48 protein-coding genes and 1 pseudogene (2 of these 49 cut by a window edge) are annotated in these 57,671 nt (G+C 51.2%); 10 read left to right on the top strand and 39 right to left on the bottom strand.

The genetic code is table 11. The features are described 5' to 3' along the window. Positions 1-819 carry the 5' portion of a phytanoyl-CoA dioxygenase family protein gene (locus tag BM412_RS01785; RefSeq protein ID WP_091213115.1) on the bottom strand. Its footprint begins 21 nt before the window's first position, so 819 of the gene's 840 nt are visible here — the first part of the coding sequence; its start codon is at positions 817-819; the stop codon falls past the left edge of the window. A 129-nt stretch (positions 820-948) separates the two neighbouring features. On the opposite strand from BM412_RS01785, the gene BM412_RS01780 reads away from it, so the two are divergent. Both BM412_RS01780 and BM412_RS01775 read left to right on the top strand, forming a co-directional pair. Continuing rightward, positions 949-1,797, top strand: coding sequence for a helix-turn-helix domain-containing protein (locus BM412_RS01780; RefSeq protein ID WP_091213112.1), 849 nt, complete (start codon positions 949-951; stop codon positions 1,795-1,797). A gap of 398 nt (positions 1,798-2,195) precedes the next feature. After that, positions 2,196-3,194, top strand: coding sequence for a Delta(5) desaturase DesA (locus tag BM412_RS01775; RefSeq protein ID WP_091213109.1), 999 nt, complete (start codon positions 2,196-2,198; stop codon positions 3,192-3,194). Between the two features lie 78 nt (positions 3,195-3,272). On the opposite strand, the gene BM412_RS01770 is transcribed toward BM412_RS01775, so the two are convergent. The 3 genes from BM412_RS01770 to BM412_RS01760 form a co-directional block, all read right to left on the bottom strand. After that, complete coding sequence (locus BM412_RS01770) at positions 3,273-4,766, bottom strand: DEAD/DEAH box helicase (RefSeq protein ID WP_091213106.1); 1,494 nt, start codon at positions 4,764-4,766, stop codon at positions 3,273-3,275. Between the two features lie 28 nt (positions 4,767-4,794). Beyond that, positions 4,795-5,568: an SDR family NAD(P)-dependent oxidoreductase gene (locus tag BM412_RS01765; protein ID WP_091213104.1), complete on the bottom strand. Its 774-nt coding sequence runs from the start codon at positions 5,566-5,568 to the stop codon at positions 4,795-4,797. Between the two features lie 109 nt (positions 5,569-5,677). Beyond that, complete coding sequence (locus BM412_RS01760) at positions 5,678-6,139, bottom strand: chemotaxis protein CheX (protein ID WP_091213101.1); 462 nt, start codon at positions 6,137-6,139, stop codon at positions 5,678-5,680. Between the two features lie 153 nt (positions 6,140-6,292). On the opposite strand from BM412_RS01760, the gene BM412_RS01755 reads away from it, so the two are divergent. Next, positions 6,293-7,297: a zinc dependent phospholipase C family protein gene (locus tag BM412_RS01755; RefSeq protein WP_091213098.1), complete on the top strand. Its 1,005-nt coding sequence runs from the start codon at positions 6,293-6,295 to the stop codon at positions 7,295-7,297. Between the two features lie 2 nt (positions 7,298-7,299). On the opposite strand, the gene BM412_RS01750 is transcribed toward BM412_RS01755, so the two are convergent. After that, positions 7,300-8,310 (bottom strand): HRDC domain-containing protein, encoded by a 1,011-nt coding sequence (locus BM412_RS01750; RefSeq protein WP_091213095.1) that lies wholly within the window; start codon positions 8,308-8,310, stop codon positions 7,300-7,302. 304 nt (positions 8,311-8,614) lie between these two features. On the opposite strand from BM412_RS01750, the gene BM412_RS01745 reads away from it, so the two are divergent. Further along, positions 8,615-8,911: a DUF3055 domain-containing protein gene (locus BM412_RS01745; protein ID WP_177245607.1), complete on the top strand. Its 297-nt coding sequence runs from the start codon at positions 8,615-8,617 to the stop codon at positions 8,909-8,911. A gap of 150 nt (positions 8,912-9,061) precedes the next feature. Then, the gene (locus BM412_RS01740) at positions 9,062-9,322 is read left to right on the top strand and encodes a hypothetical protein (protein WP_091213092.1); all 261 of its coding nucleotides are present in this window, start codon (positions 9,062-9,064) and stop codon (positions 9,320-9,322) included. 74 nt (positions 9,323-9,396) lie between these two features. Here the strand turns inward: BM412_RS01740 and BM412_RS01735 are convergent, their stop codons facing one another. The 23 genes and pseudogenes from BM412_RS01735 to BM412_RS32010 form a co-directional block, all read right to left on the bottom strand. Continuing rightward, positions 9,397-11,871 (bottom strand): glycoside hydrolase family 38 N-terminal domain-containing protein, encoded by a 2,475-nt coding sequence (locus BM412_RS01735; protein WP_091213090.1) that lies wholly within the window; start codon positions 11,869-11,871, stop codon positions 9,397-9,399. A gap of 169 nt (positions 11,872-12,040) precedes the next feature. Further along, positions 12,041-12,577, bottom strand: coding sequence for an NAD(P)H-dependent oxidoreductase (locus tag BM412_RS01730; protein ID WP_091213087.1), 537 nt, complete (start codon positions 12,575-12,577; stop codon positions 12,041-12,043). A 749-nt stretch (positions 12,578-13,326) separates the two neighbouring features. After that, entirely contained in the window at positions 13,327-15,162 is a 1,836-nt protein-coding gene (locus BM412_RS01725; protein ID WP_091213084.1) for a glycoside hydrolase family 127 protein, read from the bottom strand. Between the two features lie 18 nt (positions 15,163-15,180). After that, on the bottom strand, positions 15,181-17,184 hold the full coding sequence (locus BM412_RS01720; protein WP_091213081.1) for a right-handed parallel beta-helix repeat-containing protein: 2,004 nt from the start codon (positions 17,182-17,184) through the stop codon (positions 15,181-15,183). 27 nt (positions 17,185-17,211) lie between these two features. After that, positions 17,212-18,222, bottom strand: coding sequence for a LacI family DNA-binding transcriptional regulator (locus tag BM412_RS01715; RefSeq protein ID WP_091213079.1), 1,011 nt, complete (start codon positions 18,220-18,222; stop codon positions 17,212-17,214). 111 nt (positions 18,223-18,333) lie between these two features. After that, on the bottom strand, positions 18,334-19,920 hold the full coding sequence (locus BM412_RS01710) for a type 2 periplasmic-binding domain-containing protein (protein ID WP_091213076.1): 1,587 nt from the start codon (positions 19,918-19,920) through the stop codon (positions 18,334-18,336). Between the two features lie 76 nt (positions 19,921-19,996). Beyond that, positions 19,997-20,875, bottom strand: coding sequence for a carbohydrate ABC transporter permease (locus BM412_RS01705; protein ID WP_091213074.1), 879 nt, complete (start codon positions 20,873-20,875; stop codon positions 19,997-19,999). 15 nt (positions 20,876-20,890) lie between these two features. Next, positions 20,891-21,562, bottom strand: coding sequence for an ABC transporter permease (locus tag BM412_RS01700; RefSeq protein WP_371264694.1), 672 nt, complete (start codon positions 21,560-21,562; stop codon positions 20,891-20,893). A 490-nt stretch (positions 21,563-22,052) separates the two neighbouring features. Continuing rightward, entirely contained in the window at positions 22,053-23,138 is a 1,086-nt protein-coding gene (locus BM412_RS01695; RefSeq protein WP_091213072.1) for a Gfo/Idh/MocA family protein, read from the bottom strand. Positions 23,139-25,098: 1,960 nt separating this feature from the next. After that, positions 25,099-25,884: pseudogene (locus BM412_RS32815) on the bottom strand (sugar-binding domain-containing protein); the annotation flags it as partial. Between the two features lie 229 nt (positions 25,885-26,113). Then, the gene (locus BM412_RS01685) at positions 26,114-27,049 is read right to left on the bottom strand and encodes a 5'-3' exonuclease (protein ID WP_256256077.1); all 936 of its coding nucleotides are present in this window, start codon (positions 27,047-27,049) and stop codon (positions 26,114-26,116) included. Then, complete coding sequence (locus BM412_RS01680) at positions 27,050-28,255, bottom strand: aminotransferase class I/II-fold pyridoxal phosphate-dependent enzyme (RefSeq protein WP_256256076.1); 1,206 nt, start codon at positions 28,253-28,255, stop codon at positions 27,050-27,052. It lies immediately after the preceding gene. 28 nt (positions 28,256-28,283) lie between these two features. Beyond that, positions 28,284-28,646: an arsenate reductase family protein gene (locus tag BM412_RS01675; RefSeq protein WP_091213065.1), complete on the bottom strand. Its 363-nt coding sequence runs from the start codon at positions 28,644-28,646 to the stop codon at positions 28,284-28,286. Between the two features lie 39 nt (positions 28,647-28,685). After that, positions 28,686-29,651 carry an RluA family pseudouridine synthase gene (locus BM412_RS01670; RefSeq protein WP_091213062.1) on the bottom strand — a complete coding sequence of 322 codons (966 nt, stop codon included), beginning with the start codon at positions 29,649-29,651 and terminating at the stop codon, positions 28,686-28,688. After that, the gene (locus BM412_RS01665; RefSeq protein WP_091213060.1) at positions 29,644-30,219 is read right to left on the bottom strand and encodes a cob(I)yrinic acid a,c-diamide adenosyltransferase; all 576 of its coding nucleotides are present in this window, start codon (positions 30,217-30,219) and stop codon (positions 29,644-29,646) included. The genes BM412_RS01670 and BM412_RS01665 overlap by 8 nt, the downstream gene beginning before the upstream one ends. Before the next feature lie 275 nt (positions 30,220-30,494). After that, complete coding sequence (locus tag BM412_RS01660) at positions 30,495-31,676, bottom strand: MFS transporter (RefSeq protein ID WP_091213057.1); 1,182 nt, start codon at positions 31,674-31,676, stop codon at positions 30,495-30,497. Positions 31,677-31,766: 90 nt separating this feature from the next. Continuing rightward, entirely contained in the window at positions 31,767-31,979 is a 213-nt protein-coding gene (locus tag BM412_RS01655; protein WP_240547782.1) for an aspartyl-phosphate phosphatase Spo0E family protein, read from the bottom strand. Positions 31,980-32,087: 108 nt separating this feature from the next. After that, positions 32,088-33,305, bottom strand: coding sequence for an aminotransferase class I/II-fold pyridoxal phosphate-dependent enzyme (locus BM412_RS01650; protein ID WP_091213055.1), 1,218 nt, complete (start codon positions 33,303-33,305; stop codon positions 32,088-32,090). A 13-nt stretch (positions 33,306-33,318) separates the two neighbouring features. Then, entirely contained in the window at positions 33,319-33,810 is a 492-nt protein-coding gene (locus tag BM412_RS01645) for an Lrp/AsnC family transcriptional regulator (RefSeq protein ID WP_090977785.1), read from the bottom strand. A gap of 228 nt (positions 33,811-34,038) precedes the next feature. Next, positions 34,039-34,461, bottom strand: coding sequence for a spore coat protein (locus BM412_RS01640; protein ID WP_091213052.1), 423 nt, complete (start codon positions 34,459-34,461; stop codon positions 34,039-34,041). Positions 34,462-34,473: 12 nt separating this feature from the next. Beyond that, positions 34,474-34,698, bottom strand: a complete 225-nt coding sequence (locus BM412_RS01635; RefSeq protein ID WP_091213050.1) for a hypothetical protein — start codon at positions 34,696-34,698, stop codon at positions 34,474-34,476. Positions 34,699-34,812: 114 nt separating this feature from the next. After that, positions 34,813-35,478, bottom strand: coding sequence for a DUF2642 domain-containing protein (locus BM412_RS01630; RefSeq protein ID WP_090977246.1), 666 nt, complete (start codon positions 35,476-35,478; stop codon positions 34,813-34,815). A 634-nt stretch (positions 35,479-36,112) separates the two neighbouring features. Beyond that, on the bottom strand, positions 36,113-36,733 hold the full coding sequence (locus BM412_RS32010; protein WP_177245606.1) for a hypothetical protein: 621 nt from the start codon (positions 36,731-36,733) through the stop codon (positions 36,113-36,115). A 461-nt stretch (positions 36,734-37,194) separates the two neighbouring features. Between BM412_RS32010 and BM412_RS01615 the strand changes: the two genes are divergently transcribed. Then, positions 37,195-37,974 (top strand): hypothetical protein, encoded by a 780-nt coding sequence (locus BM412_RS01615; protein ID WP_091213043.1) that lies wholly within the window; start codon positions 37,195-37,197, stop codon positions 37,972-37,974. Positions 37,975-38,067: 93 nt separating this feature from the next. Further along, positions 38,068-39,141 (top strand): CotH kinase family protein, encoded by a 1,074-nt coding sequence (locus BM412_RS01610; protein ID WP_091213040.1) that lies wholly within the window; start codon positions 38,068-38,070, stop codon positions 39,139-39,141. 144 nt (positions 39,142-39,285) lie between these two features. Here the strand turns inward: BM412_RS01610 and cysK are convergent, their stop codons facing one another. The 5 genes from cysK to BM412_RS01585 form a co-directional block, all read right to left on the bottom strand. Beyond that, a complete protein-coding gene (gene cysK, locus BM412_RS01605) occupies positions 39,286-40,203 on the bottom strand; it encodes a cysteine synthase A (RefSeq protein WP_091213037.1) in 918 nt (305 codons plus the stop codon). Positions 40,204-40,224: 21 nt separating this feature from the next. Then, complete coding sequence (locus BM412_RS01600; RefSeq protein WP_256256075.1) at positions 40,225-41,553, bottom strand: MFS transporter; 1,329 nt, start codon at positions 41,551-41,553, stop codon at positions 40,225-40,227. 124 nt (positions 41,554-41,677) lie between these two features. Continuing rightward, complete coding sequence (locus tag BM412_RS01595; RefSeq protein ID WP_091213031.1) at positions 41,678-42,223, bottom strand: hypothetical protein; 546 nt, start codon at positions 42,221-42,223, stop codon at positions 41,678-41,680. A gap of 158 nt (positions 42,224-42,381) precedes the next feature. Then, positions 42,382-42,801: a DUF350 domain-containing protein gene (locus BM412_RS01590; protein ID WP_091213028.1), complete on the bottom strand. Its 420-nt coding sequence runs from the start codon at positions 42,799-42,801 to the stop codon at positions 42,382-42,384. A gap of 18 nt (positions 42,802-42,819) precedes the next feature. Then, a complete protein-coding gene (locus BM412_RS01585; protein WP_091213025.1) occupies positions 42,820-45,186 on the bottom strand; it encodes an endonuclease MutS2 in 2,367 nt (788 codons plus the stop codon). 220 nt (positions 45,187-45,406) lie between these two features. Between BM412_RS01585 and BM412_RS01580 the strand changes: the two genes are divergently transcribed. The 3 genes from BM412_RS01580 (at position 45,407) to BM412_RS01570 (ending at position 47,180) form a co-directional block, all read left to right on the top strand. Continuing rightward, on the top strand, positions 45,407-45,760 hold the full coding sequence (locus BM412_RS01580; RefSeq protein ID WP_091213023.1) for a phage holin family protein: 354 nt from the start codon (positions 45,407-45,409) through the stop codon (positions 45,758-45,760). Positions 45,761-45,861: 101 nt separating this feature from the next. Then, positions 45,862-46,248 (top strand): cupredoxin domain-containing protein, encoded by a 387-nt coding sequence (locus tag BM412_RS01575; RefSeq protein ID WP_091220079.1) that lies wholly within the window; start codon positions 45,862-45,864, stop codon positions 46,246-46,248. Between the two features lie 251 nt (positions 46,249-46,499). Next, positions 46,500-47,180, top strand: a complete 681-nt coding sequence (locus BM412_RS01570; RefSeq protein ID WP_091213020.1) for an SDR family NAD(P)-dependent oxidoreductase — start codon at positions 46,500-46,502, stop codon at positions 47,178-47,180. 81 nt (positions 47,181-47,261) lie between these two features. Here the strand turns inward: BM412_RS01570 and BM412_RS01565 are convergent, their stop codons facing one another. The 6 genes from BM412_RS01565 to BM412_RS01540 form a co-directional block, all read right to left on the bottom strand. After that, complete coding sequence (locus BM412_RS01565; protein WP_091213018.1) at positions 47,262-51,005, bottom strand: hypothetical protein; 3,744 nt, start codon at positions 51,003-51,005, stop codon at positions 47,262-47,264. Positions 51,006-51,204: 199 nt separating this feature from the next. Further along, positions 51,205-53,649 carry a phenylalanine--tRNA ligase subunit beta gene (gene pheT / locus BM412_RS01560; protein ID WP_091213015.1) on the bottom strand — a complete coding sequence of 815 codons (2,445 nt, stop codon included), beginning with the start codon at positions 53,647-53,649 and terminating at the stop codon, positions 51,205-51,207. A 16-nt stretch (positions 53,650-53,665) separates the two neighbouring features. Then, positions 53,666-54,697 (bottom strand): phenylalanine--tRNA ligase subunit alpha, encoded by a 1,032-nt coding sequence (gene pheS, locus BM412_RS01555; RefSeq protein WP_091213012.1) that lies wholly within the window; start codon positions 54,695-54,697, stop codon positions 53,666-53,668. Positions 54,698-55,903: 1,206 nt separating this feature from the next. Then, on the bottom strand, positions 55,904-56,671 hold the full coding sequence (locus tag BM412_RS01550; RefSeq protein WP_091213010.1) for a YcnI family copper-binding membrane protein: 768 nt from the start codon (positions 56,669-56,671) through the stop codon (positions 55,904-55,906). A 119-nt stretch (positions 56,672-56,790) separates the two neighbouring features. Beyond that, the gene (locus BM412_RS01545) at positions 56,791-57,510 is read right to left on the bottom strand and encodes a response regulator (RefSeq protein WP_091213007.1); all 720 of its coding nucleotides are present in this window, start codon (positions 57,508-57,510) and stop codon (positions 56,791-56,793) included. A gap of 1 nt (position 57,511) precedes the next feature. Continuing rightward, positions 57,512-57,671, bottom strand: partial view of a sensor histidine kinase gene (locus BM412_RS01540; protein ID WP_091220076.1) — the 3' portion only. It continues 731 nt past the right edge of the window; 160 of the gene's 891 nt are visible here — the last part of the coding sequence; its start codon lies beyond the right edge, outside the window; it ends in the stop codon at positions 57,512-57,514.

Genomic DNA, 57,671 nt, shown 5'->3' with positions numbered 1-57,671 from the left:
GTAAGCCAATGGGAAATATTGATTGTCGTACAGGTCGCCTTCCTTCGGACGCGGGCCGAGCAGACGAATGTTATCGACGTTCTGGATTTTCTTATACGCCGTGCCTTGGGGAATATAATGGGCAACGATGCTAAGGCGCGGATCGTTGGAATAATTTTGTCTTGATCCGTGGATCGTATAGGAATGGTGGAAGCTGACTTGGCCGGCTTTCAGAATAAGCGGCTCTTCGCGCCATGGCTTCTCATCGACTTCCATTTGCTTCTTCACTGCTTCCAGCTCCGTATTGAAGAAGCCGTCGGAGTTCAGCAGTCCCCATTTGTGAGAACCTGGGATAACTTGCATGCAGCCGTTGGAGAGATCCGTATCCTGCAGCGCGATCCACGCCGTTACCAGGTTGGTTGTGTTGGTGCACTGCCAGTAAACGTAATCCTGATGCCAGCCTACGTTACCTACGGACGTTTGCTCGCCTTTGCCGGTGCCCGGCTTATAGATCGCTTGGTCATACCAGACGCGAACTTCGTCCGTATTCATCAAGTTTGCCGCCAGTTTGCCGAGTTTACGAGCGGTTACCGTTTTGTACACCTCGTCGTTAATCCACCAAGCATTGTCGATCTTGCGCAGACGGGTCGGATTGTCACTAGGGAACCATTCCGTAAGCGGGAATGCGTCACCGTCGAAATCTTGATTCCAAATGCGATCATGCGCTTTGCGCAGCGCTTCTACCTCTTCCGCATCAAAGACAACCGGACTGATCCAGTAGCCGTTTTCCTCATAAAATTGTTGATCCAGCTTTGCTTGTTCCGCAGTGATTGGTTTCATTGCTATCGCCGTCCCCTTTATTTGATCAATTTGTATATCCATACCTAGAATATACAGTCGGAAACACGTTATGTATTGTATGTCTACTTCTCCATTTGTATAATTGTAAGATGAATTGGAGGGGTTCGCATGCATGCCGACAACCAGCCTCGCATCGGCGTGGAGGCGCTGATCAAGTTGGTCGATCAGAACTGGAGCCATATTCGCATCCATTCCTGCGGGTTCTGGGAGAACTTGGGCTGGGATGGTCCAGGCCGATGGTTCGAGCTCAATTACTTGACCGGCGGGAGCCAGCTTGTCATTCAAGACGGCCAGTCCGTTCAATTGAAGCAAAATGACCTGCTTGCCGTACAAGATACGCTTCGCAACAGCTCCTGCACAGGCGGGCAGTTTCGGCTTTATTATATCGGCTTCTACTCGGACAAAACGGAGATTAATACGGCTTTCCGAGAGTTGTTCGCCAAACTCAAGCTGGACACTCGGCCGATGGCGCTTCAAGGATTGCAGCAGGATTATCAGGCGATCATGGCCGATCTGAACTTAGGACGGCAGGATTCGGTCCTTGTGAAGCAGCATTTCCTGCATCTGCTCTTGCGCATCTATCATGGTGCGGCCCAAACTTCACAGAGCGCGCATTATAGACTCATTCATGCGGTCATGAATGACTTGCATGAACGAGTCGGCAATACAGGCGAACGCCTGCTGCTTAGCGAAATTGCAGCGCGATACTCGCTGAACGAGCGCTACCTCAATCAGCTGTTCAAGCAAGAGACCGGCGTCACGATCGGCATCTATATGAATGCGATCCGCCTCGAGCAAGCCAAGCGGCTGCTCGAAACAACGTCGATGCCGATCACGGCCATCGCGCACGCCGCCGGATTCTACGACGGCGCGCATTTCAGCCGCACGTTCAAAGTCAAGGAAGGCGTCTCGCCGCAAGAATACCGGGCGATGCAGCGACGGAATACATTGGACTAGTCCGGCCTCTGTCACGGACTCCCCATGGTCGAAAATGGCCTCGCGAGAAGAAAGAACGCATTTATGTGGTTCCCTCCCGCACATTAACCACCTCAATTCACAATCACACCATGCCTGCTTCTCTCACCCCACACTCAGCCGACCACTCTTCTATCTCCCTTACATCTGCCAGCCTTCCGGTCTCTAAAACAACCCACGTTTCTACCCTTTCACACAATTGCCCTTCTTACTCCCGACTCTCCCTCAACCTTCTGCTGCCAACCCTTACTAAACATCGTCCCCGCCCCGGGTCGTGGTGAATAATGGACCTTCGGCGGATTCCCCGCGAAACGTTACGTAATAAGATTAGTGCCAGGAACGCTATACCACCGCTCATCACAACCTAGGAGGCAGCAAGTATGAACCACGTCAAAATCTCACAATTGAAACAATCGATCGCGCCATACGAGAAACCTCATGCCAAATCGAGTTTTATTCAGCTTGCCAATACAATCGGTCCGCTTCTACTCCTCTGGTACGCAGCCTATGCGAGCCTTTCTATATCCTACTGGATCGCTCTTCCGCTGACATTCGTCGCTGCCGGATTTCTAGTCCGGACGTTTATTGTTTTTCACGACTGCTGCCATCAATCTTTCTTTAAAAACCGAAAAGCCAACGATATTCTCGGCACCATCTTAGGCGTGATGACCCTGTTTCCATACCATCAATGGAAGCAAAGCCACTCCATTCATCATGCCACGAGCGGAAACTTGGATAAGCGAGGAACCGGAGATATGTGGGTACTCACAGTAAACGAATATAACGCCGCTCCGCTGCGAACAAAACTGGCCTACCGCGCTTACAGGCATCCCTTCGTAACGTTCGTTATCGGGCCGATCTTCGTTTTCCTCTTTACATACAGATTCAACCGCAAAGGCGCTAAACGCAAGGAACGCCTGAACACGTATTTGACTAATGCTTTCGTAATTGCTCTATACGCGTTACTGACGTGGGCAGTTGGATGGCAAGCATTCGTGATGATTCAAGGGCCCGTTTTTCTCGTATCCGGCTTACTCGGTGTATGGCTGTTCTATGTGCAACATCAATTCGAGCATTCTTATTTCGAGAACGACGAGGAGTGGAACTTTGTCCAAGCTGCTGTCGAAGGAAGCTCCTATTACAAGCTGCCGAAGCTGATGCAATGGATGACCGGCAACATCGGGTTCCATCACGTTCACCATCTAAGCCCGAAAGTGCCGAACTATCACCTGGAGAAAGCCCATCAAGCCTCTCCTCCCTTGCAAAAGGCGACAACGATTACGATTGGCACAAGTTTGAAGTCGCTTCGATTCCACTTGTGGGACGAAAACAGCAAATCGTTTGTTAGCTTCCGCGATCTGCAGCGCTTCTCCAGCTAATCCGGTTCCCATTGCGCACACAAAAAAGGCCGTCTCGACAGTAGCTCTATCCTACTGTTGAGACGGCCTTCCTTCAACCTACTGCTGCTCGCCGTCGCGCTTCGCTTTCAGCCACTTCGGCGCGCCTTTGTTCTTACGCTCTTTCTCTTGGTCGCGCTTCGACTTCGTCGGCTTCACCGGCTGCTTCGATGCCGGCTTCGCAGCTGCTTGCGGTCGGCCCGCCGAGGCGCCGATTCTCTCGCCGCCGGAGCCGCTTGCCTCCGCGCTGCTGCGATCGTTCGCCGCAGCCGGCCGCGAATCGGCCGCCGTCGCCGGGCGCGCCGGGCGAGCTGCGCTAACGCCGGCTTTGCCCGCGCCAGCGCCTGCGCCAGCTCCCGCTCGCGCGCTCGCACCTCGCGTCTCGCCGCCGAAACTTGCTCCGCGGCCGCCCTGTTCCTCACCGGGATTCCACAGCTTCCCGTGAGACATCGTTTTCTCCTGCAGCTCAATACCCAGCTGCTTGCGGAATTTATCCATAATGAACAGCTGGTTGCGCGTCACTATGGAGATAACCGTGCCCGGCTTGCCCATCCGGCCGGTACGGCCGGAGCGGTGGACATAATGATCCGCATCCAATGCCGGATCAAGATGCACGACCAGCGGCAAATCCGCGATATCGAGTCCGCGCGCCGCAACATCCGTGGCCACCAGCAATTGCAGACGGCCTTCACGGAATCGAGCCAGCGTGGAAGCGCGTTTCTGTTTATCGGCATCGCCGTACAGCGTCTCCACGCTAAACCCTTCATAGCTCAGCTTCGCTTCATAGTTGGCAATTTCATCGGTCTCATTGATGAACAGCAGCGCAGAGGCCGGCTTCAGCATCCGAATGAGCTTCCTCGCGGTATCGGCTTTATCGCGGCGTTCACATACGACAAAATAATGCTTCACTTGCTTGCCGGCATTCTGATCTGCCGTCACATCCACGCGCTGCGGGTCCTGCATCCAGCGTGCTTCCACTTCAACCATCGCCTGCGGCCTTGTCGCGGAGAAGAACGCAATCTGCCGATCACGCACCATGCCTCGCAGCAGCGTTTCCACCTCGACGGTCGAACCCAGATTAAATACTTGATCCGCTTCATCGATAATAACGAGCCGGATATGGTGCAGCTTTAGCTTACCGGACTTCACGATTTCATGGATACGTCCCGGCGTGCCAACGACAACATGCGGATGCTGCCGCAGCTTCTCGACCTGACGCTGCATCGAGGCGCCTCCAATGAGCTGCTGCGTCTTCACGCCGATCGCTTCACCGTAAACTTCCGCTACTCGGAAGATCTGCATCGCCAGCTCCTGCGTTGGTGCGATCACCATAACCTGCACATCCTGCTTGGCCGCATCCACACGCTGGAGCGCCGGAAGCATGTACGCCAGCGTTTTCCCTGTTCCCGTCTGTGATTTGGCAGATACATCATGCCCTGCCAACAGAACGGGAATCGTTGCCGATTGTACCGGGGTCGGTTTCTCAATTTGATTCGAAAGTAATGTTTCTACCAGCTGCGGACGCAGCTGCAATGTTTCCCATGTCACGTTCATCAAACTCCTCATCTGCTTGCTTCCTAGCCTATTTCCGATTCAGCCAGCGCCCTGCGAGCCTGTCTGCCAATCGCGGAAATAATCCGTAAATCCGAATGCCGATCGATGCCGAGCGCGGCAAATCCACTTCCGGCTTTCTCCGTTTCATCACTTGCACAATCACTTCAGCCACACGCGCCGGCTTCAGCATAAAACCTTGTACTTTGCTCGCATAGTGACCTTGCGGGTCTGCTATATGTAGAAAAGGGGTATCAATTGGCCCCGGATTAATCGCCGATACATAAATATTCATCGAAGCAAATTCCGATCGCATCGCATTGGTCAACCCAAGAACGGCATGTTTGGTTGCCGCATAACCCGAAGACTTGGATGTGCTAAGCTTCCCAGCCATAGAAGCCACATTAATAATATGGCCCCCGCCTTGCTTTTGCATAATAGGCAGCACGGCTTTGGTACACCGAATGATGCCCATATAGTTCGTATCCATCATCTCTTGGAATCGCTCGATCGGAGCATCCGCAAACAGCTCAAATACCCCATAACCCGCGTTGTTCAGCAAGATATCGATCCGGCCAAAATCCTTCGCGATGAGCTGCACCACGCGCTCAACCTCAGCATTGTCGGTTACGTCCATCTTATAGCAGCCATTCGAGCCTCCGATAGCAGCCGCAACCTCCCGGAGCTTATCGAGCCTGCGTCCGGTAAGGATCGGAATCGCCCCGGCTGCCGCAAGCAATTTTGCCGTTTCCGCGCCAATCCCGCTTGCGGCACCGGTTATAAGTACAATTTTCCCACGCAACATCGTGATCACCTGACTTTCAGTTTACTGCAACAGGTACAAATAGGCAAAATAGGACCGCTACTTATGGCCCTAAACACGAAAAAAAGCTCCACTGGGAGCTCGAATCGTGTTACGATGCAATTAGTACTTGGATGTCCAGCTCTCCGATCCCATCCATAATCAGCGGAATGGTTAACGCTTTCGCAGCCTTAAAATCAGCCGCCTGAGATGAAAGTACCAGCTTCGGAGGGGTAATATCAACGCGAACGCCTTGATTAAAGAGCATCGTGCTGGCATTACCGCTAATCATATTGCCAAGCTCCGATATTGCGCTCTTGCCCATCTCATCCATTTCCGAAATGATATATCCGCCCATCATCGCCGACACCATTTTCAATGCTACTTCTTCACTTAATCCAAATACAATATCACCGTTCATTTGACCGTTTATACCAATTTGTATCCAAATGTAATCTTGAGTGAATTTAACTTCTTTCACGCCGAGCTGACCCGTGGACGGCCGAATTTGGATGACTTGTTCGATGACTATTTTAGCGGACTCTAAGAAGGGATTAATATATTCAGCCTTCATCGTGAGGTAGCGCCCCTTTTCGACTTGATTCGATGGCATTCGTCTTTATCAATGATTATACAAGAATTGTTAGGTCAAGTATACTACTCAATTAGAGCAATAGTTTAAAGATTTGTAGAAATGCGTCGAACAAGAGTCTTTGGGAGGATAACCGTGCCGAATGTATGGACTCATTTTCTATTCGGGCAGCAATGCCTGCAAGTGCTCGGCGAACAGCATCTGATTGCTGCGCCGCACCGAAAATATATGTTTAATATGGGCTGTCAGGGCCCGGATTTTCTATTCTATCATCGCTTCCTGCCTTGGCAGAAAGGGAAAACGATGGGTCAGCTCGGGAGCGAAATGCATCAATTTCACTGCGGCCCCGTTCTTCTGGACTTATTGGATGCGCTGGATAGTACATCAGATGCAGATGCGGCGAGAGACGATGCGCTCGTCTATACGCTGGGTTTTGTGCTGCATCATTTATTGGACCGTGTCATGCATCCTTATGTGTTCAGCCGCTCCGGCTCTCGTAAATGGGATCATCAACGCTTTGAAGTCATTATGGATACACTCATTGTTCGCAAGCTGCTTGGAACGGAGACGTGGAAAACTGAGGTATGGCGCGAAATTAACAATCGAGGGGAGCTCCCCGCTTCCGTTATAGATGCGTTCGAGCAGATTGCCGCTGTCCATTATCCGAATCACGCTCCGCTGATCCGCCGTGAGCACTGGACAGGTGCGATGCGCGACATGATTGCGGCGCAGCGCTTATTCTACGATCCTACCGGAATCAGACGTTTGCTTACGTTTGGCAAAATCGAACCATTCGTTTATAAACGCGATCCGCTGCATCAACTGGATATATTAAACGAGTCCCATGCGCCATGGCTGGATCCGGTCGATGGGCAAACGCTGCATACTGAAAGCGTGTGGGAATTGTGGGATATCGCGATGGCAGAAGCGACAACGGTCATTAGTGCCATCCTGGTATGGCTTCGGGAGAAAGACCCGCTGCAGCCGATTCTTGGCAGCAGTGAAATTCCTTCCCCCTCCAAACATCAGCTTCGCGAAGCGGTCGCGCAATTGATCGGCAACCGCTCCTACGAAACAGGACTTGCTTGCGACTGCGGGGCATCCATTCAATTCGAAGATCCGATCTGGTCGACGATTTGATGTTAAGAAACTTGATTGATCTTCATCCGGCGGTAACGAAGGCGAATCAATCTTAACCGATCATAGATCAGATCAATCGACTTCCCCTTGCCTTGGACAGCTTCTTCACCATACACGCGCTGCAGCACCGGCTTCAGGTAGCGGTCGCCAACGGCAATATACGCATCCCATACAAGCTGCTGCTCCGACTCCGGCATGGACTCCAGCTCTCTCTCGATCAACGGCTCAATGTCGTATCCTTCTGTCTCGAGCTTCTCGATCCGTTCCATGAGGTCTCTGCGAGGCAGCTCGGTCTGAGCGAGCAGTCCTTCCAAGGAGTTGCCCTCCGCTATTCCACGAAGCAGCTTCTGCTTCTCCTGCTGGCGATCCATCTGCGATTTATACTTATTTTCCTTCTGCTTATAGACCCATTTGATGTACACCTTAGGATCGATTGCGGCAGATACCCAGTCTAGCGGAAAACTTCTTTCGCGCTGAAAATTCCGCGTAATTGCGAGCACGTCCTCGGCATATGCGGCCTGCTTCGTCTCGCCCCATCCCGGTATTTGCATCAGCTCTTCAGGCTGTTGCGGCACAAAGCTGCTGAGCATCCAGAGCATCCGGTTGGATGCGATCAGATAAGCCGATTTCTTCCCCTCCACCGCTTTCGAGCGGCGCCATTCGCGAAGCGCTTCGAACAGAACGGGATCGGTGTTCATTTCCCCATAACACTGGATCATCGAATACAAACTGCCCAGCCCGTCTTGGCCGCGGCGTTCCTCCAGCATGCCGTCAATTAACGGCGAATAGCCTTCCCCCATCTGAACGGCAATGCCATGGCGAAATGCCGTCATCATTTCTTCCCACGAGCCGCCCTCAAACCAAACTGCTTGCTGCTCATCCAGCCCGTTTACATAAGATTCCGTCCAAATAACTGACCATACACCGTTCTGCTCGCAAATGGACAGCTGCGCTTGTTCGGCACGGCTGTCTTGTCCTACTTTCTCAAATGTGTTCAAAAATACGACCTGCATGCAGGCCACCTCCACCCGAATGATTAGTTTGATCAAACTCCGAAGCAGCGTGAGCAAGGTGAAATATAAGATTGGTAAAAGGTGAAACTTACACTTTCTTATATAGACACAAAAAAAGCACCTCTAACGCCATAGATATGGCGAAAGAGGTGCTTCCTCACGATGCAACGATTTGATTGCTCACATCATAGCATAGCCGTCTAAGCGTGACAAGAGTAATTTTCCAATTTCATGGCTAAGCGCCTGATTGCCCCGTCGCGGAAAGGAATGCTATGATAGATGCAGAATAAAGGAGGAACTCGAAATGCTGCTGCCCGATTATGATTTTATGTCCGATACGACGGAGCAAACGACAACCCGCTTCGTCACTTTTATAACGCCTAACCTTAAGCGATTCGATCTGGCTATTATGACTACCAACCGTTTTTACGGCAAGAAGCTGATTACGGACCTGATGAGCGGCCGTACCGCAATCGTCGGTCAAGACGATTTGGACGAAGAGGGCTACCTTGAATTCACGTATAAACTGACGGAAGAAGAAGCCGCCGATCTTAAACAATTTTTAGAATTTGTGGTGGGAACGGTGCATTTTACCGATTAACCTCGGGTACACTGTAACGGTCATGAAGAAACGGCTGCCGCTGCCACAGGTGGCGAAGGTAGTTTCTTCACTTCGATATATAAGCGGAGTATAAAGTACCACTTATGCTTACTTATATATAGACCAATAGCCGCCGCAGGAGGAATCTGCATGTTTATGAAAGAAAATCGTCAGCCCTATACCGATGTAAAGACGGTCGAATCTCAGCGCAACGATATGAACGCACAAGAGTTTCCCGATGGGCCGTATGGCTCCAGGATCGTGGCCGAATCGCTTAGCACGAACAAACCTTGGCGAGTCGATCAGCGGCCGCCGAATCGATTTGATTACGAGAACCGTGAGCTGCATGCAGGCATATACCGTGATTACCCCGGCGAGGATGTTTATCCGGATGCAATGGATGAGCCTTAATCACTCTCCCACAGAAAACCCGCTAAAGAAGGAAGCACTCTCCTTCTCTAGCGGGTTTTCTCACCTTATAAGCTTCAATCCTCTTCCATAAGGGGAGCTTCTGAAATCGTTCCTTCACGAACAGAAACACGGAAGGTCTTCACCTCAAACGCCGCAAGCGCAACCGCGCAAGTGATGCCGAGCATCGGAATGTCCACTTCCGTCTCCCGAGGACTTCCGGTTGGCTCAAACAGGCGAAGCACATAATCATCGCTGCGTTCCATTTGCTTGAAGGCTCCCAGTTGAACGACCTCATCTTTAAGAATTACAAGCGGCTTCACTTTGTCTCCGCGGCCGGAAGGGAAGAAGGACAACGCATACGGGGCTTCGTTGCGCTGTACCGCTTCACGGTCAATGGCGTTAAGGCGCTCATCCGCTGCACCGCCGTTCAGCCAATACGTAAACTCGCGTTCCCCTTGATCAATGCGCGGGGAGAAACGGTCCTGTACAATAAGCGGCCGATCCATAATCGGGTGAGTCGTGTAGCCGGGACTGCGAAGCAGCGTTGGACGGATCGCCCCATCCTTAAAGTCGGAACCGTAAGTTCCGTTATTAATTAAGGTCAAGGCGGCCTGCTGCTCTGCCGAATGAGCAGCGGTCCATTTCTGCGCTACCGCTTCTTGACCTGTGGTATCCAGCGTTTGTACACCATACACCGTTTGACCGAGATAAGAAGCATCCGAGAACGTCGTTGGAATGGACAGCTTCAGCATCTTGTCCTTCTCATTCCAGAACACCCGCACATGCACTTCGAGCTCGCTGCCTTGCTTAGGGAGTTTGTACGTTAGCACCAGCCTTGAATTCTGATAAGCCAGAACAGCCTCAACTACGGTACGCACAGCTCCATCTTCGACAACCCGAACCGATGGCAGCAGAGCATGGCGTAAGCCGGAGAAATCAGAGCCTGCTCCCTTATCCATCAGCTGAAACGAACCAATATCCGGCTCAAAACGATTCGTATCCATCCGCCATGGATCCTCGTTATCAGCGACAACAACCGGCTGGAATGCCCGTTCCTTCACATACGAAACTCCATCCACAAGGTATGCATCCAGCAAACCTGTACCGGTATTAATAACCGCTTCCATACGACCGTTCGAGAAACGAATCGCTTGCTTATCGATCTCAAGCTGCGGCTGCGGTTTGGCAGGAAGCATCTCGATTCGACAGTCAAATCGATTCATGGAGGAAGGCGCGAGCTCCGCATAGAACACAGCGCGTTTGCGCCAATCCAGATTAATATTGCTGTGCTCCTTCTCAGGCTGAGAAGGAATTCGCTTGCCGTCTTGATAAACAACCGGCATCGAGAATTCGTCCTTCCAGTTCTGATCCGCCAGCATAAACTCGCAAGCAAATACGCCGGATACCGGGAATGGATGCGGGTTATAGATGAGAATCGGATATTCGCCTTCCTCTGCCTTCGGTTGTCCGGATGCAAGCGCGAAGAAGGCTCTCGCCTTCAGTCTCGAGACAATTTCGAGTCCGTGTCCGAGCAGACGCAGCGATGCATCCTCGGCAGGCTGAACCGACGAGCCCGGCAATATATCATGGAATTGCGCAGTGAGCAGATCATAGGCTGCCTGCTGCAATTCCTCTCTTGGATAAGCAAGTTTGCCGGCAATAGCGGCGGCAGAGAGCATTTTCTCGGTTACGTAGAGCTCATTCTCGAGTAAACGATGCTTCTGCTTGATCCGAATGATGGAGGTATAACAGCCGACAAAACGCGGATTCAAATCATTGGCATGTCCCGGCAAATCCGCCGCCTGCGAAGCAAGCTCAGCAAAATACTGCTCCGGCGATGAATGTACGATTTGAACATCAGTCCGCGCTTCCATCAGCTTGCCGATTTCATCTAAATCCACGCGTGATGGGCCGCCGCCATGATTGCCGACACCCCATAACATAAGGCCTAGAGGTTTGCCCTCGTGGCTGCTAAGCCAATGCTCGATCGACTTACGGGCTTGGCCCATAAGGGTATTATAGAAATAAGTCTGGTGAGCCGTCACCTCGGAGCCGTCAAAGCCGATCCACCGAAACTCGCGCTCCGGGCCAACCGTATGATCATCCGGTCGCATGAACAGATAAGAGTCGTAGCCTGCCTTTCGCATAAGCTGCACTAAACCGCGGGAATGTCCGAACGAATCGAAGTTGATCGCCGTTGTCGGCTTTGCTCCAAACTTCTCTGAGAAATAGACTCTGCCATGCAGCATCTGTCTCACGATGGATTCCCCTGACGGCATATTGCAGTCCGGCTGCAGGTACCATCCGCCCATGATGTTCCACTTGCCCAGTCGCACGAGCTCCTGAATTTCCTCGAACAATTCAGGCTCATACTCTTCAATCCATTTGTAGAGAATAACTTCATTATGATTGAAAACATACCCGTCATACTCCCTGCAAAATTCAGCGGCGGCGCGGAACGTAGAAACTGCAGCGGCAGCCCCTTCTTCCCACTCCCACTGCCATACGGGATCCAAATGCGCGTTGCTTAGCAAGTGAAGCTTGGCCATCGTTCATCCTCCCAGATCGTTCATACCGATGTTTGTTAAGAACAAAATATGTTCCTTTCAAACTTACGATACCTCACAATGGCGAAGTTGTATATAACAAAAAAAGCAATCCTACGGCTAATATCAGCCAAGTAAGATTGCTTGCTCTTCATTGCAAACGCCGTCGCGATTATTTGTCGGCCGGTTTCACTGTTTTAAGATAATTGACATAATCTTTGCTGCTCTGAGCTAACCGTACATTCGTTACGTCAGAGGTATCGTTGAGCGAGAAGTGAGGCAGATAAGTGGCACTGATAAACTCGGTAAGCGCCTCTATCGGACGCAATATTTCTTGCAGCGTAAAGCGATTGAACCCGGTTGGCTGAAAGGACTCTGCAGTGCCGTAAGTCGAGATGGCTACGCCGATTTCTTTACCGGTCGTTTTAGTGGCATTTGGTCCGTACGCCCAGTTATAGAGCAATACTTTATCGAACCATTTCTTGAGTAACGGCGGCGAGCTGTACCAATATAGGGGATATTGAAAAATAATCCGATCATGCTCTTCAATCAACTTTTGCTCTCTCTGAACGTCGATGATTTCGTCGGGATATTCCTTATACAGCTCATGAATCGTAATATTTCCTTCGTCTCGAACGGCGTTCAGCCAAGCTTTATTCCAGTTGGAGGACTCTATGTTCGGATGCGTAACAATAATTAAAGTTTTCATGAAGTTGTCCATCTCCTTGTGTCTAATTCTATCTATTAAATGGTAGATAATAAATAAACCGCGTTACCATGATTCCATTTCCCCAGCAATTCACTGGATTAACGTCAGTAGTAACTCTTCTAAACTTTTATGCTGGTTCAGTTGTGCGCTAGTTCAGTTGGACGCTAGCTCACGCCATCTATTCTATCTTTTAGTAGATAGTCTGTCAATATCCAAATCCTCTCATGCTGCTGGCCAAGATATCGTCCGTTCGGGCAATGTCATCGCAGTCGAAGTTGAGTTGGGCTAGATTGGGAGCTGAGAGTTCGCATTTGTGACTCTCGGCTCCTTGTTCCGATTGGTTTGGTGCGGAGATTTCCTTGTACTTGAATCGATTCGCTAGACAGATGAGACGTGGACAACAGTAAACAGAAATCAAAAAAATGTTGCACATACGCGTCATCGGATCTATCAAGTGGTCAATCTTGTCCATTAAAACAAAAATAACGTATATTCGCTATTTTTATGGACACCTATGACCATTAAAATGAGTTCTTCACGGTTTTCGCTGTCTTTTCCCTCGCTTATGGACACGAATGACCGCAAGAAAACTAAAATCACGATGAATTGACGTTAACGGTCACTAATGACCGCATGAAACTAAAATCTAAAGCTGAGAGTTCGTATCTGAGACTCTCGGCCGGGGATATGGCAAAAAAGCAATCCGCTCGGCTGACACAGCCAAGCAGGATTGCTTCAATTCATCTACACTATGAACGATAAAGCCTTGATTCGTCTCTCTGCTCCGGCAGCCATACTTTCATTTGACCTGCAGCCCGATTATCCCACGCATAGTAAGGAATCGCTTTGAACCTTTGATCACCGCTCGGCTCCTCCGCATAAACAGCAATGACACCTTGCAGCAGCTCAGGCTCGTAAACGGTGCGGAACCGGGTAGCGGCCGTTACGTTTAGCACGTCGTATTTTGCATTATCGATCTCTTCCATACAATACACCAGCGGTCCGCGTTGAAGCGCGACTTTCCCCTCATTGGCCAACACCAGCGGATGCGAGTAAACCCGCTCTACCTGCATGGTCAGCTCTAGCGTGATTTCATCGCCCGGCTTCCATGTCCGCTGCAAACGAACATAGCCCTTATCCGTTTGCGCATCGGCGATTTCCTGTTCTCCAACCGCCAAGCGGTAGGATTTACACCATGACGGAATACGCAGTTGAATGCCATATTCTCCTGCTTCCCCTTCTTCTACACGCAGCGTAATGCGTCCATTCCACGGATACTCCGTCACTTGTCGCAGCGTAATATCGCCAGCCTTCAAGCTTAGTCGGCCAGCTCCCTCCACGAATTGATTGACGATGATCTCATTGCCTCTGGTGGCATAGACATAACCGCCGATGGACGGAATGAAACGGGCAATCTGCGTTGGACAGCAAGAGCAGTCATACCACGGCACACGATGATGTGTCCCGTCCGATTCCAGCGGATTGACATAGAAGAACTTGTCTCCGGATAAGGATACGCCGGCAATCGAACCGTTGTACATCGCCCGCTCGACGATGTCCGCGTACTTGGAATCGCCATGCAGCAAATTCATGCGGTGATTCCAGAGCACCATCCCGATCGAAGCGCAGGTTTCGCAATAGGCGCTATCATTAGGTAAATCGTAATCCGCCGTGAAGCCTTCATTATGACGAGAAGGACCAATACCGCCGGTTATGTACATATTTTTATGTACAATGTTCGACCATACCCGGTCAAGTGCATCGATATAGCCTTGATCGCCGCTTATTGCAGCTATGTCGGCCATACCCGCGTACATGTACATCGCCCTTACCGCGTGCCCGGTAGCCTTCGTGATATCACGCACTGGCACGTCGTCTTGGGAATATGCTGCTCCCCAGCCTTCGCGTACCCAACTATATCCAATGCCGTGGCCATGACCGCGTTCCTCGAGCATCCAATAGCTCAGCTTCCAGTAACGCTCTTCGCCCGTTTCCAAAAACAGTTTGACGAGTGCCAGTTCAATTTCCTGATGCCCGGCAACCCAATGCCGCTTACTTGGTCCGAACAATGAGTCAATGAGATCTGCCAGTTTGATAGCAGCATCAAGCAATTTGCGCTTACCTGTCGCCTGCTTATAGGCGATAGCCGCTTCAAACATATGACCGGCGCAATAATCCTCGTGCTTGTTCATATCTTTCCACTTGTTTTGTGGCTCGGCCAACGTAAAGAATGTTTGCAAATATCCGTCCTCTTGCTGCGCAGCTACTATAAGATCAATTATCTGATCGGCCTGTGCTTCCATCAGTGCATCAGGCTCGATCATCAGTGAATAAGCGATACCTTCAAGTACTTTGTACACATCAGAGTCGTTATAGAATATCCCTTCAAAATCGCCTTCCATAAGATTAGCGGATTTCGCGAAATTCGATATCCGGCCAGTCTGTTCACATTGGGCCAGACAAGCTGTTATGGTAGACTGTTGCGTTGCTTTGATGCGGGCAGTCCAAAAACTGTCTTGAATCGCGACTTCCGTAAATGGAACACCATGAAACTTGAAGTTTGGTAATTGCTGCAATGTAGTCATACGATGAACACCTCGTTGTTAGTAGTTGATGAATGCAACCTCATCGAGCCATAAGCTGAAGTATCCGCCGTGAGAGCTATACGCGAAAGACACCCGCTCAAGACGTTCCATTTTCGGAGCTCCGACAGTGCTGGTTTGCCATGCATCTTTAGCTGGGTTAAATTCGCTGCCACCAACAGGCAACTCGAAATAACTCCATCCATACCTAGCCTCAGAGGCAATTTTGCTCCAGTTATAATATGGGTGATTGCTCACGTATTGGATGTAATTGTCGTCGTCTTGTACGAGCTTAATAATGATCTGTCCGTGACCGAAACCATTGCTCATCTCATGCTGGTATTTCATCCAAAATCCTAGCTTATTCGCCTGTGCAAGCTTGGCGCCTTCTTGAATCGGATAATCGATATGAGTCAACGTGTTAATAGATTCAAGCTGAATTGAAGGTGCGTTCTGAACATATAGGCTGTCATCCAATTGCAGAGATGCAAACTTACCATTCGGTTCAACAACCACCTTCGCCGTTTCCGAAGCCAGCGCCAGTAGCACCGAAGCCGGATTCGGTACAACATAGAGATCAAACCAAGCCAAATCCGATAATTCGCCATCGCTGACCGTCAACGAGGCACGAAAGAAACCAGGCAGAGCATACGTGTGGCTAACGTCAGCTTCATCCATAACAGAGCCGTCTCCCATTTCCCATCGAAACGAAAGCTCTCGTCCGTTCGAACTTTCGCTGCCACTCGCCTCGAATTGCACAAGCTGTCCGGCTGCCGGATACGAAGTCACCAATCGTGCATTTGCCTTAGGAGGCAGCATTGTAGATACAGTCGTACTTGGACTATATACGACGCCGGAAACATTTACATCCTGATGTACGTCGCCAAGTCTGTTGTTTTCGATTACATTTCCTGTAATATTGATCCAGTTGGCATGCTTGAGGTAAATGCCGTACGTATCATTGTTCGTAATGACATTTTGCTCGATGATCCAGTGATAGGACTCGTATCCTTCTTTGAACCCGATCGCAAGCCCGGCGCTTTTGTTATGATGAATTTGATTGTTGCGCATAACGAAATGGCTGCTAGATCCATTTACTACGGCAATGCCGGCATTTCCAAAGGGCTCCGGAGCATTGGAAATTCTTGTACCGTTATAAGCAGCTTCATTCCCGATCAGTACTGCATGGCAAGAACCGCCAAGCCAAAATCCATAACTGGAATAATTGCCTTTATTATTCACGAACGTGTTATCCGGATCCCATACCTCCCAAGCATTGTTGTGGGAATAGGAAGCATCGTTTCCTTCAAAATAGTTCCTTCTACTAACCCATCCATTCAAAGAACGAATGAACACGCCATCTCCACCATGGGTGAAATTATTAAACATAAATTTGTTGTCATTAGAGCCGTTCTCAATCAGAACAGAGGATGAGTCGCGAGCATGTACTTCCCCCGGGGAAATTCGAATTCCATAATTCATCACATTATTGGAAATATCATTATTGGACGAACCCCATAATTTAAGGCAAACGTTCGTACAATGCGACATTTCGTTTTCCGTCACGACATTATTATCGCTATACTTCAAATTAAGCCCATTCCATACGTTATTTCCTTTGTTTCCAGTAATTAAGCTATGCGAAACGCCTTCCAAATAAAGCGCTCCGTACGCTTCCCCATCGCCCCAGCCGAAATCAGGATCCGTGTAGTTGCCTGTAAGGTCGTTGCCCATTATTGTCCAGTTCATGCCATTCATTATCTTCATTCCGACTTGAAATCCACTCATCGTCAAGTCTTTAACAGTGACATTATTAAAGCCGCTAGCGAAGAGGCCGATACCGGAATAGCTGAATTTTTTGCCTTCTTTTCCTCTTCCGCGAATAATCGCACCGTTTCCGTTAATGGAAATTCCATTACCTGCCACAATGATGCCGCGCCCATCTGTAAACGTATACTCTCCAGGCTCAAACGTAACATCCTCCGAAATAATCATGCCGGAATACGGCTTTACGATAATACCCATGAAATATACAGCTCCTCGGCAATCAGGTTAATTGAGCAGTGCTCTTGTCGTTTCTCGCTCTATGACTCTTCCCTTAATAAGAAATTCATTCCCCTTGCGGTCTCTATCGCCTTTATTCGAAATTAATCCGCTTAACACTTTAATAGCTGTGGCACCTACGTCATAAAGCGGCAATGAGATCGTAGTTAGACGCGGTCTCATATACTGTGCGATTTGGCGATCGTCATAACCCATAACCGACAATTGATCAGGTACTGAAATACCAAGCTCACGAGCCGCATCCAATACACCGGAAGCCATCATGTCGCTGGACGCAAAAATCGCCGTTGGGCGATCCGTTAGCTGCAGCATCTTTTTGGCTAATTCATACCCTGATTTCTCGTACCAATCCCCATGTGTAATATAGTCATCACAAGGCTCGATCTCATGTACTCTAAGCGCATCTAAATATCCGGACAACCGCACTTGGCTTGCATTCCATTCCATAGGACCGTTAATATAGCCAATCTTACGATGTTTCAATTTGAGTAAAAATTGTGTCGCATCGTATGCCCCTGAGTAATCATCCGTTAGAACGCACGGAACGGGAGAAGCATCATCAACAGATCGGTTAATAAGAACAGTAGGTATTTGCAGATCGGGATAGTCGTCAAAAGAATTAAGCGTTGTATCCGCAAAGATGACGCCATCGAGCTTCAGGCTGGAGAAGAACTGTATGGCAGACTTCTCACTCCCTGGATCATGTTGAATATTCCACAATAGCACGCACAATCCGTTTTTTCTGGCTTCGTCTTCAACACCTTTAGCAATAAATCCGCTAAGCTCATCGGAAATGTCGTCGAGTACAAGTCCGATCATGGAAGTCGATTTTTGACGGAGATTGCGAGCAACAAAATTGGGGCGATATCCCATTTCTTCAGCAATTCTTTGAATCTTTTCTCGGGATGAGAGGCTAATTTTATCACTATTAGCCAACGCGCGAGATACAGTAGCAGCCGACACATTTGCGGCCTTCGCTATGTCATAAATACTTATCATTGCATTCACCTGGCCAATTCGTTGGTTGTAGGAACTGCTCTAAATTAATCGAGAACGATAAGGGGGCGTCCCATTGTCTGTATAGACGTATGAGACGCCACTTTTTAGTAGTTATTTGGCAGCAAATCTGTCGTACGCAGCTTGTTTAACTTGCTGGACTTTTTCGATCCCCATATCGTTTAATGTCTTCACGTAGCTGTCCCACTCGGCATCAATATCTTTCGTGCCGGTAATGAAGCCATCTCTCATAGAATCTTTAAATGTGCCAATATCAGTCGAAGCACTTGCCATTGTGTCATTCTCTTCTGTTGTCATGAAGAGCGTCGGCTCAAACGCCATTGACACGTCCACATCCGCCCATGTTTCACGAGTTTTCAAACCATCAGCATCGAGCAACGCTTTCGCGGAATCTGGGTCAGTTACTGTAATCCACCAAGGATTTACATATTTCGTCATTTCGACGCCTGGGACGTTTGCAGTTGCCTTCATGATTTTGTCTGTGTATACTTTTTTGCCGTCTTTCATTTCAAACGTGTCACCTTCGACGCCCCAATTGAACAATGTTTTCCCTTCATCGGAGAACCCGTAATCGAGATATGCAACGATCGCAGCTGGATCTTTTGCTGTACTGGAGATTGCCAATCCGTATGGTTGAGCGATCCGTTTGGCTGTCGAATTAAGCGAGACGGATTTGCTGTTATATTGCATGTAAGGGATTCCTATAAATTTGAACGAATTCCCCCCGTCTGCAGCCATTTTTGCAGCTGTTCCTTGTGCGTCTGTATTGTCGATAATTCCCGCAGCTTGGCCTTCTGCAATATGTTTGTTGTAAATATCTTGCTCGTTTGTCAGGTAGTCCTTATCGATCAAGCCTTCTGTATACATTTTTTTAAACCATTTCAACGCATCTTTGTAGCGGTCGGAAGTCGGACCATACACCACTTTGTTATTGTCCAAGAACCAGTCATCCGCAACGCCGAATCCGTAGAACAGCTTGTACATTTGCCCAGGATAGCCTGTCAGGCCTACGAAAGGCTTGGAGCCGCTAACCTTCTTCTCTCTCATCACTTTCAATGTGTTGTACAATTCATCGTTCGTTTTCGGGATGCCCGTACCAGCGGTATTTAACCAATCTTCACGCATCGCCAAGCCTTCTCCGAAGCCTAGAAATTTGTCCTGTGTAATCCATGGCATATAGAACATTCTGCCTTGTGGATCGATCAATTGCTTCTTAATAACAGGATCGGATTCAATAATGGCCAATAGATTAGGAGCATGCTCTTTTACCAATGGGTAAATATCGATAATTCTCCCCGCGTCAAAGTATTGCTGCATTCTTTCCGGGCTCCATCTGTACCAGATCGCATCCGTTGTTTCACCGGAAGTCATCATAAGGTTAAAGGATTCTGTTGCATCGCCAGTCGGATGAACGTATTTGACTTTAACTCCTGTGCGCTTCTCCAGTTCCTGATAAGCTTCTACTTCATCGTAGCTTTTGCCGCCCCATGATTCAACCGAGCCAAGCCACGTCCACAGGCTAAATTCAGTCATTTTATTTTCAGCATTTTCTGCTTTCTCCGTTGTATTCGTCTCAGCAGTTGTGGACTTGTCCGCATTGTTGTTTCCGCCGCATGCGGCGAGGATTACGATTAATATCATCGATAATGCCAAACCAATAGCTTTCTGAGTCTTCTTCATAAAAGTAACTTCCCCCTAGTAAGTAATTGCCGAAAGGCCAAAACTGAGGTGGTACTAACTGCTGCTCCGCGGATAGCTACTCCTTTAATGAGCCGAGCATGACCCCCTTCACGAAATACTTTTGAATGAACGGGTAAATAAGCAAGATCGGCACCGTACTCACAATAATCGTCGCGTACTTCAAGTTTTTCGCTACCTGAGCCGCTACATTCGAAGTATCTCCGCCAAAATCGGATACCCGGCCTTGAATCAATATCTCTCTTAAAATAAGTTGCAGTGGAAAGAGCTCCCGATTCTGCAAATAAATCGATGCGGAGAACCATGAATTCCAATGGCCTACTGCATAAAATAAAATCATAACTGCAATGATTGGCATCGAAACCGGTAAAATAACGCGGAACAAAATTTGAAAATCATGCGCGCCGTCAATCCTGGCTGATTCTTCCAAGCTTTCAGGAATGCCCTGGAAATAGGTTCGCATCATAATCATGTTGTAGGCCGACATTGCACCCGGGAGCATTAGCGCCCATATGGTGTTATACATGTGCAGCTTCTGCACGACGATAAAGGTTGGGATTAGACCGCCACTGAAAAACATGGTGACAACAATCAAGAACATCAACACTTTTCGTCCCATCAACCATTTCCGTGATAAGCCGTAAGCTGCGAAAATCGTCATGATCATGTTAATCGAAGTGCCGAGCACAACAAACATAACGGAATTCCTAAACCCTCGTAAGATGTAAGGATTTTCAACGACAGACTTGTATGCCTCCAAAGTGAATCCACGAGGTATGAACATAAGAGAGCCATGTTTAGCAATTTCGCCAATGGAACTCAGCGATACGACAAAAATGAAGTAGAGTGGATAAAAGGCTGTAAGCATTAGCAGCGTTAATACGATATAAAGCATACAATCGAAAATCCGGTCGCCTAGTGATTGTTTATAAACCATTACTGCCGCTCCCTCCTACCACAAGCTGCTCTCGGAAACTCTTCGACTGATTTTATTCGCTATGATAAGCAACATAAAATTAACCACTGTATTGAACAGTCCTACTGCTGAAGCGAAACTAAACGAAGAATCTTGAATCCCTTTACGGTAAACGTAAGTTGAAATAACGTCTGCCGTTTCGTATGTAAGCGGCTGATAGAGAAGCAATATTTTTTCGAATCCAGAGCTGAGCAAGGTGCCAATCGTTAGAATCAAGATGACGACGATCGTCGGTTGAATGGCAGTCAGCGTAATATGCCACATTTTCTTGAATCTGCCGGCTCCGTCGATTTCCGCAGCTTCATACAAGTCGGGATTTACAGCAGACAAGGCCGCAAAGTAGATGATTGAGCTCCAGCCTATCGATTGCCAAATATCACTTGTAACGTAAATCGTTCGGAAGAAATCAGGTAGTTGAAGAAAGGAAATCGTTTCAGCTCCGGCAAGGCCGCGTAGTTGATTGATCAAGCCGTCTGTCGATAAGAAATCTTTAATCATCCCTACAATGACGACCATAGATATAAAGTGCGGGATATACGTGATCGTCTGCACCGCCCGCTTGAAAAGCGCGTTCCGAACTTCATTGAGCAGAAGAGCGAGCAGAATAGGTGCCGGAAACCCGAATACTAGCAGCCAGAAATTTAACAACAACGTATTCTTTATCAACTTCCAAAAGTAATAACTGTTAAAAAAATCGGTAAAATGTTTGAACCCCACCCATTTGCTTTCGAAAAAACCTACGCCCGGAGCATAATTTTGAAACGAGATGACGATCCCCACCATCGGTAGATAATGAAAAAGGACGTAGTAGAGAATCACAGGAAGTAGCATTAAATACACGTATTTACCTCGATTTAACTCCCTTTTCATCTTCTGCAGCTTACTTCGTCTAGCAGGATTTAGTACTGTCTTCGCATCACCAGTAGCTACATGCATCTCTGCACCTCAATCCATTAGTATCATAAACAAAGTTATGCAATCGACTACATTATGATCTTGTTTCGCAATCGATTGCATAACTTCGCAAGTTCACCTGCAAACATTTACACTTCCTATTCTTGAAGTTATTGTAATCGATTGCATGAATTCCTGCAACGGTTTTTTTGCAATCGATTGCAAAGTAAAATTAAAGATGGGATTACACCCCAGCAACAACTCGAACCGGGCTGCCCGTACGAATGGATTGGCGAATGGCTTCCAACGTCGCGATCGTCTTGAAACCGTCCTCCGCGTCCGGCATCGCTCGCTTCCCTTGGTGCAAGCATCTTGCAAAATGCTCGGTATAATTAACAAACTCGCCGGCATGGTGATTGACGCCTTCAAACTGAAAATAGTGATAAATATCCTCGAAGTAGTGCTCCGTCCGTTCTTTCTCGCCTTCATACTTGATCTGCGCTTCCAGCTGTGGGTATTTGCCGATGAAGGTTCCCTTCGTTCCGTACAAAGCGACCTCGATCCAAGGACGTGTCTGATGCAGATGCTCCAAGCCGTAAAGTCCCAGCGCGCGTCCGATCTTGCCGCTTACGAATTTCAAATTAATGACGAACATGTCATGGCCGTCAAACCCGTTTGCAATCGCAATGTCCGATTGACTGCTATAGGCAGAGACCTCTTCCACGTCACCCATGTACCAGCGGATGAGATCTACAGGATGAGAGCAGCAAGCGAAGAGAAGGTCGAAGCCGCCTTCACGCGCCCAAGCCCGTTCGTTGTAAAACCAGCGCATGTCGTGAACATACTGCGTTTCCGCGAAGCTCAGCGTTCCAAGCTTGCCAGCCTCAAATGCCTCGCGCTGATGCTGCATCGGACCGAAGAAACGCGAGCTTTGTCCAACCATAAGCTGGCGCTGCGGATTGGACCGCACATAAGCAAGCACCTCTCTCGCTTCGTCTAGCGAATTGACGAGCGGTTTCGTGCAAAGCACATGTTTGCCCGCTTCGAACGATTGACGAATATGCGTGAAATGCATTTGATCCGGCGTATAAATCGCGACGAAATCAATATCCTCTCGAGCCAGCATAGCCTCGAGCGAGCTGTAAAAGTGAGGAACGGCATATTGACGTGCGATTGATTCTGCAAGCTGTTCGTTCGAATCACATACTGCGACTACCTTCAGTTCCGGATGACCAGCCAATCCCTTTACGAGTCCTTTGCCTTCGCCGAGGCCGACAATGCCGATACCGAACCTGCGGCCGATTGCTGTAAACCTTCCATGTCCTTCCATGCTGCATGCCCTCCTATTGCGATTATTCGTTCATCGGAAGCAGATAATTCAAGATGCTATCGAGCAGGTAGACTGCTGCCGGATTACGCTCAAGACCGTCGGGCTGGCTGCCAAGACCGCCTTCCAGACGTAAGGTAGTCGCAATTCGAACGCCTTTTCCAATACGCTCCTCGATCATATAACGGTCAAGCTCAAATATTCTGGCATCCAAGCGGTCCATTATTGGTTTGTGTTCGCCAAGCTCCAAACGATCGAGCACCAAATCAGTCGCGAGTCCAAACAACAGCATGGAGGTATGGTGCTGATGCGGAAAATCGTTCATAATGGCATGCTGATGAAACAGCTGCAGCGATTCCCGCCAGAACGGCGCGCGCTTAACGGCAAGCGGTCCGTATCCTCGCTCGATATACAGCGCCTTGCCTCCTGCCGCGACGAAGCGCTCCATTTTCTCCGTCCATCTTGTCGTAAGCAGCACTTGGACATGATCGTTATTGATCTCGCCGCTTTCGGACCATGCACGAATGCCCGGATGCTGACTTGCCCAGCTGTGGAACATTCCGTTAGCGTCATCGACTGCAATTGCGGCAAACTCGTTCTCAGATCGCGCTGACTTCGGCAGTACCCAGATCGGCCACGAGTTGGTTGCGACCATTCGTCCTTCCGACTCCAACTCTACTTGCAGCAGAACTTGAAGAGGGGTTCGCGTTTCGGGAAAGGTCCATTCTGCCACAGCCACTTCCTTGAAGTCCCCTACTTGAAGTGCTTCGACCTCGCGAGCGCCTTCGTTTGCAGCTTGTCCGTCAATCGTCCATTTCCAGCGCAGCGTTGCTGCACGAATCGAATCCGCACCATAATGCGATACCGCTAAATGAGGTCTGACCGCCTCGCCGGGGGCGTAATTGTTCGGGTCCCACGTCGTCAAACGATCGCCGCCGTTGATCCAATTTCTCCGGGCATCCCAGGTGACCGTGATCATAGTGGCGCCATTAATTTGCCGGAAACGCTCCGGAGGCTGCTTCCACTCGCCAAAATCATCGAACACGGCGCTTGATGCGAGGCCGGAATCCTGAATCGACGTCAGCGTGTAACCATTGATGTGCGGAAACGCACGAACTTGCTCGAGCACGGATTTGCGGTATACATATGCGCTCTCGCGTGCATTTGCAGTCAGCTCTTCTTCCGTAAACGGAAGTGGAAGCAGCGCTAATTTCTCATCCTGGCGGTGATATTGCCAGCGTGCGTCTCGAGCTACAGGGTTGACGGTAGGATCCGATTTCAGCCACCATGGCCTTTCCCCTTTTTGTTCGATCACTTGCGTAAGCGGCCTGAATTCATCGTAATCGCAAAATTCCCCGAATACCCACGGCTTCTTCTCCCGCCAAGGCGATGCGAACCGGCTTAGCAAATCCGGGTAGAAGTGAACGTCCGTATAGAAGTGATAGTCGTAGAAATCGGCATATTCCTTCAGCAACCCTCCGTAGCATTCGCCTGAACCGCTGTTGTCGCGTATGATTGCCCCGCCCGTCAGCCGCTTCGCCTGCTCGTACAAGTCTTTCAGAAATTCAGCGTCCGCCTCATGGTTCAGCTCACAGCCAAGTGTCCAAACACCGATCGAGGTGTAGCTGCGAATTTCCTTAATGATCGCCTCATACTGCGAGAACGCACGCGCCTTGAACTCTTCGTTCACCTCAGGCAGCCACATCGGCAGCTCCTGCCAGATGACGAAACCCAGCTCATCGGCAAGCTCGAAATAATCGCGGACCGGCACGTACAAGCAATGCTTCACCATGTTAAAGCCGCCATCCTTAAGGCGAAGCAATTCCGTGCGGATCGCTTCGCGATCCGGTATCGGTGCGACCAGATCGCCATACCAGCCCCAATGCAAAATCCCTCTCAGATGAATGCGCTGACCGTTTAACAGCAGCTGTTCGCCTGCAATGGACCAGTGCTTCATGCCGAAGCGATGCTCATAATGATCTACCGCTTGCCCGTTCCGCTCGAGCGTTAATGCAAGCTTGTACAGGTCGGGGCTTTCCGGCGACCAGAGCTTGATATTCGCTCCGGCCGGAATCTCCACGGCGCCGATGTTACCCGCAGCGACGGATACCGGCAGCGTGACCTCGGTGGAGATCGATCCGTCCGGCGCATGAAGAACGGCATGAATCGTCCATGCACCCTCGGAGGAATCGCCTTCCAAGCGATAGCTGACGGTAACTGCTTCCGTACCCGGCAGCGTTTGAACGAACACGTCCGCAAGCTCGCCTTCCGGTACCACACCGAGTTGAACCGGCTTCCATATCCCGCCGAAGATGACGCCTACATCCGGCAGAAACCCGGCCAAACATTGCCGCAGCGGATATTTGTCGCCTTGCTTGTAAACGCGGAGTACCAGCTCATTCGTTCCGCCAACGTTTATTGCTTTACCCGGTTCAATGCGAAAACCGCTCCATCCGCCTTCATGTTCGCCGATCCGCTGCCCATTCAGCCATAGCTCGCAGAAATAATTCACACCTTCAAAGTCAAAAGCCGTTCGTTGTCCCTGCCAGCCGGCGGGCGCCTCAAACGACAACTTATACCACACGGCTCCGTCCGACAGCTTGTTATCCGTCAGCACATCCCAACAGCCGGGCACTTGCGCTTCCTGCCATTCGCCTGCTCCAAGCGCCTCAGCAGCACTATCATAGCGATGGTCAAAATCAAATAACAGCTTCCAGTTTTCCGTCAGTTTTACCGATTGCTGCAGCATGAATACCTCACCCTTTCGACCTCGATGATCCTACGTAAAGCCGATAATCAGATCCACCCTCGTTGTTCCCTCGTCCCCCTCCGTACACCTGAGTACCCCCATGTTGGTAGCGGTTACAGACTAGCATGGGATATTTTTGTCTGTCAAGCAGGCATTTCCAATCTGTTTGCGCGCAAAAAAGCCGCAAAGCGTCCAAATTCCTGACGCTCCGCGGCTTCTCTAGTGATGACTATACCGAAAATAAATCCAAATTAAAGGTCGGATGACCCTCTAATATTTTAACCAGACCGCCAAACTCAAGCTCTTCAAACTTACGTGTTGCAGCTTCCACTTGGATCTGCCAAGTACATGCTGACAGGTCGCAGCGAACCGGCGCGTTCAAGCGAATTGTCGCCAAGTCTCGTGACAGGTGAAGCATGTCGAGATCGGCTTCGATTTTGCTGCGCACGCCTTTTGGCAGCTTATCAAGGTTGAGCAGAACGCCTTCAATCGATTGATATTCGAGAATCAGCTTGAGTGCTGTTTTCTCGCCGATGCCTTTAACGCCGGGGTAATTGTCGCTTGTGTCGCCCATGAAACCCTTCAGGTCAATAACTTGGCTTGGCGAAAGCTGCTTCTCTTCCAGAAGCAAAGCCAAATCGTAGACTGCATAGTTCAGTTTGCCCTTTTTCATGATGACTACTTTCACCGTTTCACTAACCAACTGCAGCATATCGTGGTCACCGGTCAGGACATAAACTTCCGCCTCTCCGCTCAGCTGTGTCGCTAACGTACCGATGCAATCATCCGCTTCAAAGCCGACGACGCCGACGTTCTGAATGCCCATTTGCTCTACGACTTCTTTTACCAATTCAAATTGAGGAATAAGCTCGAGCGGCGCCTCGCCCCGATTTCCCTTGTAGTCAGCAAACTGTTCGGTACGGAACGTCTTGCTGCCCATATCCCAGCAACAAATAACATGCGTCGGTTTAAACGTATTGATCGCATCAAAGAAATATTGAATAAAGCCATATACCGCATTTGTCGGCAGGCCTGCACTTGTTTTACGAATATAGCCCGTGTAAGACGTGGCATAGAAAGCTCTAAACAAGATCGCCATTCCGTCAACGAGCAGCACTCTCCGGTTGTTCGTTTCTTGCATCCCCATATCTCTCCCCAATTTCATCTACTCGCCTCTGATGAATCTCCCGATTCGCTCAGCGGCCTCAACTAGTCGCTCTTCCTTCTCTACTAAAGCAATGCGGACATATCCTTCCCCTTGTTCGCCGAACGCATCACCGGGAATTACAGCAACTCCGGTGCGTTCGAGCATTTCCCGGGAAATGCGACGCGATGTCCAAGGCTCTGACAATTGCCACTGCATAGGAGGCAGCTTCGCCCATATAAACATCGTCGCTTTCGGCGATGCAATCTCCCAACCTTGCTCTCGAAGTGCCTCAATGAACCGGTCACGCCTCGTCTCATAGAGAGCTCCTATAGATGGTTGATCCCCCAGCATATCCTGCTGCAAAGCAACAATGCCCGCTTCTTGAACAGGCAGAAAAACGCCGTAATCGATATTCGCTTTCAGCTCGCGCAGCGCAGCTATCGCCTTCCGATTCCCTGCCAGAAAGCCGATTCTGCAGCCTGCCATATTGAAACTCTTCGATAGCGAATGAAACTCTACCGCTACTTCACTTGCCTCTGACACTTGCAAAATACTAGGAGGTCTATACCCGTCAAAAGCCATCTCCGAATAAGCCAAATCATGCACGATCAATACGCCGTGGCGCTTGGCGTAGGAAACAGCTCGCTCGAAGAATGGAATATCCGCAACCGCCGATACCGGATTGCTTGGATAATTGAGCAGCATAAACTTGGCTCTCTGCCATACTTCATCGGGGATCAAGTCGAAATCAGGCAGAAACTGATTTTCTGCGAGCAAGGGCATGCGGTAAGGTTCCACGCCCGCCACCGCGAGACCCGCCATATAGACCGGATAACCAGGATCGGGAACCAGCGCAATATCGCCCGGATTGCAAAGCGATAAAGCCAAATGTCCCAGTCCATCCTGCGACCCCATTAACGAGAGCAGCTCATGCTCCGGATCAACCTCGATGCCGAAACGATATGCGAGCCAATCGGCGGCCTGACGCAGAAATCTCACGCTCCCTTTGGAGCCCGGATAGCCATAAACATCTTCGCGCAGTACGGCTTCGCTTAATGCCTGCCGGATTGGCAGCGAAGGCGGCAAATCCGGGCTGCCGATGCTAAGGTCAATGACATTCATCCCAAGGCGCAAGGCCTCTCGTTTCCACTCTGCTACCTCGGCGAATATAGACGAGCCAAGCTCTGACAATCGATCCGCACGCCATTCTTTCGTAGTTGTCACCTGACGAGTACCTCCTTAGCTCTCTGCGCTAGTTGCCCCAAACCCGATCGTATTCCTCATCCTTGAAGCCTACTGTTACCGTGCTGCCATTCGTAACTACCGGCCGCTTTATCAATCTGCCGTTCGAGGCGAGAAGCTCGATTTTCTCCTGCTCCGTCATCCCCGGCAGCTTATCTTTCAACCCCAGCTCCTTGTACACCTCACCCGAAGTATTAAAGAACTTCTTCACTTCCAAACCGCTATTGGCAATAAGCGTTTGGAGCGTCTCTACGGAAGGCGCGGTCTCAAACACGTTATGTGATTCCAACTCATAGCCCATTGCTTTGAGCGTCTTGATTGCACTGCGGCAGGTCCCGCATTTCGGATAATCGTAGATTGTCAGTTTCTTCATGGCTTACCTCTATCTCCAGTCCATTTCATAATATCGTAATTACAGCTTCCGCAGCTCGGCCTCCAGCTGCCGCAAATCCTCCGGCAATGCCGCCTCGAAGGTCATTCGCTCCTTCGTAATCGGATGCGTAAACGACAATATCGCAGCATGCAGCGCTTGCCGCTGCAATAAGGCTTCCAGCGAAGCCGACACCTCAGGAGCCTCAGCATCCTTGCCTTCACCTGCATAGCCATACAGCTTGTCCCCAAGCAGCGGACAGCCGAGATGTTTCATATGCACCCGAATTTGATGCGTCCGGCCTGTTTCCAGCTTAATATTCAGCTTCGTTGCCGCACCGTTGCCGTAGACCGACTCCACCTCGTAATGCGTGATCGAGTCATAGCCATCAGGCGTTACGACGCGCAAATGAGGATTGATCGTATCCCGGTCAATCGGTTCATTTACCGTTCCGGCTGCCTCTGCCGGACTGCCGTACACATAAGTGCGATACCGTTTATCCACTTCGCCGGCCTGAAGCTGATCCGAGAGCTGTTGATGAATATAAGGGGTCTTCGCAATGGCAACAAGACCTGATGTCTCCTCATCCAACCGATGAATCGGGCGAAACCGCACCCGCTCCCCGAGCTGCTTCCAATGATAGACAACCCCGTTGGCAAGCGTCCCGGTATAATGCCCCTGAGTGGGATGAACCACAATGCCGGGCGGCTTATTCACGATCAGCAAGTCCCGATCCTCATAGACAATATCGAGCTCCATCGGCTGCGGCAAAATATCATTCGACTCTTCCTGCTCCATGCGAAGCTCTAACAAGTCACCGCTGGCAACACGGTCATTCGTATAGACGCGTCCTCCGTTAATCATGATTCCATGATCGGTCTGTTTCAGGCGTGACAGCAGTTTACGAGAAACACCAAGACGCCGCTCCAGCACTTTGCGGACGATCTTTCCATTGTCCTCTTCTTCGATAACTAAGGTTAGTGGTTCATAATAGACGGAATTAGTCATTGCTCTTTGTGCGAAACACGTCCGCGCTCCTAATATATTCGGTATCCGGTATGCCGAGTTTCACATTCGCGAATCGTGCGGCCGCGAAGAAATAGTCGGACAATCGGTTCATATACGTATTTACCGGCGGGTGCACCGGCACTTCTGCAGCCAGGGTCACGATGCGCCGTTCCGCTCTTCGGCATACCGTTCTGCACACATGAAGCAGGGCAGACACCTCACTGCCTCCGGGCAAAATAAATCGCTTAATCTCCGGCGACGCCGCCGTATGCGAATCGATCCAGCTTTCCAAACGAGTTGCTGACGCATCGGTCAGCTTCAAATCGCGTCCGCTCGGGTCGGCGAAAGCCAGGTCCGAGCCGCAATCAAACAGCTCCTGCTGGATTTCCGTCAGCTCCGCTGCGAGCTCGCTCAAGCCATCACGAACGGCAATCGCAGCCGCCTGGCCGACAAAGCTGTTCAGTTCGTCAACCGTGCCATAAGCTTCAACCCGGCTGTCATCCTTGCGAACACGGCCGCCTTTGACCGATGTATCTCCGCTATCTCCGGTACGTGTATATAGTTTCAAGGGGCTCACCACCATCCTTTTTTTTCATCCATCCAAATAGATGCGAAGTGCATTCAAGCTCGGTCGCTGCGCGTGCGGATCATTGTTACGATCGCCGTTGTCCTCCGGATTTCTTTGATTGTATAAATGATTTATAGGTAGAAATCCGGGAGACAAAAGCGAACGCTGACGCTTCTTCACAACGATTCCGCCCACTCCGCTACTGTGCTCGGCACAAGACTCTTCCGTTCAGCACATTTAGCTCCACTATAGCACATATGCCCGCACAGCAGACATCATTCCGCTGAACTGGCGGGGATTCCCTGTCTGCCGCCATGCTCCTTCTTCCCATAGATAGAAAGAAGAACGAGGCTGAACAGCAAAGCGCAGAATGACAGACCTGCTATGATCAAATAATAGGTATGACCGGTTACCGACTCATACAGCCATCCGCCTGCGTAGGAGGCGACGATGCCGGATACGCCGAAGAACAGGAGCGCCAGCACGGTTTGGCCGGTAGCACGCCACTCCTCGGGAACGATGCGATAGAGATATTGAATGGCCGCTGTATAGAAAATCGGGAACGTGAAGATCTGCAGCACTTGCAAGTAAGCCAGCAAGTGCGGATCGGTAATCCAAGCCGAGAGGAAGAAACGCACGAAGTAGAATAGGCTGGCGAAAGCGATCAGCGCCAGCTCCCTGCCCTTGCGCATCCACCAGAAGCTTAGCGCAAACACAAGAATTTCGGTCCCTGCCGCGAGGAACCATGCTTGTCCGATCAGCTCCGGGCCGCCGCCCAGCTCACGCAGGTAGACACCTAGGTAAGTATCATTGATCCGCGATGGGACAGCCGCAATGAAGATCAGGATGAGGAACATCAGCGTTTCACGATGCGTTAGAAATTGACCGAGCTTCTTGAGCTTAACCGGTTTGCTGGCAGCAGGCGCATCCGCTAGCGTGAAGCATACGATGAAGCTGATTACCCCGATGACAGCGAAGAGCGGAGCCATGCCGTCAACACCGAAATACTTCATTACATACCCAACAGCCAGCGACATCACCGCATACCCCAATGCGCCGAACGTCCGGATCGAACCATAGCTGACGCCTCTGGCTTCGGCCGTCTGGAAATTCAAGCTTTCCGTTAGCGGATCCATCGACAAAAGGAAGAAATAGAGCAGCATCGTAAAGACAACAAGCAGAATAAAGCTGCCCGAGGCATAGAGCATATACCCAACTATAGTGGAACAGAAAATCAGCACCAGCAATACTTTTCGAATGGTTTTGCTCCGATCGCTAACCATCCCCCAGAGCGGAGAAGCGAAGAGCGAAACAAAGCCGCCGGTGCCAATAATAAATCCAATCTTCGTTGCAGTAAGCCCCTGAGCATCCAGATAGACAGGCAGAAACGAAATAAACATCGCCAGCAATGCAAAATACAAAAAATTGAATATTCGTAAGTTAGCAGGTGATTTCATGGTATTTCTAAACTCCTCTTCAAGTTGCAAAAAAGAAAAGAAGTCCTGTTAAGGACCCCTTCTCAGGTGAAGAATCATCGGCACGAATCTTTACGACTGCTGCGCCCAGCTTCTTCTAAATTGCATATATTCATTTATCTTCTTATCCAGACGGCGGCTTAAGTCGATCACTTTCTCAGAGCCGAATGTCGCTTCTTCGACATAAGACTGTTCCATCTTCATGCGCAGCGCATATATTTCGTCTTCCAATCGGCGTATAGATGATGAGGACAAAAGCTTAAGACCCGTTTTCGCACAAGTCATGGCCATCCCTCCTGTCATCACTCAACAAAACCTAACGACGCTTGTGCAATGCGTTTATAAAGTTTTATTAAATTATAACAAAGTCTGACAAAAATGAGTATACCTATTTTAATTTCCCTTAAGTTTCCTAACGTAATTGCCAATCCGCTCAATCGCTTCCGTAATTTGATTCACGGAAGTCGCATAGGAGCAGCGCAGATGACCTTCTCCGCCAAGTCCAAATACATCACCGGGCACTGCAGCAACTTTCTGATCGTTCAGCAATCCCGTGGCAAATTCCTCTGAGGTTAAGCCAAGTCCGGCAATGGATGGGAATGCATAGAAAGCGCCTTGCGGCTCATGGCATTGCAATCCGATATCACGGAATCCTTGCACGACGAGCCGGCGACGTTGGTTGTAAGATTCCACCATACGGTTCTTTTCATCCATGCCGTTACGCAGCGCTTCAAGAGCAGCCACCTGAGACATGTTCGATGCGCACATGACCGTATATTGATGAATCTTCAGCATAGCCGAGATGAGCTCGCTGTGCCCGCAAGCATAACCGATCCGCCAGCCCGTCATCGCAAACGACTTCGAGAAGCCGCTCACCAGAATGGTGCGATCCTTCATGCCCGGCATCGAAGGGAAGCTGACATGCTTCGAGCCATACGTAAGCTCTGCATAAATCTCATCGGAAATGACGATAAGATCGTTCTCCTCCACGACTTTAGCAATCGGCAGCCAATCCTCATACGTCATTATGCCGCCTGTCGGATTGCTTGGATAACAGAGAATGAGCACTTTCGAACGAGGTGTTATCGCTGCTTTGAGCGATTCAGCCGTCAGCTTGAATTGATCCTTCGCGAAGGTTTCTACCCCGACGGGCACCCCGCCGCTCAGCGCGGTAATCGGAGAGTAGGAAATGTAACAAGGCTCAGGAACCAAGATTTCGTCGCCCGGCGAGATCAAGGCACGCAGTGCCAAGTCGATCGCTTCGCTGCCGCCGACGGTTACGAGAATCTCGTTCGCGGGATTATAAGCCACATCGAATTCACGGTCCATGTAGATCCCGATCTCTTCACGAAGCTCCGGTGTTCCCGCATTCGAGGTGTACTGTGTCTTGCCCATTTCAAGCGCATAGACGCATGCTTCGCGCACATGCCATGGCGTTACAAAATCAGGCTCGCCGACACCAAGTGTAATAATATCTTTACGACCGCTTGCTAAGTCAAAAAATCGACGAATACCGGAAGGTTTGATTCCTCTGACTTGCGGAGACAAGTAATCTGCCATCGACGTGCGGCGCGTCAGCGTGCCGCTTTGCTTCTCTTCATCTTTTATCATAAGCAATCATCCTTTACGGCGAGACGAGAAGACGGTGGTCGTCTTCATGCTCTTCGAATATAATGCCGTCTTGCTTATATTTTTTAAGTATAAAAAAGGTCTTGGTGGAAAGTACGGCATCGATCGGAGACAGCTTATTGGATACGAAGGAAGCAACGTCTTTAAGCGTTTTCCCTTGCACCTCAACGAGCAAATCATAGGCACCCGACATGAGATAAACCGATTTCACTTCCGGATATAAATAAATGCGTTCCGCAATGCCTTCAAAGCCGCGGCCGCGCTCTGGCGTAATTTGGACTTCTATAAGTGCGGTTACTTTCTCATCTTCAACCTTGCTCCAGTTGACAACGGTCGCATATTTGACGATGACGTGATCCTGCTCCATCTCCGCAATCGCTTGCTTCACCTCCGCCGCTGGCGCGTCCAGCATTGTCGCGATCAGTTCCGCGCTGCGTCTTGCATCTTCTTTCAGCAGTTCAAGTATTTGCATTTTCCGTTCATTCATCGTCAAACCCTCCTGATTCTTCAAATCGTCCCGCAAAGCTTACAAGCTCGCGATGTGAAATAGCTATAAAGACTATATTACAACGAATCCAAGCATCCTGCAAAGTAGAAAAGCGCGGCAGCCCGCCTGCTTTGGACAACGTTTCTTGCCGTCAACCGGAAAATAATGCAAGAGCTGTCGCATTTCGCGGCAGCTCTTGTGTTTGACAGCTATAGGGCGGCATGGAGGTTACATGTAATAAGGATTGGCATTTCCCGGCCCTGGATTGGGATTGGAAGGTTGAGGCGGATGATACTGTCCGTAAACAGGCGCGCTGCGATAACCGCCATACCCAAGATTCAATTGCTGCAGGAACTGCTGCGTCTTCTGTGAGGTTTGTTGATTTTGCTTCAGCTGCTTGTCAATCTCTTGGCGCAACGCCGCTGATGATGCGCTGTACATATTGTTTTGCTCCATTATTTTATAGAGATGTCCCTGCATCTGCAGCGTACTGTTCATTAAATTGGTAAACAACTGCCGAATATCTTGACAGTTTGATTCAGTGGCTGCTGTTGCATACTCGCGAACAACACGCTTTAGGTCTGCTAAGACCGTGTAGGCCAGGTCTTCGTCTGACAATATCGGCTGGGCTTGTCCTTGTTGTTGAAACATGCTGTTCCTCCTTTAATTTTGCGGCTGAGTCGGCGCCAGCTGCTGGTGCTGGCTGAGCGCTTGAAGCAGCATTTGCGTATGCTGCTGGTGGGTTTGAATCATTTGCATTCCCGCTTGCTTTAACGCTGGTGTCGTCGCTGAAGCGGCCATGACCGCATTTTGTTTGATGAGCAAATCTTCGTTTGACAACGAATCCACCACATACTCCATTTCTTTGGCAGTTATCGGTTGAAGCATTGTGTCCCTCCTATATTTCCATTGCATTCATTACTTGAATACCATTCCCGCAATCGGTATTTCCTATGTAGCCGGCCTCTCCGCATGCGGGGAAGAAGCCGGTGACGGTTCTTGTTAAGGAAGATGGACTGTCTTTACGTGATCGAAGTGCAAATATACCGCATTCCCGCCCGCTGTCGATAGTTCGATCATATTTTGGTCGAGGCCTTTGAGGACACCGATCTTGTTCGGATTCTCGCCGAGATCCAAAATAACGAATTCACCTATGAGTTTTCTCAGCTGCTGATCAAAGGTACGCGCAAGTGTAATAGGTGATGGTTTTAGCGGAAACTGCTCCGGAGTTAACGTGTACGGCGTCACGTTAGGATTGTAAGGAATTAAATATTTGAGATGATGCAGTGAAATAATGACGGAATGGTAGACCGGTGAATAAAAGACGAAGAAATCATTCATCACGCTCGTGAGATAGCCATGGATAGATTGATTGCCGGTGATATAAAGCTCAGAGAACATCCCTTTGGCATTCATCAGCACTTTGCGATAGGAGATAGGATCATTTTGCGGTTCGAAAGGTAATTCCGGCACGTCTATTTCTTGAGCCTCACTTTTGGCCAGACGGAGCTGCTGCAAATGGATTAAAGGAACATAGAGAAATTGCGTACCGTTATGAAGCACGAGAATATCTTGACCTATATCAATCAATTTGCCGCGAATAGGAATTGTTTTTCCCGAAATATCAAGCTCGACATAACGGTCTAATAAAGGGTGACGATGTTTCATGAAAATCGACCTCCTTTCATCCTATTAATTGCGTTCATGCATATAGACAGAGTAGACTGGCAAGCAGTCCTGCCGGGATGACAACGTAACAGAAGGCGGATTCTTCCACATGTTCGGGAGTATGATCGCTGTAAGCCGTCCACAACCTATCCATACCGAACGCAAACAAGAGGATATTCCGGGGAGCCTTCGCATGCCAAATCTCGCGAACTGCGGCAGGACGAAACACCGGCTGCAGACATCCATTCGATCGGCACCCCTAGGCCGGATCCATAAGAAGAACCCAGCCCGGGCTGCGACGACAACCTTGATGCCAAATCGTTACCAGCTGCCATTCGACAATCATTTCGTGTGACTATGCCATTTCATGCTGCAGGCTTGATCAGTTAGTACGATAGATACGTTCTCTGCTGCCGACGTGTCCCGTAGACTCAAACAGTGCGATAGGGTCGAGATACGTCTAGGTATTTGTGTGCGGTAATTAAGATACAGCAGCCCTGATAGAGTGTGCATCAAGATAGACAGATGAACAGATGAATGGCATGCGTAAGTCTAGTGCTGCATGTCAATGAGAGGTACAGCAAGGCTGCTGCCGGGGCTGGCAGACTTCGTTCGCCCCGGCTTGCAATCAGCCTTATTTACCACCATAGTAGCCGGTTTTTTTGTTTCCTTTTTTATTCGTTTTCTTCGTTGCGTTGTTGCGTCCGGAACGATTACCGCCGCTGCCGCCGCTTCCACCGCTTCCACCGCTTCCACCGCTTCCGCCAGTTCCGCCGCTGCCGCCGCTGCCGCCGCTGCCGCCGCTGCTGCTGCTATTGCCTTTGCTGCCATTGCTGCCTTTGCTGCCTCTGCTGCCGCCGCTTGCATACGCACCTGCTGTTTTAACGGTTTTGATGTGGTACAACGGAACTTGAACCAATTCAGGGCCAACTACGAGCAGCAATGCTTCATTTCCGACACCTGCTACGAAACCTTCGATGCGTTCTGGTCCACCCCAGTTGATTTGAACGAACTTACGTGTCAGGTTGCGAAGTACGCCTGGAAAGCTATCAGCTTCTACAAATTTAGCGGTAGAGAATCGGCTAGTTTGTCCTGGAACATCCGTTACGCTTTTCACGTGGGAAGTGTTAACGTATACGACGCCTTCTTTTGTTTTCAATACAAGGTAACCTTTTTGAACAGATAGCAATCTTCCTTCTACCGATTCAGGACCACCGCGGTTGATGCGGACCACCATACCTACTTGAGATTCCAAGAAATTGTGACCTCCCATATGTTGACTTTTGTGACTCTTGTGACTTCTGTGACTCTTGTGGCTTCTGTTGTTGTCGCAACATGAGTTTGTTCCCGCCCCTTGGTTCGCAAGCGCTCCAAATGGTTTGTAGCTGACTGCATTGTTTCTGACATCCATACCAAAATCCCTCCATAATTAATAGATTTTGACCTGTACCACGTAGACCACCGGCGCAAATTACGTTACGATCACGACTACCAAAATACCGGTTCATCCATCTCGCTTCGACATTCATCCCTCCATTACTTGCCCCGGTGAAATCTATCATGGGAGACAATTTATAATGTATTTATATGTATCCCATATGTCAGCGGTACTAGATTGATATCTATTTTCTATAAGATTAAGCATATGACCCAGTGCGATTACTAGATTCGCGACATAGCTTGTATAGAATCTATTAAAAGGAGATGAATTCTCAATTGTCCAACAACAACAACAATAAAAGCAACGGCACTCGTGGCTCCCAAGGCACTGGCGGTACGCAAGGATCTCGCGGCTCTAAAGGTTCCCATGGCTCCCAAGGTACCGGCGGTACTCAAGGCTCCCGTGGCTCCAACGGCTCCCGCGGCACTGGCGGCTCCCAAGGTTCCCGTGGCACTAACGGTTCGCGCGGTACTAACGGCTCGCGTGGTACTGGCGGTACGCAAGGTTCCCGCGGTACTAACGGCTCGCGTGGTACTGGCGGTACGCAAGGCTCCCGCGGCAATAACGCTTCGCCTGGTACTGGCGGTACGCAAGGCTCCCGCGGTACTAACGGTTCGCGCGGTACAGGAGGCACTCAAGGTTCCGGCGGCAATAACGCTTCGCCTGGTACCGGCGGTACTCAAGGTTCCAACGGTTCTTGCGGTTGGCCCGGCGTTGAGCCGACACAAGATACAAACGGCTCCTGGGGCTATTCTTACGCGTTGCTGCTTGGCCCGGTAGCAGCCAGCTCGCGTAACTCGAACGGTTCCCAAGGCTCCCGCGGCACTGGCGGCTCCCAAGGTTCCCACGGTTCCAACGGCTCCCGCGGCACCGGCGGTTCCCAAGGCTCGCGCGGTTCCAACGGTTCCCGCGGCACCGGCGGCTCCCAAGGCTCGCGCGGTTCCAACGGCTCCCGCGGCACCGGCGGCTCCCAAGGCTCGCGCGGTTCCAACGGTTCCCGCGGCACCGGCGGCTCCCAAGGCTCGCGCGGTTCCAACGGCTCCCGCGGCCGATAATCTGTGACCAATAGACATCTACCCGCATAGTGTAAATAAGCTGAAGCCTATCGAATGCGATAGGCTTTATCTTTTGCCTAAGGAGATGGTCTAATGTCCGGGGAAGGACTGCCTACTCGAAAAATAACGATAAACAACGAGGACTTGCAGAGGCTCGAATCCAATGTATGGAGCAATGAATTTGCTCCCGTCAAGCTGGAGATGAACGGAAAGACGATAGATGCGCAGCTGCGGTTCCGCGGCGGACACACCCGCAATTATCCGAAGAAATCCTATGAGATCCGTTATGGCGATAATCAAATCCTGCACTGGAATGCAGAGTTCGACGATCCTTCCATGATCCGTAATGCGCTCTCGTTCCATTTCTTCAATATGATCAACGTACCATCGCCAAGAACCAGACATATGTGGCTGGAATGGAACGGCTACCCGCACGGCGTTTATTTAGAAATCGAATCGGTGGATGATACGTTCTTTCGCAGAAGAAACATCGGCTCGCAAGCCCTCATCTACGCGGTTAACGATAAAGCGAACTTCGGCCTCTACGATTCGGAAACCGGAGAACTGAAAGAATCGCTCTTCGACGGCTACCGTGTGATGAAAGGCTCCGATGAAACGAAGACGAAGCTGGTAAAGTTCGTGAAACGGATTAACAATCCCGCGAACAGCTCCTTGAAGAGCTACCTGGCGTATCGGCTTGATATCTACTTATATTTGAAGTGGCTGGCCGGCGCTGTGTTGACGGGCAATTATGACGGGTTTGATCAGAACTACGCGCTGTATGAGCATACGAAAAGCGGCAAGTACCGCATTATTCCTTGGGATTACGAGGGGACATGGGGCCGCAACTGCTATGGGAGACTGTGCGGCAGCGACTTAGTGGACGTTAGAGGATATAATACGCTGACGAGGAAGGTATTGTCTTACAAATCGCACAGACAAATCTACCGTAAAATTCTCACTAATCTACTCGCGAACAAATTCACGGTCAAAACCATTGAACCGATTATCGCCGATATGTACGAGAACTTAAGGCCCGCCATTCGAGATGATTTCACGCGAAAATGGCCCTTATACGCTTTCGATGATGAGCCGCAATTGTTTATCAGCTATATCGAAGAACGCAGGGCCATTGTGCAGGATGAGCTTAATAATTGGGTGGATTAGGCTAAATGTTCGCGTGCGTTAATCGGACGCGAACATTTAGCTTACAGATTGGTTTGCGTTCGAACGAAGCATCGCTTCGAATGCAGCATTCTGCTTAACAGAGTGGTTTGCTTCAAGCTGCGCTTCGTATGAAGCATGCTGCTTCTAAAACAATCCCATACTTAAGTATCGCTCGCCGCTGTCCGGGGCGATGCAAAGTACGCGCCCGCCATCTCCGATTCGGCGGGCCTCCGCCATTGCCGTCCAGACGGCAGCGCCCGAGGAAGGACCTAGGAGCAGCCCTTCTTGGCGGGCTAACAGACGCATCGTCTCGATGGCGTCTTCATCGGACACCTGAACGATTTTATCATAGATGGACGTATTCAGAATGGCCGGTACAAATCCAGGGCTGGTGCCGACAAGCTTATGCGGCCCAGGCTTGCCGCCCGACAGTACAGGCGACCCCAGCGGTTCCACTACGGCTACATAAAGTCCCGGAATCGCAGCTTTCAGCGCTTCCCCGGTTCCCGTAATCGTGCCGCCGGTTCCCGCCGTTGCAACGAAAACATCGAGACGCCCTTCGGTTTGGCGGATGATTTCCTGAGCGGTGGTAGTGCGATGAATCGCCGGATTGGCCGGATTCTCGAACTGATTCGGAATATAGCTTCCCGGCCGTTCTGCTTGCAGCTCGAACGCTCGTTTGATCGCACCCGGCATACGTTCTGCTGCCGGCGTTAGGACAACCTCGGCGCCATAGGCCTTCAGCAGGCCGATGCGCTCCTTCGTCATATTATCCGGCATGACGAGAATCAGCTTATAGCCTCGCGCCGCTGCATTCATAGCGAGCCCGATACCGGTATTCCCGCTGGTCGGCTCGATAATCGTCGCGCCGGGCTTCAGCATCCCTTTCGCTTCTCCCGCTTCGATCAGCGCAAAAGCCGCTCGATCCTTCACGCTTCCGCTCGGATTGAACCGCTCCAGCTTCACCAGCACTTCCGCCGCTCCCGGCTCCTTCAGCCTGCGAAGCGCGACGACCGGCGTGCCGCCAATCAGCTCAGTCACATTATTTACAATACGCGGCATACACAGCACTACCTTCCATTGTCAGCCTCGCGAAGAGGCTCGCTCATGATTGCCGTTCACCCTCCTCAGCACAGAACGCATCAGCCACCAGCCCACAACCGGAAAGGCACCTACGATCAGCATTAGTGATGGAACTATATAAGGGGAACGGTTTATATACGGCAAGATAATCAAATATGATGTTACTCCGATGATCCGGCCAACGGTTAAACCGGCCTCGCGAAGAATGACATACTCCTCCCGCTGCCGCGCGCTGTCCTCATCGCTGCCGATGAGGTCAAATACAGCCGAGGTCATCGGGATGATGTAGAGCGGCATGAACAGCGCTGTACCTAGACCGAATAGGAGCAGTGTGCGATAACTGATCGGCCAGAAAAGCACGCCAACTACCGCTGTAATGGCTACAGCTCCGATTAACATTGCCATGCTTCTTCGATTCGGCTTCATTAAACGCCCGATCAGCCAGAAGCTCACTAAGGCTACGAGAGAAGTAATCAGCGAGAAGTTGCCGAGTTTCCCTTCATTCTTGGTTGCGATGTAGACAAGCAGGCCAATCAAGAACATGAATACGCCTTCGCGCACTCCTTGCGAAACAATCGAGGGAACCGCATAACGCCAAGGATTACCTCGCTCCTTGAGCACTCGCAGTCCTTGAAACCACTCGTATTTCCCACTCGTCTCACGTTTCTTCAGCCAGAAGCTAAGTACAACCGCAACGGCGAAGATAATCGAGGATACGGTGAAAATAATGCTGTAGCCTCGTTCTCCGCTGTTAGCCGTAATCAGCCAGCCCGAAATCCACGGCGCAATGATACCGGCACCTGAGCCAAGCAAGCCTGCCCAACCATTGAATCGATCCCGATTGCCGGGCTCCGTAATTTCGAAATAGACAACATTAAAGGCCAGCCAGAAGCAGCCATTCCCGATGCCGATTAACACGCCTAGCGGGACGACATACGATATTGCAGACTTCCCCAGCATTAATACGACAAAATAGAAAACTCCGGACAACGCGACGCCGAGCCGGAGGCTGTTCATTTTGTTATGCTCCTTCACCCATTTGCCGGCCAGCCAGAACGTCAGTCCGCTTACAATAAACTGAGTAAAATTAAACCAGCCGATCAAAGCGAAGGATTGACTTGCTTTCCATAGATAAACCGGCAGAAACGTACCGGATAACGCATTCGCTGTGCCAAGCAGCGCCTGAACCGCGAGCAGTAAAATCGCTTGGCTGTCCAAAGCGCTGCTGCTATAGTCACGTTTGCCGCCACCGCCCGAAACAGTCCTAAGTTTCTCCCGGGATTTTCCCGCGAACCAGCGTGATTGCACAGCATGTTTGCCTTGCTCCAACAGAATCCCTCCCGCCTGCTGCATGAAGCTGCAGCTTTCTAGGCGTAAGTTGCCCCCATTAGAGACCTAACATGCCGAAAAAGGCTGAATTACAAGAAGTTTCCATTAGTGCTGCCAGCTCGTTCTAGTCTTCCAGATCGACGGCTTTGGTCAGCAATTGAACCAAACGCTCTTGATCTTGTACCGAAAGCCGATTCTGCGTATGGAAGCAAGACGGGCATACATAAAGCTGCAGCTGGAACGGTGTCGAAACGATCGTTTCTCCCAGCGCCGCAGGTGTTCTTGGCTTGAATTGTTCTTGCGTAATAATCTGCGTGCCGGCCTCCAGCATGAACTCCCGGCAGGACGGACATTCCGGCGCTTCCAGCTGTTCATCCAGAATACGCGCCATCGTTTCTTCCAGCGCAAGCTGGTCGCGGTTATAAGGTCTTAGATCAGACAGGTCACGGGTTTCATCTTCATCCCAGCTGTCATCTTCCAAATCCGATTCCGCATCGCTCTCATCGTCCAGTTCGTCATCCGGCTCTGCGCCGCCAAGCGTCAGCGTCCGGTAGCCTGACAATTCATTATCGCAGTGTGGACAATTACGCTCCGGGCCGATCTCTTCGTCCCATACAATTTCAGTGTGGCACCATGGACAGATTGGCTGCTCATCATGTTTATCGCTCATGCCGATTCCTTCTTTCTATTTCAAGATTATTGTAGTAGATAAAAGACGCCAAAAATAACAAATAACGCCGCTAACGCAAATAAAGTTCCCCATAAATATTTCATCGGTAGAGCCTCCGAGTGTGTATCGTTTTCGATCCAGAAAATCCTGTCCCCTAGTTAAGCAACCGTGGCACCAATAACGTAAGAAAGCGAAACGGAAATAATCATGGCAATGAAACCAACCGCCCGATTGTCCTTCTCGATTTCTTCATCAATTCGAAAAACAGGAGTCAGAAATTCAAATAATAAATAAGCGGCAATCAGCAGAGCGAACCCATACGTCGCCCACACCAAGCTATGGTACACGCCTTCATTGGCTTGGATGGAGAAGCGGAACAGGTTGCATATCCCGAAGATTTTGCCCCCTGTCGCCATCGCCACTGCCATGTTGCCACGTTTAATTTCTTGCCAGCATTTATAGCGAGTAACAAATTCAAAGAAATAGAGGAAAACAAGCAGAGCCAGCACCGTCACCGAAACATAAGCAAGCGAGGCTGCAAAATGATTGCTGAGCAATTCGTCGATTTCTTGTTCCATCTCGAAGTCCCACCCGCCTTACTTAAGTTCCGCTACCGTCACGCCGGAGCCGCCTTCACCGTATTTACCAAGGCGATAGCTCTTCACATGCTTATGCCTGCGAAGGAAGTCGCTGATCCCCGAACGCAAGATGCCCGTTCCGTTACCATGAATAATGTACACTTGCCCGAATCCGGCCAAAAACGATTCATCGAGGAATCGGTCAACCTCGAGCATGGCTTCTTCCAAATTCGCACCGCGCAAATCAAGCTCGCTGCGAACATTCTCGTCCCGCGTCCGCTTAAGGCTCGCGGCAATCTTAGGCTGCTGCGTCTTGCCGGATTCCGCCCGCTTCATAAGCTCCAAGTCGCTTAACGCCACTTTCATCTTCAGAATGCCGAGCTGCACAAGCGCTTCGTTGCCGTTAACTTCTACGACGTGACCGCGCTGGCCAAGACTGTAGACCGTAACCTCATCGCCGCTTTCAATTCGCTGCGGCTTGTTCAATTTGGTCTGTTGGCCTTTCGCCGACTTGCTCTTCTCAGGTGTTGCTTCATCAAGCTTACGACGCGCTTCCGTCAGTTTGTGATCCTTAACTGCCGCGCCTTCTTCTTGCGCTAATTTGCGCAGATCGGCAATGATTTGCTCTGCTTCGCGTTTCGCCTTCAACATCACTTCGCGCGCTTCGTCTTGCGCCTTCGCCAGCAGCTTCTCGCGCTGCTCGTCGAACTTCTGACGTTCGCTCTCGTGGCGAGCGCGTTCCATCTCAAGCTCTTTGCGAAGGGCTTCGGCCGTATTACGTTCTGCTTCGGCGCCGATACGATTCTCTTCTAATGAAGCAATCATCGTTTCAACGCGTACATCTTCTTCGCTGACCTCGCCGCGCGCATGATCGATGATGCCGCGCTGCAGGCCAAGACGCTCGGCAATTGCAAAAGCATTGCTTCGTCCCGGAACCCCGATCAGCAAACGATAAGTCGGGCTGAGCGTCGCAATATCGAACTCCATGCTTGCATTGATGACACCTTTGCGGTTATAAGCATAGGCTTTCAGTTCGCTGTAGTGCGTCGTTGCCACGATACGGCAACCGAGCTTGTGCATGTGCTCCAGGATAGCGATAGCCAGTGCCGAGCCTTCCGCGGGATCGGTGCCTGCGCCAAGCTCATCGAGCAGGACAAGACTTTTCGGCGTCATATTTTTGAGAATGCGGATGATATTCGTAAGATGACTGGAGAACGTACTCAAATTTTGCTCGATGCTTTGTTCATCCCCGATATCCGCATACAGCGCGTCAAACACGCATAGCTGACTGCCGTCTTCAGCCGGAACAAACAAGCCGGACATCGCCATCAGGCTGAGCAGGCCGATTGTTTTCAACGATACCGTCTTACCGCCCGTATTCGGACCGGTTACGATGATCGTCGTGTAATCATTGCCAAGTTCGACATCGATCGGTACGACATGCTCGCGATCAATCAGCGGGTGGCGGCCGCGGCGCAGCTTGAAGTAGCCCCGGTCATTCATCCGAGGCAGCGTAGCCCCCATCAAGTGGGCAAGTCGTGCTTTGGCAAAAGCAAAATCAAGGAGACCTAACAGGTCCAAATCAAGGAGCAAATCGTCGGCGTATTCAGCCGTCAATGCCGTTAATTTCTGAAGGATTTTCTCAATTTCGCGCTCTTCGGCCAAACGCAGCTCACGCAGCTTATTGTTAAGCACAACGATCGCTTCCGGCTCAATAAACAACGTTGCCCCGGAACCGGATTGATCGTGAATAATACCGCCGAAGCTGCCGCGGTATTCTTGTTTGACGGGAATAACGTAGCGGTCATTACGAATGGTAATGATCGATTCCTGCAGCATCTTCTGTACGGATGATGAGCGAATCATGCTTTCAAGCTTTTCCCTCACGCGTCCTTCACCGCTGCGAAGCTCTCTGCGAATGGATGCCAGCTCCTGACTCGCGCTGTCCATGACTTCAGCTTGATCATCTATGCACAGCAAAATGGCATCTTCCAGCGGCTTATGTTCCGTTAGCTGTTCAGCCGTAGCGGCAAGCAGCGGGATGGGATGATCATCATGAAGTCCCTGAATATGACGCTTCAGTCGGCGCGAACCTCTGACCGTCTCTGCGATTTCGAGCAGTTCTGCCGGATTCAGCGTTCCGCCTATTCGTGAGCGAAGAAGCGATGGTTTGATGTCGGCAATGCCTCCGAAAGGAGCGCTTCCTTTGAGACGATCCGCTTTGTAAGCTTCATCCGTCACTTGCAGCGCATGCTTCACATCTTCTAAGTCTGAGCTCGGATGAAGCGCCTCCACGACTGATTTTCCAAGCGCGGTTGCGGCATGCTGTCCTAATTTATATACAATTTTGGCATAATCCAGTGTTTGTAATATTTTGTTGTCCAAGCGAGAACACCCCTCTCGTTTCCTATTATAGCCGAACAGCGCGGTGTATGCCACGATCCTGCGCTACCATGAATGGCAGAAGCAAAAAAGGAAACAATACCTGTACACGAGAAGGTAAGCTTCTCCGAACACTGGCCAATGCTTTTGATCCATGCGCTTTTACGCGCTTAAGTGTGGTCAGGAGGCTTTTGTCAAAAAACTTTGTAGGAGGTTTTTCACTATGCATTTCCTGGGTCACGTGGTCAGATTCATTGTATCAGCGATCGTGTTAATGATTGTCGGTTATATTGTACCTCAATTTAGCGTCGGCGGTTTCTGGAGCGCGCTCTTCCTGGCGCTTGTCATCGCGGCGTTAGGTTGGATCATCGAAGGCATCTTCGGCAAACGCGTCTCGCCGTTTGGTCGAGGCATTGTCGGCTTCTTGTGCAGCGCCCTGGTCATCTGGGTGGCGCAGTTCATTGTTGGCGGCGTTTCCGTCACATGGCTGGGAGCGATATTGGCCGCGCTCGTGATCGGGATTATCGACTTGTTTATTCCGGTCAGCACGCCGTATGAAGCTGGACGAGATCACTAAGCGGCATCAAAGCATTCAACAGATCGTCACAGTAATTTTATTCCGGTAACGGTATACTAGAGGAGTTCATAACTATCCGATTCATGAAGGAGCGTTCTCTGGTGAAAAAATTACTGCTCATGTCCTTTATGCTTGTTGCAGCCGTACTTGTCTTAGCCGCATGCGGTTCGAAGAGTTCCGACACTAACAATGCAGGTTCCGGCGTGGAAGAAACCGGCACAGCTGCTTCTGCAAGCATCGTAATCAAAGCATCGCGGTTCGAGTTCGATCAGCCGGTTTACAAGATCAAGAAAGGCGAACCGACCGAAATTACGCTGGAATCCGAAGATGGCGTTCATAACATGGAAGCACCTGACCTAAACCTTACGGTTAACAGCGGCAAACCGAAAGTCGTCACGCTTAATGATGCAGGGGAATACGAATTCCATTGCGATATTATGTGCGGCACGGGCCATTCCAAGATGATTGCCAAGATTGTCGTCGAGTAGACACCGGCGAGCTCGACTTTTCGAAATGGAATAGCAATAACCCGTTCAGCATGTGCTGGACGGGTTATTTTATATTCCGATATTTAATACAGTCTATCAGGAATCCTAATGAAGGTCGTTTTTGGAGCGACTAAACGACATATATCCATTTCACTGACAGCATCGTATAAGAAAGACTTATAGCTCCGCTATTCCACCGGCGTATGTTGTTTGCTACGATGTTTGCAACGATAACGAAGAGGGTGGACAACATGAGTACAGTAAATGGACGAGTAGTAATGATAACAGGTGCGGGCACGGGTCTTGGCCGGGCGACAGCGATCGATTTTGCACGTGATGGCGCTCAAGTTGTACTCCTGGGTCGGCGCCAAGGGAAGCTGGATGAAACAGCCGCTCTCATCGAGGAAGTTCGTCCGGGCAGCAATGCTCTGGTTATTGCCTGTGATATTGCAAGCGTCGAAGCTGTACAGGCTGCTGTCAATCAAGCGATAGCCGCATACGGCCGCGTAGATATCCTCATTAATAATGCCGCTGCATTTGAGCCCGGACGCGTCATTGAACTTACTTCTGAGGAATGGGCCACTCAAATCAGCATAAACCTAACAGGACCTTTTCTCATGACCAATGCCGTGCTGCCTTCCATGCGAGAAGCAAGATATGGTCGTATCATTAATATCACTTCTGGATTGGCGTCAAATGGTGCCGGCGGATATGCGGCTTACAGCGCATCCAAGGCAGGCTTGGAGTCGCTCACACGGACAACAGCGGACGAGGAGCATGAATACGGCATTCTCGTGAATGCTTTTAATCCCGGGACGATCCGTTCCGAGATGCATGCAACCGGCAAGGATCCCCATCAAGTGACCGCTGATCTGCTTCGTTTGGCGGCATTGCCATCAGACGGGACGACAGGAGCCATTGTCGCTTATTAATTGTAGCTTATTAAATGAAAAGAGGGCTGTGCTGCACGCGAGTTTCGATATCGAAACCGGCGTATCGCACAGCCCTCTTCTCTATTCGACTTCCAGAAGTTCAATCCATTCGTTGTACTCTGTCTGAAGCTTGGAGTATTCAATCTTAAGCTTGCCATGTTCGATTTGAAGCTGATCATGGGTTGCTTGCAGTTCTTTGACTGAGGCAAGTGATGCTTCCAGCTCTTCCAGTCTTAAGCTGATCTGCTTGGCTTGCGCCTTCGCTTTCTCCGCTTCATCCTCGCTCAGGAGGAGCTGCTCCAATAAGCCTGCTTCTGCTTCGGCATGCGCCGCCGCCTGCTGCTTGGCCAGCGTAATCTCCGAGTCGGCCGCATGCACTTGATCCATTAGCTTCACATGGGCTTCGTCCGCGATCCGCTCTGCTTCGGCCATTTGCTGCCGCGCCTCGCGCATCAAGTCAGCCGCGCGATCTTCTGCCGCTTGCAAGCGCTCTGCCAGCTGTTCGTTCCGCTCTTCAAGCTGCTTCGCTTCGCTCATAATACGCTCATGCTGTTCTTCCAGCATCAATTGTCCCAGCTGGCTTTCTTCCACAGCCTTCTGCGCTGCCTTCAACTCGCCGCGCAGTTCATCCAGCCGCTCTTCTTGCTGTTGAATGGCCTCGCTGCGGCGGTTTTCCTTCTGTTGCTGATCGGCGAGCCATTGCTCCGCTTGTTCCGCTCTGCTCTCATGTTCACGCAGTTCCTGTTCAAGGCGCGCCACTTTGGAACGAAGTGCCTCGCCCTCTTCTGCCGCTTCCAGCTCGAGCAGTTCGGCCTTCTCTTGTTCCTCGGCAAGCTGATCTTGCATGGAACGCAGTTCCTTGCGCATTTCTTCAAGCTGCGCAGCGAGCTGATCGCGCTCTTGCTGCCATGTGCTCTCGCGGTTCTGTTTCTCCGCAGTGAGCGTAAGATAAAGGCTTTCAGCTTCTGCACGACTGGCTTCAAGCTCCCGCTTGTAGGCGGCTGTAATGGAAGCTGCTTCCGCTTCGCCTTCCTGAAGCGCCTGATCAAGCAGGAATTGAGCGGTCGCCCGCTCCTGCTCCAGCAATGCGGCTGCTGCCGCTTGCTCCCGCTCCAGTAGCGCAGCTGCATCCGTTTGCACCTGCTGGAGCTCTTCGAGAGCAGCTTGGCTCTGCTGTGCCAGCTTCGCCTCGGCGGCAGCGGCGTGCTCCGCAGCGCGTTCGGCCTCGCCTCGCATCCGTTCTAAACGCTCGCGAGCTACCTGGCGAATCCGTTCCACATCCGCCTCGGCCGCGATACGCACCTGCTCGATGCGAGATTGCATTTCCGATCTCGTCTCTTCCAGCTGCCCGGCTGCCGCTTCCGCGGTTGCTTCCTGCAGTGACCGTTCCTTCTGCAGCTCTTCTTGATGGATCATATGCAGCTGCTTCAGTTCGACTGCTGTATATTCTCGCTCCTGAGCAAGCTCTGCTTGCGCAGCTTCACGCACTTGCTCCAGCTGCGCTTCCATTGCGAATTTCGTGCGCTCCAGCTCCTCGCGCGCCTCAATAACAGCAAGCGACTGCGCTTCCACTTCCAGCTCCAGCGTCAGCTGCAGCTCCTCAAGCTCTGCGCGATGAGCGTCGCGCAACTGTGTAAGCTTAGCTTCAGCGGCTTCGCGTTCACTTGCAAGCTGCGCTTCCACTGCTTCGAGCTCGCCTGTCAGCTTGGCAACCGCTGCTTCACGTTCAGCAAGCAGTTGAACTTCTGCGGCTTTGCGCTCGCTTGCCAGCTGCGCTTCCACAGCATCCAGTTCACTAGCCAGCTTAACTGCGGCTTCTTCGCGTTCGGCATGCAGCTGCGCTTCTGCGGCCGCACGCTCGCTTGCCAGCTTCGACTCCACAGTTTCGAGCTCACTGGTCAGCACTGCTTCCATTGCTTCTAGTTCGCTGGCCAGCTTAGCCGCTGCCGCTTCGCGTTCAGCTTGCAGATTCGCTTCCGAGTCCTCGCGTTCACTTGCCAGCTGCGCTTCCATCGCTTCGAGTTCTCTAACCAGCTTAGCTTCCATCGCTTCGAGTTCACTTGACAGCTTAGCTGCCGCTGCTTCGCGTTCAGCTTGCAGATTCGCTTCTGCGGCCTCGCGCTCGCTTGCCAGCTTCTCTTCAGCCGCTTGAATCGTTTGCTCCATCCGGCCTTGCAGGGTCGAGCTAACCAGCTCCAGCTCTTCATGGGCCGCTTCTTGCTCACGATCGAACTCTTCCTGCAATTGCTCGAGTGCTTTACGCGAAGTTTCCCTTACCTCTTCCAGTTCCGCAACGAGCTCCGTGCGTACACGATCGAGCTCCGCTTGTGATGCGGACTGCTCGCTTTCGCGTTCAGCAGTCAACTCTACCCACACCCGCTCAAGCTCAGCTTGCGAAGCATCCAATTCACTAGCATGTTTCGCTTCCAGCTCTGTTCTCGCCTGCGTAAACGCAGCACGAGCTGATTCCAGCTCGCTTGTTAGTTTCGCCGCCCACTCTGCACTCGCACGTGCAAGTTCCTCTTGCGCTGCTTCCTGCTCGAATGAAATCTCTGCCAGAAGCTCCGCTCTTGTACGCTCAAGCTGCTCATTGGAAGCTGCTTGCTCGCTTTCCAGCTTCGCAGTCAGCTCCTGCTGTACTCGAGCCAGTTCCGCTTGGGCTGCGATTTGCTCGCTTTCCAGCTTCGCATTCAGTTCCTGCTGCACTCGTCCCAATTTCGCTTGGGCTGCAGCATTCTCGCTCTCGCGTTCTTCTTGCAACAGAGCCAGCTCTAAACGGGCTGTCTCTTGTGCTTCCTCACGTTCCGCGATCAGCTCCGCTCTTAACCGCTCAAGCTCAGCTCGCGCTTCCTCTTGCTCACGCGCAAGCTCCGCTTTCAATCGCTCGATCTCTGCTCGCAAAGCCTCTTGCTCGCTCTCGCGCTCCGCCTGTACGCGCAGTTGCTCCGCAAGCGCGGCTTCCTGCTCGCTCGCCAGCTTCGCTTCCGCCGCGCCAACCGCTTGCTCCAAGCGCCCTTGCAGCATCGCGCTTGTCCGCTCCAGCTCCTCGCGCGCATCCTCGATCGCCGCTTCCGCTTCCTCCCGCTCTGCGGCCAGCGCCGCCTCCGATCTCTCCAGCTCCGCGAACAGCGCTTCCTCTGCTCTCAGTCTCTCCGCAGCAAGCGCCGCTTCCGCATTCGCTCGCTCCTCAGCAAGCGCCGCTTCCGCATTCGCTCGCTCCTCAGCCAGCACCGCTTCCGCATTCGCTCGCTCCTCAGCCAGTGCCGCTTCCGCATTCGCTCGCTCCGCAACCAGCACCGCTTCCGCACTCGACTGCTCCGCAGCAAGCACCGCTTCCGCATTCGCTCGCTCCGCAATCAGCACCGCTTTCGCACTCGCTCGCTCCTCAGCAAGCGCCGCTTCCGCATTCGACCGCTCCGCAGCCAGCGCCGCTTCCGCATTCGCACGCTCCGCGACTAACGCCGCTTCCGCACTCGCCAGTGCCGCTTCCGCGCTCACGCGTTCAGCCTCAAGCTGGCCGTGCAGCGTGTCCACAATCAGCTTCACCTGCTCCAGCTCCGCTACAGCCGCTTTGCGGCGCTCCTCGGTCTCGTGCATCCGCTCATTTTCGACCCGCAATCTAAACACATCTTCAGCCATATGTACTGCAGCCAGCATAGCGATCTTAGGCATATCCAGTCGCGGATACCCCTTCGCCAGCTTATTCATATTGTCGTCAACAAGCGCTGCAATGCGCTTGATATAGTCAGGGTTATTGTGACCAGCTAGTTTGAATTGATTTCCAAATATATCAACAGTTACACGTGTCCGATCGGCAGCGTTCATGAGGGCATGTCCTCCTATAGGTTCAAGGGTGAAAAATGAGTTCAATGCGACAATCGTTGCCTTCTTCCACTTCTAAAGCATTCCGGGCAAGCCTTACTGTACATGCTTCTCCATGCCGATAATCCGGCAAAATAGAATAAAGCCGCACCGAGATTTGTTCGCAAGGAACTAATTCGATGCGGCAAAGGTCAACTCCTGCCTATTTACGCAATTCCGCTGCAAAAGATTGTTCCAATTTTGTTACAACCTCTGCATGACGCTCCGTTACTTCTTCATCCGTCAAAGTACGCTCTGCATGACGGTATACGAGGGATAGGGCGACGCTCTTTTTATCCGAGCCGAGCTTCTCTCCGGTAAAGATATCAAAGATGCGAACCGACTCCAGCAACGCGCCGGCTGTCTCTTGAACGGCATCGATCAGCTTGCCTGCTGCCACATCGCGGCTAAGCACGACTGCGATATCCCGCTCCATAGCCGGATAACGTGGCAACGCCTTATATACGATGTCGAAATCAGCAGCAGCGTAAAGCGGCGCCAGCTCGATTTCGAGTACATACGTATCCGCCAGATCATGATCGATCTGAGTAGTCGGGTGCAATTGGCCCAGGTAGCCAATGGTTTGCGCACCGCGCTCGCCGTGGTATACAACCGCTGCCGTACGGCCCGGGTGCATATGCTCCGGTTGAGCGGCTTCATAGCTAATGGATCCGCTAACGCCAAGCACTTCCACGAGCGTCTCGAGAATGCCTTTCAGATCGTAGAAATCGTAAGCTTCCGCTTTACGGTTCCACTCCGTTACATTCTTGTTGCCGGTAAGCAGAACGGCAAGACGGTGCTTCTCATGAGGCAAACGAGTAAGTGCCTCTTCATCCGTATGGAAGACGCTGCCGATCTCGAAGATCGCTACGTCGTCGTTTTTACGATTGCGGTTGTACGCGGCTGTTTCCAGCAATTGGGGAAGCAGGCTGGTACGCAGTACACTGCGGTCCTCGCTCATTGGAAGCGCCAGTCGAACAGGGAACAAATCCGCTCCGGCCAGAGCCGGGAACAGCTTCGTGCGATCCGGATGAGTGAAGGAGTAGCTGATTACCTCGTGAAGGCCGGCATCCGTCAGACGTTTGCGCAGCTCGCGGCGAATCGCCTGCGGCTTCGTCAATGCCCCCGGTGTTGCAGCGCCTTCGATTGCCGTCGTCGGGATATTGTCATATCCGAACAACCGCGCAACCTCTTCGATCAAATCCACATCGCGTGTAATGTCGCCGCGTCTGGATGGAACACTTACAGTAAATACCCCATCAGTCGACAATTCAAACGGGAATTGCAGACGGCCGAAAATCGTTTCGATTTCGAGCTTCGCGAGCTCGGTTCCGAGATAACGGTTGATTTTGGCGATGGATACGCTGATTACCGCATCTTTCGGCTGTTCAGTCAGCTCTTCCACGATGCCCTCCAGCACATGGCCGCTTGCATATTTCGCCATAAGCGAAGCAGCGCGATCAAGCGCCGGAATAACGCGAGCCGGGTCAACGCCTTTCTCGAAACGAACGCTCGATTCCGAACGCAAGCCGACTTGACGCGAGGTTTTGCGAATCGTTCCGCCATCGAAACGAGCCGATTCCAGCAAAATATTTACCGTCGCAGCGGTTACTTCCGAATTTGCGCCGCCCATCACGCCTGCAAGCGCCAGCGGCTCTTGACCGTTCGTGATGACCAGCATATGCGGCTCCAGTTTGCGGTCCTGACCATCCAGCGTAGTCAACACTTCGCCTTCGTTAGCCATGCGGACAACAATGCGTCCGCCTTCGACTTTATCCGCATCGAAAGCGTGCAGCGGTTGGCCGTACTCGAGCATAACAAAGTTCGTGATATCGACTACGTTGCTGATCGGACGAATGCCGGCAGCCATCAGACGATTTTGCATCCACTGCGGCGAAGGGCCGATTTGAACGCCTTTAATATAACGCGCCGAGTAGTGCGAGCATTGTTCCTTCGCTTCGATACGAACCGATACATGGGCGGAAGCTTGCTCTACCGAATCGTTCACGCGATTGTCCGGCAGCTTCACGCTGCGGCCTGTCAATGCGCCGATTTCATAGGCAACGCCCAGCATGCTTAGGCAATCCGAACGGTTTGGCGTCAAATCAAGCTCCAGCACCTCATCGTCGATACCGAGCACATCCAGAATCGATGCGCCGATCGGCGTGCCTTCCGGCAGGACAAGGATTCCTTCTTGCTGTTCTTTAGGCAGAAGCTTCTCGTTAAGACCAAGCTCCTTCGCGGAACAAATCATGCCTTGGGATTCTACGCCGCGCAGCTTTGCCCGTTTAATCGCAAAGTCCCCCGGCAATACTGCGCCGATTGTCGCAACCGGAACCAGCTGTCCTGCAGCTACGTTCTTGGCGCCGCACACGATTTGCAGTACTTCAGGACCGCCCACGTCAAGCGTACAAACGCTCAGCTTATCCGCATCGGGATGTTTCTCGCGTGTCAGCACATGACCGACAACTACGCCTGTAACACCTTTGTTGCGGGATTCGACGACATCGATTTCAATGCCTCCGCTTGTCATAAGCTCTGCCAGCTGATCGCCGGTATAGCCGTTTAACTCGATATATTCGCTCAACCATTTATAAGATACGTTCATCGTTATTGCCTCCTTCTCACATTCGGACAAACTGGCTCAGGAAGCGCAGATCGTTCGTATAAAAATGACGGATGTCGTCAATGCCGTATTTCAGCAGCGCAATACGTTCTACGCCCATGCCGAATGCGAAACCGCTGACTTCGTTCGGATCGTAGCCGCCCATCTCAAGCACGCGCGGGTGAACCATGCCGCAGCCCAAAATTTCGAGCCAGCCGGTTTGCTTACACATCCGGCAGCCATGGCCGCCGCACTGTACGCAAGTTACGTCAACCTCTGCGCTTGGCTCCGTGAACGGGAAGAAGCTCGGACGAAGACGGATTTGCGCTTGTTTGCCGAACATCAGCTGAACGAATTGAAGCAAAGTGCCTTTGAGATCGCTCATGCGGATGTTGGGTCCGATGACAAGTCCTTCGATCTGATTGAACTGGAACGAATGCGTCGCATCGTCATCATCGCGGCGGTAAACTTTACCCGGACAAATGACTTTAACCGGTTTGCCGTTCATCGCTTTCATCGTGCGAACCTGTACCGGCGAAGTGTGCGTGCGCATAAGGATGTCGTCGGTTACGTAGAACGAATCCTGCATGTCGCGAGCAGGGTGATCCTTCGGAAGGTTCAGCGCTTCGAAGTTATAATAGTCGGATTCGACCTCCGGACCTTCAGCGATCGTGTAACCGAGACCGATGAATACATCCTCGATTTCTTGTGCGACTTTATTGAGCGGATGAACCGCACCTGCAGCTTGTTTCTTGCCCGGCAGCGTGACGTCGATCGTTTCCGCGCGAAGGCGGTTCGCCGTTTCAGCTTGCTGGAACACCGCTTGCTTCGTTTCAATGACTTCTTCGATTGCGGCGCGCACTTCATTGCCGACTTGCCCGATAACCGGACGCTCTTCGGCGCTTAGGGAACCCATGCCGCGGAGAATTTCCGTCAGCGCGCCTTTCTTGCCTAGGTATTTTACACGCAGATCATTCAATTGCTGCGGACCGTCAACCTGCTGCAGCTCCTGCAGCGCCTCGACCCGCAATGCTTCCAAACGCTCTTTCATTCCATCCAGCCCCTTCTTTAACCAAATAACCTGACTCATGTTTACAGCTGCTAATCCCATTTCTGAAAACAAAAAAACGGCTCCTTCTCCCCGTAAGGGACGAAAGAACCGTGTTACCACCCTAATTCAAACTGCCGCAGCCTAATAATAAGCGAGGCAATTCCTCAAAGTCCGAATATCGGCCGGAACCCGGTACTCCCTACCTTGTGCGGCACATGGCCGTACACCTTCAAGAGTCTGCTCGGAAGGGAACTTCGGCAGCCTGATTTCCTAAAGACGCTCTCAATCTACGGCGTCTTCTCCCTGTCAAGAAAGCACTGCGTACTCTTCTTCCTCATCGCGTTAACGTATATAACCTATATTATACAAAGTTTTCATACCCTTTCGCAAGGGCGGATTGCCTCCCCCTGCTTCGATCCTTTTCTTCTTACTCCGAATGTTCCTAGGCTGCCTCTTTGCACCCAAATTAATCCAATTCCGCTCACAACCACCAAACTAACCTCATTCCATCCTCCTCGGTATGCGAAAGTTCCATTTTGAGACTTTCAGCGGCAAAAGCGCCGGTTTTCTGTTCTGAGAGTTCCATATTCGAACTCTCAGTCATCTAACTCCCCACACTCCACCCTCCGCCGCATGCGAAAGTTCCATTTTGAGACTTTCAGCGGCAAAAGCGCCGGTTTTCTGCGCTGAGAGTTCCATATTCGAACTCTCAGTCATCTAACTCCCCACACTCCGCCGCATGCGAAAGTTTCATTTTGAGACTCTCAGTGGCAAAACCGCCGATTTTCTGCGCTGAGAATTCCATATTCGAACTCTCAGTCATCTAACTAATCCAATTCCACCTTCCTCCGTAAGCGAAAGTTCCATTTTAAGACTCTCAGTGGCAAAACCGCCGATTTTCTGCGCTGAGAATTCCATATTCGAACTCTCAGCCATCTAACTAATCCAATTCCACCTTCCTCCGTAAGCGAAAGTTCCATTTTGAGACTCTCAGACACACCAGCCCCCACTCGGCCGAAGCCGAAAGTCGGATTTCACGACTCTCTCGGCAGCGTAAGCGCCAATGTTCACTGACTCTTCGCTTCCTGGGAGCGAAGAGTCGGCTCCCCCACTCGCGACACTATTCGCCCTCGACGCGGCACGCAAAAAAAACGGAGTCAACGGCCTCTTGCAAGCCGTTGACTCCGCCCCAATCTCATTCACTTCTTAACGCTGTCTCTTGCGCGAAACCGCCACGCCGAGCGCTGCCGCCGCTAATGCTACTGCGACGATCGACAGCGTACGGTTCAGCGTGTCCGAGCCGCTGTCGGCCTTGTCGGTCGAAGCATTCTCTTGACCAGCTGCCGCGCTGTTATCCGCTGTTTCCGGCGTCCCCGCTTCGTTGCCGACATTCGTCGACGACGCATTGCCCGTACCTTCTGAGCCGGATGAAGTCCCCGTATTCGGATCCGAGCCTACGGAACCATTACTACCGCCGCCATGTCCGTCACCTTCGCCTGAAGCTGCAGTGACCGTCGTTACCGAAGCCGGATAATCCGCGCCGTCACCGCCGACCCACTCCACAACGGAGTTGTCGCTGTAGGTTTGGTACGCTTTCCAGACCAACTGCTTGGCATCAGCGGCGACTTTACCGGATACACGGAATTCGGTGAATTCCGTTTGCGCCAAGCCATCGCCTTCAGCTGTCCAAGTAATGGATGCTATCTCTTTGGTATCTGCGTTTTGCTCGAGCTCGTATTTCCAGCCCGCCTTCGGCTCAACGCGGCTAATCTTCACGCCATCGGGTACTTTGACTTTCACGATCTTCGTCGTCACGTTCTCCTTCTCGCTCGGAACGCGTACGGAGAACACCTCATAACTGTTCTGAGCTGCTTCCTTTGGCCAAACCGTTACGTGCGCGCTTGCCACGCCTGCAAAAAGGAACATCGCAATCAGCGTCATGCTCAGCACGGACCATTTCTTTATTTTATTCATCTTACACCCTCCTGCTCTCATCTTTATAGGAGGAGTATAACGTAACGCGCCGGATCCGCCATGACTCGTTCGAGCTATATGATTGTTACAGGTTTGTGTCTTGGCTTGTCAACCCGAAGCTACTCTTTAGCCAGACCCTTCTCCAGCGCATACCGGGTAAGCTGAACGCGATTCTCGAGATGCAGCTTTTGCAAAATATTTTTCAAATGGTTCTTTACCGTATGCTCAGAGATCCCGAAGCTGTCGGCAATTTGACGATTGGAGCCGCCGAACGCCACTCGCTCCAGCACCTCGCGTTCCCGCTGCGTCAATGCCGTGTGCGCTGCACCCTGCTCCGTAAACGCTGCATTGTCAACGCGCGCGACCTCAGCCTTAGTAGCTTTGCTCCCGCCTGCCGCCCCCGAACTCCCCCCGTTAAACTCCTGCAGCATGCGAAAAGCAAGCTCCTTGGACAAAGGGGCTTCATCCACGGCAACGGCGCGCAAATACTCCAGCCATGCCGATGGCGACAGGTTCTTCAGCAGATAACCCTGCGCCCCGCGTTTGATCGCTTCGAACAGGTCGGAGATATCGTCCGATACGGTCACCATGATGATTTTGATGCGCGGGTCGATCGTCTTGATGCGCTGCGTCGCTTCCATGCCGTTCATCACCGGCATGTTGATGTCCATCAGCACCAAATCAGGAACCAGCGAAGCCGCAAGCATGATAGCCTGCTCGCCATTTGCCGCTTCTCCTACTATAGAAAAGGATTCGTCGCCGCTGAGGATATCTCGCATTCCTTCACGCCCATGCGGATGGTCATCGACAATCAGCACCGTTATATGTGTATCGCTCATGTCAGCGCGCCGCCTCCTTAATCACTTCAACGATCGTTCCCTTAGCCGCTGGCAGCCCATCTTCCTTATCTACCGCATCTGAAGCATTCGCAGCGTCTCGCGCGCGAACCCCAAACTGCCAGCCCATCGCTGTGGCACGATCCTGCATCATCCGAATACCG

This window comes from Paenibacillus sp. BC26 (assembly GCF_900116125.1).
Classification (GTDB): Bacteria; Bacillota; Bacilli; order Paenibacillales; family Paenibacillaceae; genus Paenibacillus_Z; species Paenibacillus_Z lignilyticus.
This window is presented reverse-complemented; position numbering and strand designations above follow the sequence as displayed.

Bases quoted from the DNA above. Each gene is read 5' to 3' on its own strand.
- BM412_RS01780 (WP_091213112.1), top strand. From the start codon at position 949: ATGCATGCCGACAACCAGCCTCGCATCGGCGTGGAGGCGCTGATCAAG.
- BM412_RS01775 (WP_091213109.1), top strand. From the start codon at position 2,196: ATGAACCACGTCAAAATCTCACAATTGAAACAATCGATCGCGCCATAC.
- BM412_RS01770 (WP_091213106.1), bottom strand. From the start codon at position 4,766: ATGAACGTGACATGGGAAACATTGCAGCTGCGTCCGCAGCTGGTAGAA.
- BM412_RS01765 (WP_091213104.1), bottom strand. From the start codon at position 5,568: ATGTTGCGTGGGAAAATTGTACTTATAACCGGTGCCGCAAGCGGGATT.
- BM412_RS01760 (WP_091213101.1), bottom strand. From the start codon at position 6,139: ATGAAGGCTGAATATATTAATCCCTTCTTAGAGTCCGCTAAAATAGTC.
- BM412_RS01750 (WP_091213095.1), bottom strand. From the start codon at position 8,310: ATGCAGGTCGTATTTTTGAACACATTTGAGAAAGTAGGACAAGACAGC.
- BM412_RS01745 (WP_177245607.1), top strand. From the start codon at position 8,615: ATGCTGCTGCCCGATTATGATTTTATGTCCGATACGACGGAGCAAACG.
- BM412_RS01740 (WP_091213092.1), top strand. From the start codon at position 9,062: ATGTTTATGAAAGAAAATCGTCAGCCCTATACCGATGTAAAGACGGTC.
- BM412_RS01735 (WP_091213090.1), bottom strand. From the start codon at position 11,871: ATGGCCAAGCTTCACTTGCTAAGCAACGCGCATTTGGATCCCGTATGG.
- BM412_RS01730 (WP_091213087.1), bottom strand. From the start codon at position 12,577: ATGAAAACTTTAATTATTGTTACGCATCCGAACATAGAGTCCTCCAAC.
- BM412_RS01725 (WP_091213084.1), bottom strand. From the start codon at position 15,162: ATGACTACATTGCAGCAATTACCAAACTTCAAGTTTCATGGTGTTCCA.
- BM412_RS01720 (WP_091213081.1), bottom strand. From the start codon at position 17,184: ATGGGTATTATCGTAAAGCCGTATTCCGGCATGATTATTTCGGAGGAT.
- BM412_RS01715 (WP_091213079.1), bottom strand. From the start codon at position 18,222: ATGATAAGTATTTATGACATAGCGAAGGCCGCAAATGTGTCGGCTGCT.
- BM412_RS01710 (WP_091213076.1), bottom strand. From the start codon at position 19,920: ATGAAGAAGACTCAGAAAGCTATTGGTTTGGCATTATCGATGATATTA.
- BM412_RS01705 (WP_091213074.1), bottom strand. From the start codon at position 20,875: ATGGTTTATAAACAATCACTAGGCGACCGGATTTTCGATTGTATGCTT.
- BM412_RS01695 (WP_091213072.1), bottom strand. From the start codon at position 23,138: ATGGAAGGACATGGAAGGTTTACAGCAATCGGCCGCAGGTTCGGTATC.
- BM412_RS01685 (WP_256256077.1), bottom strand. From the start codon at position 27,049: ATGAAATTGGGGAGAGATATGGGGATGCAAGAAACGAACAACCGGAGA.
- BM412_RS01675 (WP_091213065.1), bottom strand. From the start codon at position 28,646: ATGAAGAAACTGACAATCTACGATTATCCGAAATGCGGGACCTGCCGC.
- BM412_RS01670 (WP_091213062.1), bottom strand. From the start codon at position 29,651: ATGACTAATTCCGTCTATTATGAACCACTAACCTTAGTTATCGAAGAA.
- BM412_RS01660 (WP_091213057.1), bottom strand. From the start codon at position 31,676: ATGAAATCACCTGCTAACTTACGAATATTCAATTTTTTGTATTTTGCA.
- BM412_RS01655 (WP_240547782.1), bottom strand. From the start codon at position 31,979: ATGACTTGTGCGAAAACGGGTCTTAAGCTTTTGTCCTCATCATCTATA.
- BM412_RS01650 (WP_091213055.1), bottom strand. From the start codon at position 33,305: ATGATAAAAGATGAAGAGAAGCAAAGCGGCACGCTGACGCGCCGCACG.
- BM412_RS01645 (WP_090977785.1), bottom strand. From the start codon at position 33,810: ATGAATGAACGGAAAATGCAAATACTTGAACTGCTGAAAGAAGATGCA.
- BM412_RS01640 (WP_091213052.1), bottom strand. From the start codon at position 34,461: ATGTTTCAACAACAAGGACAAGCCCAGCCGATATTGTCAGACGAAGAC.
- BM412_RS01635 (WP_091213050.1), bottom strand. From the start codon at position 34,698: ATGCTTCAACCGATAACTGCCAAAGAAATGGAGTATGTGGTGGATTCG.
- BM412_RS01630 (WP_090977246.1), bottom strand. From the start codon at position 35,478: ATGAAACATCGTCACCCTTTATTAGACCGTTATGTCGAGCTTGATATT.
- BM412_RS01610 (WP_091213040.1), top strand. From the start codon at position 38,068: ATGTCCGGGGAAGGACTGCCTACTCGAAAAATAACGATAAACAACGAG.
- cysK (WP_091213037.1), bottom strand. From the start codon at position 40,203: ATGCCGCGTATTGTAAATAATGTGACTGAGCTGATTGGCGGCACGCCG.
- BM412_RS01595 (WP_091213031.1), bottom strand. From the start codon at position 42,223: ATGAGCGATAAACATGATGAGCAGCCAATCTGTCCATGGTGCCACACT.
- BM412_RS01590 (WP_091213028.1), bottom strand. From the start codon at position 42,801: ATGGAACAAGAAATCGACGAATTGCTCAGCAATCATTTTGCAGCCTCG.
- BM412_RS01580 (WP_091213023.1), top strand. From the start codon at position 45,407: ATGCATTTCCTGGGTCACGTGGTCAGATTCATTGTATCAGCGATCGTG.
- BM412_RS01570 (WP_091213020.1), top strand. From the start codon at position 46,500: ATGAGTACAGTAAATGGACGAGTAGTAATGATAACAGGTGCGGGCACG.
- BM412_RS01565 (WP_091213018.1), bottom strand. From the start codon at position 51,005: ATGAACGCTGCCGATCGGACACGTGTAACTGTTGATATATTTGGAAAT.
- pheT (WP_091213015.1), bottom strand. From the start codon at position 53,649: ATGAACGTATCTTATAAATGGTTGAGCGAATATATCGAGTTAAACGGC.
- pheS (WP_091213012.1), bottom strand. From the start codon at position 54,697: ATGAAAGAGCGTTTGGAAGCATTGCGGGTCGAGGCGCTGCAGGAGCTG.
- BM412_RS01550 (WP_091213010.1), bottom strand. From the start codon at position 56,671: ATGAATAAAATAAAGAAATGGTCCGTGCTGAGCATGACGCTGATTGCG.
- BM412_RS01545 (WP_091213007.1), bottom strand. From the start codon at position 57,510: ATGAGCGATACACATATAACGGTGCTGATTGTCGATGACCATCCGCAT.